The sequence below is a fragment of the Devosia albogilva genome (assembly GCF_042685625.1).
In the GTDB taxonomy this organism is placed as follows: Bacteria; Pseudomonadota; Alphaproteobacteria; order Rhizobiales; family Devosiaceae; genus Devosia; species Devosia albogilva.
In genome coordinates this window covers 1,288,386-1,337,500 of record NZ_JBHUNP010000001.1, presented here as the reverse complement: position 1 = coordinate 1,337,500, position 49,115 = coordinate 1,288,386, and the positions used below count along the sequence as shown (strand labels likewise).

At 64.8% G+C, this 49,115-nt stretch carries 44 protein-coding genes, 1 tRNA gene, 2 rRNA genes and 1 pseudogene (2 of these 48 cut by a window edge); 21 read left to right on the top strand and 27 right to left on the bottom strand.

Annotated elements, in window-relative coordinates:
• The 6 genes from ACFSX5_RS06715 to ACFSX5_RS06690 all read left to right on the top strand — a co-directional run.
• Positions 1–2,353: ribosomal RNA gene (locus ACFSX5_RS06715) — 23S ribosomal RNA — on the top strand; it begins 366 nt to the left of the window's first position.
• A gap of 124 nt (positions 2,354–2,477) precedes the next feature.
• Positions 2,478–2,593, top strand: a 5S ribosomal RNA gene (gene rrf, locus ACFSX5_RS06710).
• Between the two features lie 97 nt (positions 2,594–2,690).
• Positions 2,691–3,209 (top strand): hypothetical protein, encoded by a 519-nt coding sequence (locus tag ACFSX5_RS06705; protein ID WP_386832510.1) that lies wholly within the window; start codon positions 2,691–2,693, stop codon positions 3,207–3,209.
• 133 nt (positions 3,210–3,342) lie between these two features.
• Positions 3,343–5,505, top strand: coding sequence for a mechanosensitive ion channel domain-containing protein (locus ACFSX5_RS06700; RefSeq protein ID WP_386832509.1), 2,163 nt, complete (start codon positions 3,343–3,345; stop codon positions 5,503–5,505).
• Between the two features lie 131 nt (positions 5,506–5,636).
• Positions 5,637–6,854, top strand: coding sequence for a lytic murein transglycosylase (locus ACFSX5_RS06695; protein ID WP_386832508.1), 1,218 nt, complete (start codon positions 5,637–5,639; stop codon positions 6,852–6,854).
• A 163-nt stretch (positions 6,855–7,017) separates the two neighbouring features.
• Positions 7,018–8,028, top strand: coding sequence for an alpha/beta hydrolase (locus tag ACFSX5_RS06690; protein ID WP_386832507.1), 1,011 nt, complete (start codon positions 7,018–7,020; stop codon positions 8,026–8,028).
• Here ACFSX5_RS06690 and ACFSX5_RS06685 read toward each other — a convergent pair.
• Positions 8,025–8,795, bottom strand: a pseudogene (locus ACFSX5_RS06685) (IS5 family transposase). The gene ACFSX5_RS06690 and the pseudogene ACFSX5_RS06685 sit on opposite strands and share 4 nt — an antisense overlap.
• A gap of 104 nt (positions 8,796–8,899) precedes the next feature.
• On the opposite strand from ACFSX5_RS06685, the gene ACFSX5_RS06680 reads away from it, so the two are divergent.
• The gene (locus ACFSX5_RS06680; RefSeq protein ID WP_386832506.1) at positions 8,900–9,511 is read left to right on the top strand and encodes a nucleotidyltransferase family protein; all 612 of its coding nucleotides are present in this window, start codon (positions 8,900–8,902) and stop codon (positions 9,509–9,511) included.
• On the opposite strand, the gene ACFSX5_RS06675 is transcribed toward ACFSX5_RS06680, so the two are convergent.
• From ACFSX5_RS06675 to ACFSX5_RS06655, 5 genes are all read right to left on the bottom strand, one after another.
• Positions 9,508–9,921, bottom strand: coding sequence for a VOC family protein (locus tag ACFSX5_RS06675; protein ID WP_386832505.1), 414 nt, complete (start codon positions 9,919–9,921; stop codon positions 9,508–9,510). The two genes, ACFSX5_RS06680 and ACFSX5_RS06675, sit on opposite strands and share 4 nt — an antisense overlap.
• A gap of 51 nt (positions 9,922–9,972) precedes the next feature.
• Positions 9,973–10,458, bottom strand: coding sequence for a bacterioferritin (bfr, locus tag ACFSX5_RS06670; protein WP_386832504.1), 486 nt, complete (start codon positions 10,456–10,458; stop codon positions 9,973–9,975).
• Positions 10,424–10,735, bottom strand: coding sequence for a (2Fe-2S)-binding protein (locus ACFSX5_RS06665; protein WP_386835591.1), 312 nt, complete (start codon positions 10,733–10,735; stop codon positions 10,424–10,426). The genes bfr and ACFSX5_RS06665 overlap by 35 nt, the downstream gene beginning before the upstream one ends.
• 87 nt (positions 10,736–10,822) lie before the next feature.
• On the bottom strand, positions 10,823–11,518 hold the full coding sequence (locus ACFSX5_RS06660; RefSeq protein ID WP_386832503.1) for a DUF599 domain-containing protein: 696 nt from the start codon (positions 11,516–11,518) through the stop codon (positions 10,823–10,825).
• A 61-nt stretch (positions 11,519–11,579) separates the two neighbouring features.
• Positions 11,580–12,617: an aldo/keto reductase gene (locus ACFSX5_RS06655; RefSeq protein ID WP_386832502.1), complete on the bottom strand. Its 1,038-nt coding sequence runs from the start codon at positions 12,615–12,617 to the stop codon at positions 11,580–11,582.
• 164 nt (positions 12,618–12,781) lie between these two features.
• Between ACFSX5_RS06655 and ACFSX5_RS06650 the strand changes: the two genes are divergently transcribed.
• Positions 12,782–12,858 (top strand) — tRNA-Met (locus ACFSX5_RS06650).
• 43 nt (positions 12,859–12,901) lie between these two features.
• On the opposite strand, the gene ACFSX5_RS06645 is transcribed toward ACFSX5_RS06650, so the two are convergent.
• The 11 genes from ACFSX5_RS06645 to ACFSX5_RS06595 all read right to left on the bottom strand — a co-directional run bounded on the left by ACFSX5_RS06645 (position 12,902) and on the right by ACFSX5_RS06595 (position 24,795).
• Positions 12,902–14,611 (bottom strand): hypothetical protein, encoded by a 1,710-nt coding sequence (locus tag ACFSX5_RS06645; RefSeq protein ID WP_386832501.1) that lies wholly within the window; start codon positions 14,609–14,611, stop codon positions 12,902–12,904.
• The gene (locus ACFSX5_RS06640; RefSeq protein WP_386832500.1) at positions 14,608–15,735 is read right to left on the bottom strand and encodes a protein-glutamate methylesterase/protein-glutamine glutaminase; all 1,128 of its coding nucleotides are present in this window, start codon (positions 15,733–15,735) and stop codon (positions 14,608–14,610) included. Before ACFSX5_RS06640 ends, ACFSX5_RS06645 begins: the two co-directional genes overlap by 4 nt.
• A 3-nt stretch (positions 15,736–15,738) precedes the next feature.
• Positions 15,739–16,617 carry a CheR family methyltransferase gene (locus ACFSX5_RS06635; protein ID WP_386832499.1) on the bottom strand — a complete coding sequence of 293 codons (879 nt, stop codon included), beginning with the start codon at positions 16,615–16,617 and terminating at the stop codon, positions 15,739–15,741.
• On the bottom strand, positions 16,617–17,075 hold the full coding sequence (locus ACFSX5_RS06630) for a chemotaxis protein CheW (protein WP_386832498.1): 459 nt from the start codon (positions 17,073–17,075) through the stop codon (positions 16,617–16,619). The genes ACFSX5_RS06635 and ACFSX5_RS06630 overlap by 1 nt, the downstream gene beginning before the upstream one ends.
• Before the next feature lie 11 nt (positions 17,076–17,086).
• Positions 17,087–19,171 (bottom strand): HAMP domain-containing methyl-accepting chemotaxis protein, encoded by a 2,085-nt coding sequence (locus ACFSX5_RS06625; protein WP_386832497.1) that lies wholly within the window; start codon positions 19,169–19,171, stop codon positions 17,087–17,089.
• Complete coding sequence (locus ACFSX5_RS06620) at positions 19,168–19,650, bottom strand: chemotaxis protein CheW (RefSeq protein ID WP_386832496.1); 483 nt, start codon at positions 19,648–19,650, stop codon at positions 19,168–19,170. The genes ACFSX5_RS06625 and ACFSX5_RS06620 overlap by 4 nt, the downstream gene beginning before the upstream one ends.
• Complete coding sequence (locus ACFSX5_RS06615; RefSeq protein ID WP_386832495.1) at positions 19,647–21,689, bottom strand: chemotaxis protein CheA; 2,043 nt, start codon at positions 21,687–21,689, stop codon at positions 19,647–19,649. Before ACFSX5_RS06615 ends, ACFSX5_RS06620 begins: the two co-directional genes overlap by 4 nt.
• On the bottom strand, positions 21,686–22,054 hold the full coding sequence (locus ACFSX5_RS06610) for a response regulator (RefSeq protein WP_386832494.1): 369 nt from the start codon (positions 22,052–22,054) through the stop codon (positions 21,686–21,688). Before ACFSX5_RS06610 ends, ACFSX5_RS06615 begins: the two co-directional genes overlap by 4 nt.
• Complete coding sequence (locus ACFSX5_RS06605) at positions 22,051–22,365, bottom strand: STAS domain-containing protein (protein ID WP_386832493.1); 315 nt, start codon at positions 22,363–22,365, stop codon at positions 22,051–22,053. The genes ACFSX5_RS06610 and ACFSX5_RS06605 overlap by 4 nt, the downstream gene beginning before the upstream one ends.
• Positions 22,366–22,798: 433 nt before the next feature.
• Positions 22,799–23,845: an HD domain-containing phosphohydrolase gene (locus ACFSX5_RS06600; protein ID WP_386832492.1), complete on the bottom strand. Its 1,047-nt coding sequence runs from the start codon at positions 23,843–23,845 to the stop codon at positions 22,799–22,801.
• 59 nt (positions 23,846–23,904) lie between these two features.
• On the bottom strand, positions 23,905–24,795 hold the full coding sequence (locus ACFSX5_RS06595) for a ribokinase (protein ID WP_386832491.1): 891 nt from the start codon (positions 24,793–24,795) through the stop codon (positions 23,905–23,907).
• 165 nt (positions 24,796–24,960) lie between these two features.
• On the opposite strand from ACFSX5_RS06595, the gene ACFSX5_RS06590 reads away from it, so the two are divergent.
• Genes ACFSX5_RS06590 through ACFSX5_RS06580 form a run of 3 tightly spaced genes read left to right on the top strand, consistent with a single transcriptional unit; the run spans position 24,961 to position 27,650 of the window.
• Complete coding sequence (locus ACFSX5_RS06590) at positions 24,961–25,902, top strand: nucleoside hydrolase (protein ID WP_386832490.1); 942 nt, start codon at positions 24,961–24,963, stop codon at positions 25,900–25,902.
• A gap of 54 nt (positions 25,903–25,956) precedes the next feature.
• The gene (locus ACFSX5_RS06585; protein WP_386832489.1) at positions 25,957–26,562 is read left to right on the top strand and encodes an alpha/beta hydrolase; all 606 of its coding nucleotides are present in this window, start codon (positions 25,957–25,959) and stop codon (positions 26,560–26,562) included.
• 41 nt (positions 26,563–26,603) lie between these two features.
• A complete protein-coding gene (locus ACFSX5_RS06580) occupies positions 26,604–27,650 on the top strand; it encodes a DUF3298 domain-containing protein (RefSeq protein WP_386832488.1) in 1,047 nt (348 codons plus the stop codon).
• 3 nt (positions 27,651–27,653) lie between these two features.
• Here the strand turns inward: ACFSX5_RS06580 and ACFSX5_RS06575 are convergent, their stop codons facing one another.
• Positions 27,654–27,950 (bottom strand): GNAT family N-acetyltransferase, encoded by a 297-nt coding sequence (locus ACFSX5_RS06575; protein WP_386832487.1) that lies wholly within the window; start codon positions 27,948–27,950, stop codon positions 27,654–27,656.
• A gap of 135 nt (positions 27,951–28,085) precedes the next feature.
• Between ACFSX5_RS06575 and eda the strand changes: the two genes are divergently transcribed.
• The 3 genes from eda to modB are packed head-to-tail and all read left to right on the top strand — an operon-like array spanning position 28,086 to position 30,149.
• Positions 28,086–28,721 (top strand): bifunctional 4-hydroxy-2-oxoglutarate aldolase/2-dehydro-3-deoxy-phosphogluconate aldolase, encoded by a 636-nt coding sequence (gene eda, locus ACFSX5_RS06570; RefSeq protein WP_386832486.1) that lies wholly within the window; start codon positions 28,086–28,088, stop codon positions 28,719–28,721.
• A 3-nt stretch (positions 28,722–28,724) separates the two neighbouring features.
• Positions 28,725–29,465 carry a molybdate ABC transporter substrate-binding protein gene (gene modA, locus ACFSX5_RS06565; protein ID WP_386832485.1) on the top strand — a complete coding sequence of 247 codons (741 nt, stop codon included), beginning with the start codon at positions 28,725–28,727 and terminating at the stop codon, positions 29,463–29,465.
• Positions 29,466–29,468: 3 nt separating this feature from the next.
• Positions 29,469–30,149, top strand: a complete 681-nt coding sequence (modB, locus tag ACFSX5_RS06560; RefSeq protein ID WP_386832484.1) for a molybdate ABC transporter permease subunit — start codon at positions 29,469–29,471, stop codon at positions 30,147–30,149.
• A 178-nt stretch (positions 30,150–30,327) separates the two neighbouring features.
• Here modB and ligD read toward each other — a convergent pair whose 3' ends face one another.
• The gene (gene ligD / locus ACFSX5_RS06555) at positions 30,328–32,940 is read right to left on the bottom strand and encodes a DNA ligase D (protein ID WP_386832483.1); all 2,613 of its coding nucleotides are present in this window, start codon (positions 32,938–32,940) and stop codon (positions 30,328–30,330) included.
• 3 nt (positions 32,941–32,943) lie between these two features.
• Positions 32,944–33,915 (bottom strand): non-homologous end joining protein Ku, encoded by a 972-nt coding sequence (gene ku, locus ACFSX5_RS06550; protein ID WP_386832482.1) that lies wholly within the window; start codon positions 33,913–33,915, stop codon positions 32,944–32,946.
• A gap of 137 nt (positions 33,916–34,052) precedes the next feature.
• Here ku and ACFSX5_RS06545 point away from each other — a divergent pair, with 137 nt between their 5' ends.
• The 3 genes from ACFSX5_RS06545 (at position 34,053) to ACFSX5_RS06535 (ending at position 36,869) form a co-directional block, all read left to right on the top strand.
• A complete protein-coding gene (locus ACFSX5_RS06545; protein WP_386832481.1) occupies positions 34,053–35,048 on the top strand; it encodes an SPFH domain-containing protein in 996 nt (331 codons plus the stop codon).
• A 1-nt stretch (position 35,049) separates the two neighbouring features.
• Complete coding sequence (locus ACFSX5_RS06540) at positions 35,050–35,505, top strand: NfeD family protein (protein ID WP_386832480.1); 456 nt, start codon at positions 35,050–35,052, stop codon at positions 35,503–35,505.
• Positions 35,506–35,612: 107 nt separating this feature from the next.
• Positions 35,613–36,869 carry an outer membrane beta-barrel protein gene (locus tag ACFSX5_RS06535; RefSeq protein WP_386832479.1) on the top strand — a complete coding sequence of 419 codons (1,257 nt, stop codon included), beginning with the start codon at positions 35,613–35,615 and terminating at the stop codon, positions 36,867–36,869.
• Here the strand turns inward: ACFSX5_RS06535 and galU are convergent.
• A complete protein-coding gene (gene galU / locus ACFSX5_RS06530) occupies positions 36,866–37,750 on the bottom strand; it encodes a UTP--glucose-1-phosphate uridylyltransferase GalU (protein WP_386832478.1) in 885 nt (294 codons plus the stop codon). The genes ACFSX5_RS06535 and galU overlap by 4 nt on opposite strands.
• A gap of 89 nt (positions 37,751–37,839) precedes the next feature.
• Between galU and galE the strand changes: the two genes are divergently transcribed.
• The 3 genes from galE to ACFSX5_RS06515 are packed head-to-tail and all read left to right on the top strand — an operon-like array spanning position 37,840 to position 41,296.
• Positions 37,840–38,826, top strand: coding sequence for a UDP-glucose 4-epimerase GalE (galE, locus tag ACFSX5_RS06525; protein WP_386832477.1), 987 nt, complete (start codon positions 37,840–37,842; stop codon positions 38,824–38,826).
• Between the two features lies 1 nt (position 38,827).
• Entirely contained in the window at positions 38,828–40,039 is a 1,212-nt protein-coding gene (locus ACFSX5_RS06520) for a lytic murein transglycosylase (protein WP_386832476.1), read from the top strand.
• Positions 40,040–40,090: 51 nt separating this feature from the next.
• Entirely contained in the window at positions 40,091–41,296 is a 1,206-nt protein-coding gene (locus ACFSX5_RS06515) for an SGNH/GDSL hydrolase family protein (protein WP_386832475.1), read from the top strand.
• Here the strand turns inward: ACFSX5_RS06515 and ACFSX5_RS06510 are convergent.
• Positions 41,293–41,841 carry a DUF2087 domain-containing protein gene (locus ACFSX5_RS06510; RefSeq protein WP_386832474.1) on the bottom strand — a complete coding sequence of 183 codons (549 nt, stop codon included), beginning with the start codon at positions 41,839–41,841 and terminating at the stop codon, positions 41,293–41,295. The genes ACFSX5_RS06515 and ACFSX5_RS06510 overlap by 4 nt on opposite strands.
• Positions 41,842–42,040: 199 nt before the next feature.
• Positions 42,041–42,580 (bottom strand): hypoxanthine phosphoribosyltransferase, encoded by a 540-nt coding sequence (hpt, locus tag ACFSX5_RS06505; protein ID WP_386832473.1) that lies wholly within the window; start codon positions 42,578–42,580, stop codon positions 42,041–42,043.
• Between the two features lie 89 nt (positions 42,581–42,669).
• Between hpt and ACFSX5_RS06500 the strand changes: the two genes are divergently transcribed.
• Positions 42,670–42,912: a DUF982 domain-containing protein gene (locus ACFSX5_RS06500; RefSeq protein WP_386832472.1), complete on the top strand. Its 243-nt coding sequence runs from the start codon at positions 42,670–42,672 to the stop codon at positions 42,910–42,912.
• Between the two features lie 123 nt (positions 42,913–43,035).
• Here the strand turns inward: ACFSX5_RS06500 and ACFSX5_RS06495 are convergent, their stop codons facing one another.
• The 4 genes in view from ACFSX5_RS06495 to gltB are tightly spaced (at most 34 nt apart) and all read right to left on the bottom strand, a layout consistent with a single transcriptional unit that may run on beyond the window.
• The gene (locus tag ACFSX5_RS06495; protein ID WP_386832471.1) at positions 43,036–44,463 is read right to left on the bottom strand and encodes a glutamate synthase subunit beta; all 1,428 of its coding nucleotides are present in this window, start codon (positions 44,461–44,463) and stop codon (positions 43,036–43,038) included.
• Positions 44,456–45,076 carry a glutathione S-transferase family protein gene (locus ACFSX5_RS06490; RefSeq protein WP_386835590.1) on the bottom strand — a complete coding sequence of 207 codons (621 nt, stop codon included), beginning with the start codon at positions 45,074–45,076 and terminating at the stop codon, positions 44,456–44,458. The genes ACFSX5_RS06495 and ACFSX5_RS06490 overlap by 8 nt, the downstream gene beginning before the upstream one ends.
• A 34-nt stretch (positions 45,077–45,110) precedes the next feature.
• On the bottom strand, positions 45,111–45,422 hold the full coding sequence (locus ACFSX5_RS06485; protein WP_386832470.1) for a hypothetical protein: 312 nt from the start codon (positions 45,420–45,422) through the stop codon (positions 45,111–45,113).
• Positions 45,422–49,115 carry the 3' portion of a glutamate synthase large subunit gene (gene gltB / locus ACFSX5_RS06480; RefSeq protein ID WP_386832469.1) on the bottom strand. It continues 1,019 nt past the right edge of the window, so only the last 3,694 of its 4,713 coding nucleotides appear in the window; its start codon lies off the right edge, out of view; the stop codon is at positions 45,422–45,424. Before gltB ends, ACFSX5_RS06485 begins: the two co-directional genes overlap by 1 nt.

Sequence of the window (49,115 nt, the reverse complement as noted above, 5' to 3'; positions counted from 1 at the left end):
GAACATGGGTAGACCACTATCCAAGCCTAAGTACTCGCACACGACCGATAGCGAACCAGTACCGTGAGGGAAAGGTGAAAAGCACCCCGACGAGGGGAGTGAAATAGTACCTGAAACTGGATGCATACAAACAGTCGGAGCCCGCAAGGGTGACGGCGTACCTCTTGTATAATGGGTCATCGACTTAGTCTGACTAGCAAGCTTAAGCCGTTAGGTGTAGGCGCAGCGAAAGCGAGTCTGAATAGGGCGTCAAGTTAGTCGGATTAGACCCGAAACCGAGTGATCTAGCCATGAGCAGGCTGAAGGTACGGTAACACGTACTGGAGGGCCGAACCCACGTCTGTTGAAAAAGCCGGGGATGACTTGTGGCTAGGGGTGAAAGGCTAATCAAACTCGGAAATAGCTGGTTCTCCGCGAAAGATATTTAGGTATCGCCTCAGACGAATACCTCAGGGGGTAGAGCACTGGATGGGCTAGGGGGTCTCACCGACTTACCAAACCTAACCAAACTCCGAATACCTGAGAGTACTATCTGGGAGACAGACGGTGGGTGCTAACGTCCATCGTCAAGAGGGAAACAACCCTGACCTACAGCTAAGGTCCCCAAGTCACAGTTAAGTGGGAAAGCATGTGGGAATGCTTAGACAACCAGGAGGTTGGCTTAGAAGCAGCCATCCTTTAAAGATAGCGTAACAGCTCACTGGTCAAGCGTTCCTGCGGCGAAGATGTAACGGGTCTAAAACTGTGCACCGAAGCTTAGGGTTCATCTTATGATGAGCGGTAGCGGAGCGTTCCGTAAGCCTGCGAAGGGAGACTCGTGAGAGCTCCTGGAGGTATCGGAAGTGCGAATGATGACATGAGTAGCGACAAAAAGTGTGAGAGACACTTTCGCCGAAAGTCCAAGGGTTCCTGCGCAATGCTAATCAGCGCAGGGTTAGCCGGCCCCTAAGTCGAGGCGGAAACGCGTAGACGATGGGAACCACGTTAATATTCGTGGGCCTGGTGGTAGTGACGGATCTCGCGGGTCTGTACGTCCTTATCGGATTGGATGTGCAGTGAGCAGGTTCCAGGAAATAGCTCCACCATTATAGACCGTACCCGAAACCGACACAGGTGGACTGGTAGAGCATACCAAGGCGCTTGAGAGAACTATACTGAAGGAACTCGGCAAATTGCACGCGTAACTTCGGGATAAGCGTGACCTCTGTTCAGGCAACTGGGCAGGGGTGGCACAAAAGAGGGGGTGGCGACTGTTTATCAAAAACACAGGGCTCTGCGAAGTTGCAAAACGACGTATAGGGTCTGACGCCTGCCCGGTGCCGGAAGGTTAAAAGGAGAGGTGCAAGCCTTGAATTGAAGCCCCGGTAAACGGCGGCCGTAACTATAACGGTCCTAAGGTAGCGAAATTCCTTGTCGGGTAAGTTCCGACCTGCACGAATGGCGTAACGACTTCCCCACTGTCTCCAGTATAGACTCAGCGAAATTGAATTCCCCGTGAAGATGCGGGGTTCCTGCGGTCAGACGGAAAGACCCCATGCACCTTTACTATAGCTTTACGCTGGCATTTGTGTCGGCATGTGCAGGATAGGTGGTAGGCTTTGAAGCCAGGGCGCCAGCTCTGGTGGAGCCGCAAGATGAGATACCACCCTTATCGTCATAGATGTCTAACCGCGATGTAACAGCATCCGGGACCGCGTATGGTGGGTAGTTTGACTGGGGCGGTCGCCTCCCAAAGAGTAACGGAGGCGCGCGATGGTAGGCTCAGAACGGTCGGAAATCGTTCCTCGAGTGCAATGGCATAAGCCTGCCTGACTGCGAGACTGACAAGTCGAGCAGAGACGAAAGTCGGTCATAGTGATCCGGTGGTCCCGCGTGGAAGGGCCATCGCTCAACGAATAAAAGGTACGCTGGGGATAACAGGCTGATGATGCCCAAGAGTCCATATCGACGGCATCGTTTGGCACCTCGATGTCGGCTCATCACATCCTGGGGCTGGAGCAGGTCCCAAGGGTATGGCTGTTCGCCATTTAAAGTGGTACGTGAGCTGGGTTCAGAACGTCGTGAGACAGTTCGGTCCCTATCTGCCGTGGGTGTAGGAATGTTGAGAGGAGCTGTCCCTAGTACGAGAGGACCGGGATGGACGAACCTCTGGTGGACCTGTTGTGGCGCCAGCCGCATTGCAGGGTAGCTAAGTTCGGACGGGATAACTGCTGAAAGCATCTAAGCAGGAAGCCTCCCTCAAAACGAGCATTCCCTTGAGAGCCGTGGAAGACCACCACGTCGATAGGCCGGGTGTGGAAGCGCAGCAATGTGTGAAGCTTACCGGTACTAATAGCTCGATTGGCTTGATCGTTCTCATTAATCAATGTCCGCAAAAGACACTGATTGGTTTGCATATCGATCGGCTCAGACACCAAGTCGCTGCCAGCATGGAGCAGCGCAACAAACCAGAATTCACCGCATGTGGCTTTCGCCGACCTTGTGGCTATTGCGAGGGGCCCAAGACCCGATCCCATCCCGAACTCGACCGTCAAATCCCTCTGCGCCAATGGTACTAAGTCTTAAGGCTTGGGAGAGTAGGTCGCTGCAAGGTCTGCCAAAGCCACATGCGTCTCAAAAACAATCGTCGAAATCAAAAACCCCTCACCGGAAACGGTGAGGGGTTTTCGCTTTTCTGGGAATGAGAGACCGTGGAAATTGTGAACAGTGCTCCTCTCGAGGCCGATTGCAGTCGCTGCTTCGGGCTCTGCTGCATTGCCCTGTCCTTCTCGCGCTCCGAGGACTTCGGCCACGACAAGCTTGCTGGCGAAGCCTGTCATCACCTCGACAGGCAGTTCCGCTGCCGTATCCACCAGCGCCGCTCCGAGCTCGGCTATGACGGCTGCGAGGCCTTCGACTGCCTTGGGGCGGGGCAACGTGCCAGCGCGTTGTTTCCGGACCTTCACTGGCGCCGTGACCCCATGCAGTCGGGCCGGGTCTTTGCCGCCTTCTCCATCCTCCTCAAGCTGCAGGAAATGCGTCAGGCGCTCACCACCGCGGCGGAGCTGTCGATCGGTCCAGCGCTGCAAGCCGAGCGCGCGGCGCTGCTGGCGGAACTCTCGAACCTCGCCGACTCTCGGCGGCCCGAAGCGGGGGCTGCCGCGTTGTTAAGTCAGGCGCGGGATTTCCTCACCAGGCTCCGGCCGGTGTTGGAAGCCGAACCGGGTTAGGCCAGGTCCGGGTCAGGTTTCGTTCATCTCCGTTCATCTTCGGCTTGCCGTGCTGTGGACGCATTGGCCGATCAAGGCTTGACGCCGCCGCCTCCGCCGCCATTCTGGCGCGCAAACAGCGACCAGGATCTCCATGCGTCTCCTTCTCGTCCTCGCCAGCATCCTCCTCTTTGCCCTTCCCGGGCTGGCGCAGGAGGCAGCCCCTGCCGCCACGCCGGAAGCCAGCATCGAGGACCTGATCCAGATCCTCGAGAACGACGAGACGCGCCAGCAACTCATCGACCGGCTGCGGCAGGATGCCGAGACGGCCCCGGCGGAAGAGCCGCGCGACCTCTCCTTCGCCCGCCAACTCGCCACCTACACCCAGGCCGCCGCGGAAGGCGCATCGGCCGCCCTGAGGAGCCTCACGCGCGTCGGCTGGGATCTGCAGCGGCTGTGGGACGGGACTTTCAACGCCGACCTCAGCCGCCTGCAGGGGGAAGTCACCGGCCTCCTGGTCGTCGGCATCGGCATGATCGGCAGCTACCTGCTGCTGCGCCTGGGCGTGCACCGCATCGAAAGCGCCATAAGCTCTCGCGTCGCTCGCCGGCGCTGGTGGGGCAAGCTATTGGGAATCCTTGGACGCACCGCCGTCGAGGTGGCAGCCGTGCTCCTCGCCTGGGGGCTCGGCTATGCCATCGCGCTTGGGCTCACCGGCGACATCCGCGGCCAGATGGGGATCAACCAGTCGCTGTTGCTCAACGCCTTCCTGGCCGTGGAATTGAGCAAGCTGTGGGTCCGCATCTTCCTGTCGCCGCGGCACGAAGCCTTGAGGCTATTGCCGGTAGGCGACAGCAACGCGACCTACTGGCAGTTCTGGTCCGGCCGCATCATCTCGCTGGTCGGCTATACCTTCCTGTTCGTGGCGCCGCTGCTTGCAGGCACGCTGTCGACGGCGGCGGCGGCTGCCGTCCAGGTGCTGGTCATGACCACCGCGGTCGTTGTCGGCATCATCATCGTGCTGCAGAATCGGGACGACGTTCGGGGCTGGCTGAACGAGGTCGGAGAGCGGCGTCAGGACGGTATCGGGCAGTTGCTGCGCTTGCTCGGCCAACTCTGGCACGTTCTTGCCATCGCCTACCTGTTGGCGCTGCTGGTGCTGTGGTTCACCAATCCCGACGAGGCCCTGCCATTCATGCTTGGCGCGACCGTGCAGTCGGTGATTGCCGTCCTGGTCGGCGCGCTCGTCGTCGCGTTCATCTCCCGGGCGGTGTCGTTCGGTCTCAACCTGTCGCCAGAGGTCAAGCAGCGGCTGCCCTTGCTGGAAACCCGGCTTCAGGCGTTCGTGCCGCGGGTGATGCAGATCGTGCGCTGGGTCGCGATCGTTCTGGTAGCCGCAGCCATCATCCAGGCCTGGGGCGTGTTCGACGTCGCCGAATGGGCGCTCAGCGATGCCGGCATCGCCGCGATCGGCTCGGTGATCTCGGCCGGCCTGATCCTGCTCGTATGCGTGGTGCTCTATGTGGTGGTGGCTTCATGGGTGGAGTATCGGCTCAACGTCAGCATCGGCCGCATGCCATCCGCACGCGAAAAGACGCTGCTGAACCTGTTCAAGAACGCGTTCACGATCGCTTTGGTGGTGTTCGGGCTGATGCTGGCTCTGGCGCAGATCGGCGTGAATATCGCACCGCTCCTCGCCGGTGCCGGCGTGGTCGGCCTTGCCATCGGTTTCGGTGCCCAGAAGCTGGTGCAGGACATCATCACCGGCATCTTCATCCAGTTCGAGAACATCATGAACGAGGGCGACGTGGTGCAGGTGGGGGACAAGTCCGGTGTAGTGGAGAAGCTCACCATTCGTTCGGTCACCATTCGTGACCTCAGCGGCACGGTCCACCTGGTGCCGTTTTCCTCGGTGGATCAGGTTTCTAACATGATGCGGGGCTTCTCCTTCCATGTGGCGGAGATCGGTGTCGCCTATGACAGCGACATCACGGAGGTCAAGCGAGCCATGCAGGACGCGTTCGACCTGCTGATGGAGACCGAGCACAAGAACGAGATCATCGACGAACTCGATATGCAGGGCATCATCGCGTTCGCCGCGTCCGCCGTGACCGTTCGAGCCCGGATCAAGACGTTGCCCGGCAAGCACTGGGGCGTCGGACGGACCTATAGCGAGATCGTCAAGACCGTCTTCGCCGAGCGCGACATTGAGATCCCCTATCCCCACGTCACCTACGTACAGGGTGGGGTGGCTCGAGCATCGGGGCGTACGCTGTCGGCGGCGCCGCAGGGGGGGGAGGACACGTCCGGCTCTTGACCGCTTCGTGATCGACACGGAGCCGTTGCCTTAAGCCGATCTTAATTTGGTGGGTTAAAATTGTACTACGCGCCAGTTGCGGCACAGCCGGCGCAGTCCTGATTTTGTTCTTTGCGTACACGAGGCCCGTCATGTTGCTTTCCAACGGCAGGACCATTGCCCGCTTCCGTCACCTGGTAGCGCTCATCACCGCCGCAGCGCTGAGCGCTTCGAGCATTGCACCGAGCCTTGCCAGCAGCGCCGATTTCGTCCGCTCGCTGTGGCCTGAGGCGCAACAGCGCGGCGTCAGTCGCACTGCGTTCGATGCAGCCTTCGCAGGCTACAGCTATGTCCCCAAGGTGATGGAACTGACGCGCAAGCAGCCTGAATTCACCCAAACGGTGCAGCAATATGTCGACAAGCGGGTCACTGCCGGCCAGGCTCAGAAGGGTCGTGCGATGCGCCAGGAATGGGCGCAGACGCTGGCGGGCACACAGCAACGCTGGGGCGTGCAGCCTGAGATCGTGCTTGCCATCTGGGGCATGGAGACCAATTTCGGCGGCTTCATGGGGGGCGAGAACACCATCTATGCGCTCGCCACTCTGACCGAGGGTGGCTATCGGGCCAGCTTCTTCCGCGACGAATTGTTGACGGCACTTCGTATTGTTTCGGACGGGCATATCGCGCCCAACCAGATGGTTGGATCATGGGCCGGGGCCATGGGCCACACCCAGTTCATGCCCTCGAGCTTCATGCGCTTTGCCGTCGACTACAACGGCGACGGACGCAAGGATATCTGGAACTCGGTGCAGGACGCACTGGGCTCCACCGCCAACTACCTGCACCATTTCGGCTGGCGCCCGGGTGAAACCTGGGGCTACGAGGTCAAGCTGCCCAGCGGGTTCGACTTCGCTGCGGCACGACAGATGGAGAAGGCGCCGCTCAGCCAATGGCAGTCCATGGGCATCACTCGGGTCTCCGGCAGTGCCTTCCCCCGTCCGAGCGACATGGCCCGGCTCTATATGCCTGCCGGCGCGGCGGGTCCGGCCTTCCTGTTGCTGCCCAACTTCGAGGTCATCAAGCGTTACAACAACTCCGACAGCTACGCCCTGGCTGTGGGCCACCTGGCGGACCGGATCATCGGTGGCGGCTCTTTTGCGACGCCATGGCCGGCCGGTGACTATGCGCTCACCAAGGCGCAGCGTGCCGAGTTGCAGAACCTGCTGAACCGGGCCGGCTTCGATGTCGGCACGGCTGACGGCGTGGTGGGCCCGAAGACCCGCGCGGCCGTCATCGCGTGGCAGCAGCGGCAGGGTTGGCCTGCTGACGGACATGTGTCCGGCCGGCTGCTGGACGCCCTCAAGCGTTAAGCTTCCGTTAACCATCCGGAGGCAGTGTTGAGCTGCTTAAGCAGAGGGCAGGTCCGTCTCGACAGGTTCGAGGCTCCTGCCCTCGCCCATTGTGGGGACCATATTCTTCCCGTGTTTATGGCTTAACCGCTTACGCCTTCACCCCATCACATCCGGCCCGCCGATGCTCCGCCTTCTTCCCTATCGCGCCGTCGTGGCGCTTCTTGCTTTCGCCGCTCTGCTGGCGCCAATCCCGGCATTCGCCCTATCGATGATGGACCCGTTCAACCTGCCGGCGGCCATGGACGCAGGGACGGCCAAGGTCGGCGACGGAATCCCCTATGCCGACGGGCCGCGCCACCGTCTCGACGTCTATGCGCCCGAGCAGCGCGGCGAGGCCGCTCCCGTGGTGTTCTTCATCTATGGCGGCGGGTGGAACCGAGGAGAGCGCTCGGACTACCAGTACGTCGGCCGTGCCCTTGCCTCCCGCGGTTTCGTCACCGTGATCGCCGACTACCGTCTCGTTCCGGAAGTCACTTATCCCGGCTTTCTCGAGGACAGCGCGGCGGCGCTGCGCTGGACCCAGGACAACATCGCCTCCTATGGCGGTGACCCCAATCGGCTGTTCCTCGCCGGGCACTCGGCCGGCGCCTATAATGCGGTGATGCTGGCGCTCGACCCGTCGTTCCTACGCGAGTACGGGGTGACGCTGTCGATCCGGGGCGTGGCCGCCCTTTCTGGACCGTACGACTTCTACCCTTTCGAATATGGCGAGGTGCGTGACGCCTTCGGCTCGGCGCCGAACCCGCAGGGTACCCAGCCCATCAATCTGGTGACGCCCGACACCCCGCCGATGTATCTCGCCACCGGCACCACCGACCCGATCGTGCGCATGCAGAACACCGAGCGGTTCGCACAAAAGCTCAAGGACAATGGGATCTGGGTGACGACGCGCTACTACGAAGGCTTCGGGCACATGGAGCCGGTGATTGCCATTGGTGCTGCGTGGCGCTGGCGCATGCCGGTGCTCGACGATATGGTGGCCTTCTTCCAGATGTTCGGCGCTTTCCCTTCGGGCGTTCCCTATGCCGCCGTGGTGCCCGAGGCACCGGAAGACCTGCCGAGCTCGGTGGCGCCGATGGACCAGATCGTCGACCAGCTCAACGCCCTGTTCCAGCCCATTGAGGCCGACTAGGTTGTGGACTCATAACTTCTAATCCAGAGCCTTGCGGCTGCCAGGTGGATTGCAGCGAGGAAGTTGGCTGCGGTTTTGAAGTATCGGGTTGCGATGCCTCGGAAGTGTTTGAGGCGGTTGAAGAAGCGCTCGATCAATGTTGCGCTTTCGGTAGAGTTCGGGATCGACGGAGCGGACGATGCGGACATTGCTCTGACTGGGGATGTGGGCCGTCGCACCGGATGCCTCTATGGCTTCGGTCACGGGGCGCCCGAAGTAGCCGCGGTCGGCAACCACATCGCCGCGCAGCCGGAGCGGCCCGACCAGTTCGGGCGTCGTAGTCTTGTCGGAGGCCTGCCCAGGAGTGAGTACGAAGCGGATGGGCAGCCCGCGTCGGTCAACAACGGCATGGATCTTGGTGGTCAGTCCCCCACGGGAGCGACCGATGGCGTGATCCGGGCCCCCCTTTTACCACCCGCCGCATGCTGGTGGGCACGAACGATCGAGGAGTCGAGAAGGTGCAGACTCTCCGGCGAGACCTCGCTCAGCCGCTCAAAGATGCGCAGCCAGATGCCCTGCTTGGCCCATCGGTTGTAGCGGTTGTAGACCGTGGTTGGGGGGCCGTAACGTTCCGGCAGATCGCGCCAGGGTGCCCCTGTGCGCAGTATGTAGAAGATACCGCTGATCACCCGCCGGTCATCTACCCGCGCAACCCCGCGCGGCTTATTGGGCAACAGGGGCGCGATCAGCGCCCATTCCTTCTCGCTGAGATCGTGACGTCCTATCATCAGGCCCTCCATCAAGAGCTTGAATCACGATCGCTCGCAAAACGGAACCTCGTTTATGGGTTCACGACCTAGCGCCGAATCGTTTCGGCGTGCCAGGGTGGGGCATGAGCCAGCACCTGCGCTATGCCGACGCCGATCCGGAAACCCAAGCGGCCGTGCTCGTCGAGATCGTGCGAAGCGAGCCTGTCCTGATGCGGATTCTCATGGGCACCCGGTCTCTGGGTCTACTGGACGTACTGCTCGGCGCCGGAGCGGTCTACAACACGGTCTGGAATGTGCTGACAGGACGCCCTTCGCTCAGCGGCATCAAGGATGCGGATATCGCCTATTTCGACGGGAGCGACCTGTCTTATGAGGCAGAGGACGCGGTGATCCGGCGGGCGGCGGCCGAGTTCTCGGACTTGCCGCTGCCGGTGGAGGTGCGCAATCAGGCGCGTGTCCATTTGTGGTATCCGCAAAAATTCGGCTCGCCCTATCCACAACTCACCTGCAGCGCCGACATGATGCGCTACTACGCCTCCAAGACGCATGCCGTCGCCGTGCGGATCGAGGAGGATGACAGGCTGAGCGTACTCGCGCCGTTCGGCCTCGGAGATCTGTTCAGCTTCCGCATCACGCCGAATACCGCGCTCGACAACCGCGTTACCCACACGGCCAAGGGCGAGCGCGCACGGTCGATCTGGCCGGAGGTTACGGTGGTGCCCTGGCCCGACTAGACGACCGGGTTCATCTCCACCGAGGGTGCGGACCGGTTCACCGGGCCGTGGAACACGGCCTCGATGTTGTTGCCATCGGGATCGAGCACGAAACAGGCATAGTAGCCCGGGTGATAGTGTCGCTCACCGGGCGGACCGTTGTCGGTGCCGCCCGCCGCAAGAGCGGCCTCGTGGAAGGCGTCCACGGTGGCACGATCCTTTGCCTGGAAGGCGAGATGAACATGCGTTGGCGCGGTGCGGGCATCAGCGCGATCGACGAACAACTCGTCTGCCTGGAACCAGTCGTTGCCAGCCGCACTGATGGGCACCCCCAGCAGGGCAAGAACCTGCTCATAAAAACGCCGTGTTGCTGCGAAGTTGCGGGCTCGCAGATGAACATGATCGATGAGGCGGCCTGCATGCCAGGTCATGGAGCACCGAAACGAAAACGGCGCCCGCGAAGGGCGCCGTATGGAACATGACTACTCGGCGTCGTCGGCCGGGGCGGCGTTGAGCTGGCCGTAACGCTCCTCGCCGATCTTGGCCAGCAGGTCGAGCTGGGTCTCAAGGAAATCGATGTGGCCCTCCTCGTCGGCCAGCAACTCGTCGAACAACTGCTTTGAGACGTGATCGTGAAGTTCGGCGCAGAGTTCGCGGCTGTTGCGATAGGCTTCACGGGCCTCGTATTCGCCTGCGAGGTCGGCCTCCAGCACTTCCTTGATGCTCTGGCCGATGCGAAGCGGTGCCACGCGCTGCAGGTTGGGATGGCCTTCCAAAAAGATGATGCGCTCGATCAGGCGGTCGGCGTGGTGCATCTCCTCGATGGACTCCGCCCGCTCCTTGGCGGCGAGCCGCTTATAGCCCCAGTCGTCCAGCAGCCGGTAATGCACCCAGTACTGGTTGACTGCGCCGAGCTCGAGGAACAGGGCCTCGTTAAGCCGCTCGATGACTTGTGCTTCGCCTTTCACGACGTACTCCAGTTCGTTGCTTCTTGAGCTTTTCCAACCCGGACTGGAGGTTTACCAGCTCAGCGGGCTGATGGGCTTGCTGTGCGTGGTAATTTTCGGTGACGCGAACGATAATGTCCACCACATTCGGTACGCACCCGCCGCACTTGGCGCGGCGGTTCAGCTCGCTATAAACTTTTGCGGGCACAACAAGTTGCCACGGATCGGCACGCAACAGCTCGAGGACGATTTCCTCGATCTCCCGCGACGTGATCATGTTGCACTGACAGACGAGCATGGGCGGAGCACTGGTGGCTTGTTGCAGCGCATAAAGCGACTCCATTAGCTGAATGTCAATGTCCGAATTTGCCGCACAGGAGGATCGTTAACGTTCCGATCCGCTCCGTTCGCGTCGGGCTGCAATCACCGCCGCCGATGCGGCGGTGCGATGCGCCGAGGAGAAGAACTCCCGGTGGGCCAGCACCAGAACCGTCGCGAGAGACACCGCGATCGGCAGCCAGTCGGAGACAAACCAGGCCACGGTCGACACCGAGAAGTAGTAGGCCCGCACGCCACTGTTGAAGTTGCGGGCGCCGAGCGCGTTCATGTCGGTGATCGCATCGATCTCCGCGTCTGACGCGGGGACGGCGTGGTCGAGTGCGCCGAGCATGATGCAGAAGTGGTTGAACTGGCGCAGGGCCAAGGTGAAGGCGAAGAACGCCAGGACGAACATCGCCAGCATGACGACGAGATGCAGTTGCACCTCGAGGGTCGTATAGCTGCGGTTCAGGTCGATGGTGGCCAATGCCTCCATCAGCATCGGCATCTGACCGAACACGGCAAATACCGCCAGGATCAGCAGCACGGCCGTGGAGGCCAGAAAGCTCACCGAACCCATGATGTTGCCGGCGAGGATGGCGTCGAACGGGGTCTCCCGCCGCGTCGCATTCGCCACCCACCGGCGCCGCTGCATGTTCATGATCACCGATAGCGACGGACGCCGCCGTTCGATCAGCGGCACCAGCAGGTTGTAGGCGAAGTAGCAGATCAGCGGGAAGAAGGTGGCAAGGAGCGTGAGCATGGCGGTGTCCGGTGACGGCTCCGTCAGTCTTGCACTGCGCCGCAGCGGCGATGCAAGCCGCTCAGATTGGCCGTGGATATCGGCGGTGGATGGCTTCGATCTCCGTGAGAACCTCTTCGGGCAGTTCCAGCCGGTGGGCCGCGATGGCGTTCTCCAGTTGGGACGTGCTCGTCGCACCGATGATCACCGAGGTCATGAACGGCCGGGTCAGCGCCCAGGCGATGGCCATCTGTGCGGGGTCCAGGCCATGGCGCTGCGCCAGCGCGACATACGCCTTGGCGGCCGCCTCGGACTGGGGATTCAGCCGCCAGAAGCCCTTCTGGTAGTCATAGCGGCTGCCCTTGGGGATGGCGCCGTCGAAATACTTGCCGGTGAGTATCCCTGCGGCAAGCGGCGAATAGGCCAGCAGGCCGACCTTCTCGTGGTGGCTGAGCTCGGCCAGATCCAGGTCAAAATGCCGGCGCAGCAGGCTGTATTCGTTCTGCACGGAGACGAGGCGCGGCAGCCCACGGGCCTCGGCGATGCGCAGCCACTGTGCGATGCCCCAGGTGGTCTCGTTGGATACACCGACGTGGCGGAGTTTCCCCTCTTTGACCAGATCGCCCAGGGTGACCAGCATGTCCTCGATGTTGTCCAGAACATCCGCGGTATCCTGAGTGTGGGGCTCGTAGGTCCAGGAGCCTTCGAAATTGTAGCTGCCGCGACCAGCCCAGTGGATCTGGTAGAGATCGAGGTAATCGGTCTGCAGGCGCCGCAGGCTCGCTTCAAAGGCTTCGCGCAAGGTGCGCCCATCGGTGCGGGTGCCGTTGCGGATGAAATCCACCGGCCCACCGGCTACCTTCGAGGCCAGGATCCACTTGTCGCGCTTGCCGGTCCGCTTGAACCAGTTGCCGATAAAGGTCTCGGTCTTGAACGAGGTTTCGGGGCTGCGCGGGACCGCGTAGATTTCCGCCGTGTCCATGAAATTGATGCCGGCATCGAGCGCCATGTCGATCTGGGCGTGGCCTTCATCCTCGGTATTCTGGCTGCCCCAGGTCATGGTGCCGAGGCAGATTTCTGTGACGAGGAGCTCGGTACGGCCAAGCGGCTTCAGCTTCATGGTCTTCCTTCGGGATCAACGAATAGCGGGCGCACCCTAGCCAAAATCGCGCCCGTGTGAAGGCTTGGCCACGGCTTCGAAGGACGGGTCAAAAAACTGTCACGAGGGGGTTGAGGTCCCGGCGAGCACCCCCTATATACGCCCTGTCGCTGCGGCGACGTTGACGCGGGATGGAGCAGCCCGGTAGCTCGTCAGGCTCATAACCTGAAGGTCGCAGGTTCAAATCCTGCTCCCGCAACCAATGAAGGCCCAGTCACTCTCAGAGTGGCTGGGCCTTTCCCTTTTCAGAGCTCGAAGTCGAGCAGATCGGCATCGTTGGCCGGGGCTGCGGGCGCTGCACCAGCCGTGCCGAACAGGCGAGCATGGACATCGCGCTCTGCCGTCATGGTGTAGTGAGACGCAAGGCGCGCAGCATGGACCAGCACGTCCGGCGGCAGGGTGTCGGCGTCCGGCAGATGGCCATATTCGGCCAGAGCGAGGCTGGCGTCGGCCACCGCTTCGACCAAGGCGGTCTGGGCGCCGAGTTCATCGGCTGCGATTTCGAGCGCTGTAAGGACCTTGGGGCCGTCACTGTCGAGGGCCGACAACGCATCCGCCAGCAGGCCATCGAGGCGCGACAGCAGCTCCAGTGCGTGACTGGCGTCGCGCTCGAGGTGCTCGAGGTGGCCAGACCCGTCCGCACCTGCAGCAAACGCCTCAACGAGCTGGGTAGCGGTACTGAGGCGCTCCATCGCCGATTCCGCCGAAACCACTGTTCCGGTGGTGAGTTCGCGCAATTGCACGGCGATCACCGTTAGTGGCGCACCGCGTGGCCCGAGCTGAGCACAGCGGATGGCCGCGTTGAGGCTGACGAGGCGCATATTGGCCTCGATTTCTTGGACGGCCTCCACATGGGTCAGCAGCGTTCGTACCGTGCTTTCCACCGCCTTCGCCATGCTTTCGAGCTTCTGGCGCTCGCGCTCGAAGCTGCGCAGCACCTGCACGGCGGCCTGCAACTGCCGGTTCAGCGCGCTGAGCGCCGTTGAGCCGTCGCCACTGCCATAGAGGCCGCGGCTGTGCTGCATCATGGTGGTGGCTTCGCCAGCAAGCGCCGTGAGTGCTTCCGCCGCGGCGTTCACCTCTGACTCGAAGGTCTCTCCCGCATCACTCAGTTGCGCCTGCTGCAGCGCCGCGATCACGGCAATCGTGGGGTCCTCCGGCGCGCCCACGGGGCGTTCGGCGAGTTCAAGGAGCGCTGCCTCGACATGCTCAAGCCGCTGGCGGGTGGAATCGCCCACCTGCAGGGCCATCACTGCACCGCCGATTCTTGCGGCGATCTGGCGGGACACCTTGCCCGTCTCGGCGCTGCCCGCGAGGCTGCGCTGCCGCTGTTCGGCAACCGCAGTCAGGGCACCTTCGAGGCTCCCTGCGAGTTCCGACAGAGTGTTGGCATGCTCGCGGTCGAACTGCTCACGCTGCCTGCTGGCGTTCTGAACATCGTTCACCACGCGCTGGTAGGATTGGGAGAATTCCTGGATGGTCTGGCTGGCGCTTGCGGAGAGTTGCGCGATGTCAGTGGTGAAGACGGCAAAGTCCTCGTTCTCCCCGACGATACCGGCGGCCGTTACCCGGGCATTGATGGAGACGATGCCCATCATCTTGATGGTGCGTCGCAATTCCTCGATCGGCGCATTGGCCGCCTCGACTTCTTCCACGAGGCGCTGCAACTGCCCTTTTTCGTCGGCATAGCTCTGGCCGATGGTGCGGGCCGCATCTGCGACCGCGCGAAGACTATCCGTGGCCTCGGCCACCTCGCTGCCTTCAAGAGCCTGGGGCAAGGCGTCAAAGATTCGTGACAGTCGACTGATGGTCGCCGCCGCATCACTCAAGCGTGAGCCGACCGCGGTGAACCCGGATTCGATGTCGGCACGCGGAGCGGCTAGGCCTTCAGCAATGGTGCGAAGGCGTGCCGCCCGTGGGTCGTACTCCACCGCGGTATCGATGATCGCGCTCATGCGACACCCCCCAGCGCACGTTGCCGGCTAAAGGTCAGGATTTCTGCGGCGATGCGGCCGAGCGGCAGCACTTTTCCGGCAGCTCCGAGGGCGATAGCCTCTTTGGGCATGCCGAACACCACGGAGGTTTCCTCGTCCTGTGCCACGGTGGGGCTCCCCATCTGGCGCATCTCGAGAAGGCCACGGGCGCCGTCATCGCCCATGCCGGTCAGGAGGATGCCCAGCGCATTGCGGCCCGCCGCCTGGGCGGTGGAGCGGAACAGCACATCGACCGAAGGGCGGTGGCGAGAGACGTGCGGACCATCAAGGATGGATACGGTGTAGCGCGGGCCGGTTCGAACCAGCCGCATGTGGCGGTTGCCTAGAGCAATGAGGACACGGCCGGGCTGCACCAGATCGCCATCCTCCGCTTCCTTCACCGACATGGCGCAGGTGGAATTGAGCCGTTGGGCGAAGGCGCCGGTGAATTTTTCGGGCATGTGCTGGACGATCAGGATGGGGGGGCTGGTTGCCGGCAAGGCTTCCAGAACCTCGCGCAGCGCCTCGGTGCCTCCGGTAGAAGCGCCGATGGCGACGATCGGCTCGGTAGTTGGCAGCGAAGCGATCAGGCTGGCGCGGCGATGGTCCGAAAGCGGCGGGATCACGGCGTCGGCGGTCAGCTTGGCCTCGACATTCAGGGGCGGCGCCGCCTTCTTGACGCCACGCACCTTGGCGTGGGCAGCGGCCTTGGCCGCGTCGCAGATGCGCATCGCCGATTCCTGCAGGAACTGCGCTGTGTCCACGCGCGGCTTGGTGACGACGTCGACCGCACCGGCCTCGAGCGCCTGCATCAAGGTCTCCGATCCGCTCTCAGCGAGGCTCGAGCAGATCACCACCGGGATCGGGCGTTGCGACATGATCTTGCGCAGGAAAGTCAGGCCATCCATGCGCGGCAGTTCGATGTCGAGGAACATCACGTCCGGCACTTCCTGGCGGATGCGTTCGACGGCGACATAAGGGTCTGCGGCCGTCGCCATGACTTCCAACTGGGGATCGGCCGAGATGATCTGGCTGAGCGTGGTTCGAACGGAAGCGCTGTCGTCGACGATGAGGACGCGGATCTTGGCAGAGGCGGGGGCGCCCATGTCTTACACTCGCTGAAACACGGCAGGGGCGACCTGCCGCACGGGAACGCTGGTCCCGATCATGGACTCCGAATGCCCAAGCAAAAGGTAACCGCCGGGGCGCAAATGACCGACAAGCCGGGAAATCACCGCAGCCTGGTCCGATTTGTCAAAGTAGATCAGCACGTTACGCAACAGGATGATGTCGACGTCGCGATCATAGGGGTAGCTCTTGTCCATCAGGTTGAGGCGCTCGAAGCGCACCAGACGGCGGAGTTCGGGGGCGATCCGGACCTCGTTGCGCAGGCCGCGGCGGCGGGGCCAGAGCAGATAGCGCGACTGGTATTCGGCCGGGACCGGCATGATCTGGTCGGCGGGGTAGATGGCGCGGCGGCCGATTTCCAGAACGTCGGTGGAGACGTCGGTGCCGAGGATGGCGAAGCGGAAGCCGTTGTGATGTCTCGACAAATCGTCGAGAACCATGGCCGCGGTATAGGCCTCGGCACCGGTCGAGGCGGCGGCGCTCCAGACCTTGAGCAAGGGCGGTTGCGGGCCGGAACGGGCGGCGAGCAGGCTCGGCACCAGGGTGCTCCGCATCAGGTTGAAGTGCTCGGGCTCGCGGAAAAAGTCGGTCTTGTTGGTGGTGACGACGTTGATCAGATGCGGCAGTTCGGCTTGCATTCCGTTACCGCTGAAGAGGTAACGGCAGTAAAGATCGAAGTTTTGCAGCTCCAATGCACGCAAACGGCGGCGAAGCCGGCCTTCCACCATCAGCCGCTTGCCAGGAGGCAGGCGGATGCCCACCTCCCGGCCGATCAGGTCGGCAATGCGGTCGAAGTCGGCCGCGGAAAGGCGGTCTTCCTCTGCGGCGCGGCCGGCAAGGATTGCGGTTGCGGCTGGCATCAGGCTGCTCGCGCCTGAGCGGTGTCGCTCAAGAGCAGATCGAGATCGAGCACGGTGACGAAGCGCCCGTTCCGGCGCCCGATTCCGGCAATGCAGTGGCCGCTCCAGCCGGCGCTGACCGCCGGCGGTGGATCGAGCGCTTCGCTGTCGAGGATGGTGACCTCGAACACGCGGTCGGCACGCAGGCCCACGGTGACCGGCCCTGACGGGCCGTTCACCGCAAGGACCACGATGCGGGTGTTCTCGGTGTCCGTTGCAGGTGCCATGCCGAGGATCAGCCGGAGATCGACCACCGGCACGCCGTCGCCACGGACGTCGATCACCCCGAGAAGGTGATCGGGTGCCTGGGGCAACCGTGCGATCGGCCGCATATCCAGGATTTCCTGGACCTTGGTGACCGGTGCCGCGAAGATTTCCTCCGCGACTCCGATGGTGACGTATTGGGCCTGGTCAGCCATGGCGGCCTCGCTCACGCCGCGCCGCGGCGGGTGAACTCGGCGTCGAACTCGTCCTCGCCATCGCCGAGGTCGATATCGAAACCGCCGCTATTGGCCGGCCTGGACTTGGGCGCCATGTGCGGCGCTACCGCCATGATCTGCTGCTTGATGTTGCGGCGGCCGGGCAGGGTGACCGACGGCATGGCGGCCGAGGCCGACGCATTGCCGGAGAGGCGGAAGTAGCCGATCGCGGCCTGCAACTGCTCGGCCTGGCTCGCCAGCTCCTCGGCGGTCGAGGACATTTCCTCGGCGGCGGAGGTGTTCTGCTGGGTAACCTTGTCTAGCTGCTGGATGGCGGTGTTGATCTGGGCGGCACCGGCATTCTGCTCGCGGCTGCCGGCCGAGATTTCCTCGACCAGTTCGGCGGTGCGCTGGATGTCCGGTACGAGGCGCGACAGCATCTCGCCAGCGGACTGGGCGGCCTTCACCGTGGTACCCGACAGGGTCGAGATTTCGGCTGCGGCAGCCTGGCTGCGTTCGGCAAGCTTGCGCACTTCCGAGGCGACGACGGCAAAGCCGCGGCCATGTTCGCCGGCACGGGCGGCTTCCACCGCGGCGTTGAGGGCGAGCAGGTCGGTCTGACGCGCAATCTCCTGCACGACCATGATCTTTTCGGCGATGGTCTGCATGGCGTTGACCGCGTTGGTCACCGCTTCGCCCGAGGCGATCGCATCGGCAGCGGACTGGCGGGCGATCTTCTCGGTCTGGGAAGCATTGTCGGCCGACTGCTTGATGGTCGCGGCCATCTCTTCCATCGAGGCAGATGCTTCTTCGGTGGACGAAGCCTGTTCGGTGGCGCCCTGGCTCAGCTGCTCGGCGGTCGCCGACATTTCCTGGCTGCCGGCGGTAACGTTGCGGGTGGCGTTGGTCACCTCGGAGACGACCTCGCGCAGCTTGGCAGTCATGCCGTTCAGTGCCTTGATCAGGTCGCCAACCTCGTCGTCACCCTTCACGGTCGCGGTGGCATCGAGATCGCCTTCGGCAACGTCATTGGCGAGACGCACAGCGCTGGAGAGGGCACGGGAGATCGAGAGCACGATCCAGGTAGCCGCGATGGCGGCGATGAGGACAGAACCGATCAGCAGTGCGAACAGGAAGATGCGGGTCTGATCATAAAGCGCGGTGGCCTCAGCCACTTCAGTTTCGAGCAGCGAGTTGTTCCGCGCAATCAGGGTATCCGCGAGTGCTTCAATCTCGAGGCGTAGCGGTTGAGCCTCGGTGTCATTGATCACATTCGCATTGTAGGCGGAGCGCTGCAGCGACACGTCGTTGCCGGCCTTGGCGGCCTCGATCATGGCGGTGAGTTCGGTGCGGATCTGCGCCACCTTTGCGGCTTCTGCCGGGCCGACCAGGCGGGCAAGACGCTCGCCCTGCGCCTGGAGATTGTCGAGGCCAGTCAGGAAGTCGCTTTGCCAGGTGTTCTGGCGGTCGGGGTTGGATGATGCGAGGAGAACGTTGCGGTGCTGGCGGAAAGTATCGCTGACCGTCAGGAAAAGCTCAGACAGGGTTTGGAAGGCGAGAAACGACTGGGAATCGCCAGCAGAAACCTTGTTGCCGAGTGTCGTGCGGAGGTCGAGCAGAGTGGCTTCGAGCGCATTGTAGGTGCTGCTGCCATCGGTGGACGAAATCGCAAACGCTTCCGTATCGGAGTTCTTGAGGACTTCTTCCTCTACCCGGCTGACAACGGATTCATAGCGGGTGAGCGTATCCACCAGCTTCTGCATGTCGGCGTTGGATTCATCGATGCTGAATGTACCGAGCATGCCCTGTGCCGTGCTCAGCACGCCGCCGAGTGTATCATGGACGGCGAGTTGCAGTTCCTCCATTTCCGTACGATCGGTGCTGATGATCATGGCGCGCAGTTCGCTGGTCATCGAATTGATGTCGCCCTGCATGTCCTCGAGGGCCAGTGAACGCTGCACCGGGCCCGAAATGATGCGGTCCATCTCTGCATTGATCGTGCCAAGCCCCTGGAGCGCCAGGAACATGCTGGCTCCGGACAGGGCGACCACGGTGACAAACGTCGCCGCCAGCTTGGTCTTGATAGTCAGTCTCACAGTGCAGGCCTTTCTTCTGATGCTGCAGCGGGCGCGCTTCTGCCGCCCGCATTCTCGAAAATCCGTCCCATGTCGGGGATGATGATGAAGCCACCGTCGCGCTTGCCGATGCCGCGCACGAAATCCGGGCGCCAGCGCATGCCGACGCGGGGCGCCTCCTCGATGGAGGCGGCTTCGATAGTGGTGACGTCGTGGACCTTGTCGGCGAGGATGCCGACGATGGTGGGTTCACCCTCCATGTCGACTTCCATGACCACGATACGGGTGTCCTCGTCCGGCTCGGGCCGGTCCATGTCGAACATGACCCGCATGTCGGCGAGCGGGACCACCCGGCCGCGGACATTGATCAGGCCGCTGACGAAGTCAGGCGCGTTGGGAACGTGCGTGATCGGCACGACATCGAGGATTTCACGGACGCTTTCCGCTTCGACGGCGAATTGTTCGTCGCCAAGGCGAATGGTGAGAGCGGTCATGCTCATGCGGCTCTCCCGGTGATGCCGTTGCGGTCGACATAGCTTTGGCCGGCGGCCACGAGATGCGCGGTGTCGAGGATCAGGGCGACGCTGCCGTCGCCGAGGATGGTGGCGCCGGAGAAGGATTTGATCGCCGAATGGAGCTTGGAGAGCTGCTTGATGACCGTCTGGTTGTTGCCGATGATCTGGTCCACCACGAGGCCCACGCGGCCTTCTCCGGAGGAGACGATCACCACCTTCTGGTGGCGTTCCGGTTCACCCGGGGTGCCGAACACCTCGCGGAGACGCAGGAACGGAACGAGGCTACCGCGGATGTCGAGGAAGTTGCGGCCACGCGCTTCGGCTTCGATGCCGTCCGGCAGTTCGACACACTCTTCAACGGCCGCCAGCGGAATGGTGTAGCGGCCGGAGCCGACACGCACGAGCATGCCGTCGATGATGGCGAGCGTCAGCGGCAGGCGGAGGGTGGCGGTGGTGCCCTGTCCGGGATTGGTGCTGAGCTCGATGTTGCCACGCAGGCCATCGATCGTGCGCTTGACCACGTCCATGCCGACGCCGCGGCCCGAAAGGGAGGTGATCTCCTTTGCCGTCGAGAAGCCCGGCGCAAAGATCAACTGGTAGAGCTCGGCGTCGGTGAGTTTGGCATCGGGCGCGATGATGCCGTTCTCTTCGGCCTTGGCCCGGATGCGGGCGGCATCGAGGCCGGCTCCGTCGTCGGAGACGGAAATGGCGACTTCTGCGCCCGAGTAGATGGCGGAGAGCCGCACCGTCCCGGTGGCCGGCTTGCCGGCGCTCTGGCGGCGCTCGGCGCTTTCGAGACCGTGGTCGACGGCGTTGCGGATGAGGTGGACCAGCGGATCGGCAAGACGCTCGATCATGGTCTTGTCGAGTTCGGTGTCTTCGCCGGAGGTGACGAATTCGATCGGTTTGCCGAGTTCGTGCGACAGGTCGTGGACCAGCCGGCGGAAGCGGCTGAACAGCGAACCGATCGGCACCATGCGGATGCCCATGGTGGTGTCCCGCAGACCCGAGGCCAGGCGCTCGAGTTCTTCGGCGATGGTCTTGAGGTTGGGGTCGGCGCTGCTGGTGGCCATCTGGCTGAGCCGCGCCTGGGCGATAACCAGCTCACCGACACGGTCCATGAGTTCGTCGAGACGCTCGGCCGGTACACGCAGCGACGAACGCTCGGCGCTTGGCTCGGCCCGCTCCGGCCGGGGGACGCGCGGTTCTTTCGCTGCCGGTGCCGGATCGGGGCCGATTTCGGCGGCAGGGGCGAGCGCTTCCGGTTCGGGCTCGGGCTGCGGATTTGGGGCGACGGCGGGAGTTTCGGCGAGCCGCTCGAGCGAGAGCTCCATGCTGTCGCGCAGGAACAGGAAGACGTCGTCGATCGCCTCGGTTGGATCGTCTGCCTCGATATCAACCTGCCAACCCATATAGGGCGTTTCGGGATCGATAACCTCGAGTGCGGGGATTCGATCGAGGATCGGAGTGACCGTGGCAGGTCCGATCGCCCGCAACTCCTCCAGCAGCAGCAGGGGATTGGTGCCGTAGATCAGCGCGTCGGAGGGCAGGAAGAAGCGCAGACGCCAGATAGCCGCCCCAGCGGCTGCGGGAGTCCGCACCTCCGTCACAGACGGTGCGGAGGGCGCCTCGACTGGCGTCGCTTCAGCGGAGCTGCCGCAAACGGCGACACGCAACCGCTCGAGAATGGCATCGCCACCGGCTACAACCGCGTCAGGGGATACAATGAGCTGGTGAATGTGATCCTTGGCGTCGAGCGCCACCGCGATCAGGTCCGGCGTGACCGAGCTCTGGCCCTTGCGAACCTGGTCGAACGCCGTTTCAAACTCATGGACAAAGGCGGCAACAGCGGTGAAGCCGAACATCGCGCCGGAGCCCTTGATGGTATGGAGGGCGCGGAAGGTCGAGTTGACGAGATCGCCATTGCCGGGCACCTGCTCAAGGTCGAGCAGACCACTTTCCAGTTGCTCCAGCAGTTCCCGAGCTTCCTGGCGGAAGGTCTCGGTGGGGTCGGAGAGGTTCATGCCCCGGTCACCTTCTTGACGATGGCCAGGAGCTGATCCTGCTTGAACGGCTTGACGATCCAGCCGGTGGCGCCGGCTTCCTTTGCCTGGCGCTTGAGTTCGTCGTCCGACTCGGTGGTCAGCAGGATGATCGGCACGCCCTTGCTGGAGGGATGCTGGCGATATTTGCGGATGAACTCGATGCCGTTCAGCACCGGCATGTTGAGATCGGTGATCACTGCATGGACGGTCTGGCCGGTGGCCTTGGTGTATCCGTCTTCGCCGTTCACGGCCTCGATCACGTCCATGCCGGCAGCAGAGAGGGTGATCGCAACCATCTGCCGGATGGAAGCGGAGTCATCGATGGTGAGGATGGTCTTGGTCATGCCGTCTCTTCCACGGGGATTGTGCTGGTCCAGAAATCTGTGCCCGACAGGCCTGCGGCCTGGATGAAGTCGCGTAGCGGAGCGCCTATCGGGGCGGCCATGGCCAGCCCGCCGCCACTTGCCTCCGCGGACGCACGCGCTGCCAGCAAGAGCTGCACGGTGGTGAGGTCGGCGGCAGTGATATCGGCCGTCGCGACCGCGATGCGCTTTCTTCCGGGAAGCGCTTCGCGCAACTGTGCGGCGATGGCCTGAGCGGATTTGATGCTGCAGTCGCCCGTCAATGCGAGCAGGTGGTGGCGGTCGTCGGTCATGAGCATGACCGGAGGAAGTCGTGACAGGGAAGCATTACTGGGGGCCGTGGGAAGAAAAAGAAGGGGCCGATGAACGGCCAGGGCGGGGGCTGGACTCGCTGACGTAACGTTGTCGAAACTGCGCGCCGTATTCCCATCCGGCACAATCCGACGTTACGGCCTAGTACTTAATCGTGAGTTACGCCCGGCGAGATTCTGCTGCCCAGCAGATAGAATAATTCAGCGAATATCGAGCGAGGTTCTTCTGCCGGACAATACATATAGCAGTCGCTATAGAGAATCCTGATGCTGGGGGAGCGAGTCGATTCAGCTCTCCCCCGAATCGACTCGGAGTCGATTCTGGTGGAACGGCCGCCGCTATACTGAGGATTCACTGGGAAACGGGACAGACGTTGTTCTGCTTGGTGACATACAGGGACACCGGGCCGACTATTCAGCCGGCAGCGGCGGCCGCCATTTCTGGTTCCATGAGGCGGCTGATCTCCGGCCACTTGGCACGAAAAGCTACAACGCAGTTCGGGTCGAAATGGCTCCCGCTCAAGGAAACAATTTCTGCGAAAGCCTTCTCGATCGGCCAGGCGCGCTTGTAGGGGCGCTCCGAGCAGAGGGCATCAAACACGTCGGCCAAGGCGACAATGCGTGCTTCGACGGGAATGTCGGTGCCGGAGAGGCGGTCGGGATAGCCGGTGCCGTCCCAGCGCTCGTGGTGGCTCTGGGCGATCAGCTCGGCGGTGCGGATCAGCTCCGAAGTGCCGCTTTCGAGGATGCGGGCGCCGATGGTGACATGCTCGCGCATGATCTCCATCTCTTCGGGCGTGAGTTTGCCGGGCTTGGACAGGATGGCGTCGGCGATGCCGATCTTGCCGATGTCGTGCAGGGGCGCGGCCAGGTAGATCATGCGGCAGCGCTGTGGGGAGAGGCCGATGCCCTCGGCGATCAACTGGCTGATCTGGGCGACGCGCGAGACATGCCCGCCGGTGTCGCCGTCGCGGTATTCGATGGCGCGGGCGAGGCGCCAGATCACCTCTTCCTCGCGGGCAAGGAGGTGGGCGGTGGCGCGTTCCACTTCGCGGGCCAGCCAGTTGGCGCGGTCGGCCAGTTCCACCTGCGCCCGGCGCAGCGCCAGGAGGTTGGCGACGCGGGCCTGCAGTTCGGTGGGGTCGAAGGGCTTGTTGAGGAAATCGGAGGCGCCAGCGCGGATGGCCTCGATGCGGATCTCCTTGGCGGCGTCGGAGGTGACCATGATGATGGGCACGAGGCTGTATTCGGGCCGGCCGCGCAGCGCCGCAGTGAAGGCGATGCCGTCCATCTCCGGCATGACATGATCGACGACGACGAGGTCGTATTGCTGGTCCGCACAGCGCTCCAGGCCGTCACGCGGGCTGAGGCAGAGGTCGATCTCGGCAGCGGCCAAGTCGGTCAGGATGGACCCGATCAGGGCAAGGCTCGACCTGCTGTCGTCGACTACGAGCAGCCGCATACGGCGGAATTCCTTCGAATCAGCGTGGATCCGAGTAGATCAGCGCGGCTTTGCGCCCGTCAATCAACCTCGGATAGCTCACCGCGGTAGGGGATGGACGGCTGTGCGCCGGCGCGCGTGCAGGCAAGGCTCGCCGCGGCGGCGGCGCGGCGGGCGGCGCGCTCGATGGTGTCGCCGGCAGAAAGGCCCGCAGCGAAATAGCCGCAGAAGGTGTCGCCGGCGCCGACGGTGTCCACCACCTCGACGGGCATGGAGGGGATGCTGAGGATCGTGCCGTCCACGGCGATGCGGACGCCGGCGGCGCCGAGCGTGACGACCACGATCTGCCCGCAGGTGGCGGCGCGCTCCAGCATGGCGGCCTCCAGGCGGTCGCCGAATTCGCCGACCAGCAGCGCGAACTCGGTTTCGTTGGCGATCAGGATATCGGCGGCTGCGGCGATCCCGGTCGTCTCCGGCACGAAGGGGGCGATGTTGAGCAGGGTGCGCACGCCCTGGGCCTTGGCGAGTGCCAGCGCCCGGCGGTTGGTGGCCATCGGGATTTCCTGCTGCAGGACGAGGACGTCCCCGGGGCCGCGGCCAGCCAGAGCGGCCTCCGCTGCCGCCTCGTCGACGGTGGCGTTGGCGCCCGGCAGCACGGCGATGACGTTTTCGCCGGCTTCGTCGACGAGGATCATGGCGATGCCGGTATGGGCGTCGGTGCGGCGGACGCCAGTCAGGTCGACACCGTCCTGCTGCAGGAGTTCGAGCGCTGCGGGACCGAACGCGTCTTCACCCACTGCGGAAAAGAACTGCACCTCGGCTCCGGCACGGCGGGCGGCAAGCGCCTGGTTGGCTCCCTTGCCGCCGGGAGCGGTCGAGAAGGTGTGGCCGGATACGGTTTCGCCCGGGCGCGGCAGGCGAGTCACTGTGCCGATCTGGTCGAGATTGGTGGAGCCGAGGACGATGAGCATGCGATTACCCGTGGCAGTGGGCCGGCGCCCGTTGGTCTTGACGGAGTGCGGGGTTCATGATTGCTGCGCGATTGACCGGCGCGATCGGTTATCCCTCACCCGCGCTTCTTCTGACATCGGCAGTGCGCCGCCGCAATGGGCCGCAGCTGCCCCACGAGGCTTTGCATGAAAGTCATCTTCGACACCGATCCGGGCATCGACGACGCCATGGCGCTGCTCTACCTGAGCAAGCTGCCGAAAGTCGAACTGCTCGGTATCACCACAGTCGTCGGCAATGCCGACATCAATGGCACCACGCGCAATGCGCTGTTCCTCAAGGAGCGGTTCGGCATTTCGGCACCCGTGATCCGTGGGGCCGGCGAGACGCTGGACGGGGTGGCGAAGCCTGCGGCCGACGCGGTGCACGGCGCAAATGGGCTGGGCGACGTGCTGCTGCCGATGATCGACGAGACCACATTGCGTCCGGGAACAGCGAGCGACTTCATCATCGAGACGCTGCGCGCGCATCCGGGCGAGGTGACCATCGTCGCGGTGGGCCGCATGACCAATCTGGCGCTGGCCCTGCGCAAGGATCCAGGCGTTGCCAAGCTCGCGAACGGCGTCGTGATCATGGGCGGCGCGTTCGGCTACAAGGGCCGGCTCGGCAATGTCACGCCGGCGGCCGAGGCCAATATCCATGGCGACCCCGTGGCGGCCGACGAGGTGTTCGGCGCGGCCTGGCCGGTGGTCGCGGTGGGGCTGGACGTGACCCACGAGATCGTCCTCAGCAACGATTACCTCGCCGAACTTGGTCGTGACGGGGGCGAGAACGGTCAGCTGATCGCCGACATGTCGGCCTATTATGCGCGCTTCTACGGCGAGTTCCTGGGGATCGACGGCGTAGTTGGCCATGACCTGCTGGCGGTGACCTATCTGGTGCATCCGGAGTGGTTCACCACGCGTCTGGGGCCGGTCCGGGTGCTGACCGACGGTATCGCCGTTGGGCAGACCATCCAGGCGGTCAGCGATCGTCACCCGGCCTGGGCCGGTCGGCCGGCGCAGCTCGTCTGCACGGACATCGATGCCGAGGCGGTGCTGGAGCACTATCGGACGATCGTGACGGGGTGACGCTCTGCCTGCCGTTGGGTAGTGTCGCCCCTCTGGCGGCATTCGGTGGAGCACATGGCCGAGTACATCTATCGTGAAGCCAAGGGAGCGGGCGCCGGCTCGCCCCTGTTCTTCGTCTTCCATGGCACCGGCGGGGACGAGAACCAGTTTTTCGAGCTTGCCGGCCAGTTGCTGCCGGGCAGCCGCGTGATCGCGCCGCGTGGCGACGTCAGCGAAGGTGGGGCACTTCGGTACTTCCGCCGCACCGGCGAGGGTGTCTATGACATGGCCGACCTGGCGCGGCGAACGGACGCCATGGCGGCGTTCGTCGCCGCGCGGAAGGCTGAGGGTGGCAGCCCGGTAGTTGGGCTCGGCTATTCCAACGGCGCCAACATTCTTGCTGCCGTGCAGTTTGCCGCGCCAGACCTGTTCGATGCCACGGTGCTGATGCACCCGCTGATCCCGTTTTCCCCACCAGCGGCCGGCTTCTCGGGAAAGCAGGTGCTGATCACCGCGGGCCGTCGCGACCCCATGGCATCTGCGCAAGGCACCGAAGCTCTCGCCGCATATTTCAGCGCCAATGGCGGAGAGGTCGAGACGCTCTGGCACGAGGGAGGACACGAGCTCAGGCCCGAAGAGCTCCGGGGTGCGCAAGCGTTTCTGGGCCGCATCGCCGGCTGACGGTCGCCACGACGTACGAGTTGGTTTCGAGGAGAGGATTCATGAATCTGATGCGTGCCGTTCCTGTGCTGCTGTTTGCCGGTGCTCTTTGGCCATCGGTGGGCTCGTCGAGTGTACAGGCGGCCAGTTTCGACTGCGGTGCGGCCGCCACGCCGTTCGAGCGCGCAATCTGCGACAGCGAGGAGCTCTCCCGCGCCGACGAGGTGCTGGCCAAGGCGTTCAATACGGCCTTAGGCGGGCTAACCCGGGCGGCCGAAACAGCCTTGCGCAAGGACCAGCGGGCGTGGCTCGACTTTGCGCAACGCGCCTGCACCGAAGATGCCGAGCTACTCGAAAGTGGCAGCTATGACGAGCGGGGCGTGTCGTGCCTGATGGACCTGTTCAACTCGCGCGTGCGGACGCTGGAGTTGAGCCGGATGATCGATGGGCACCGCTTCGTGTTCGAGAGCGCCCATGCAGCGCTGCCGGATCCGATGGAGGCAGATGATCCGGATTCGTACTGGAAGGTCGCGACCCACAAGGCGGCGGTGGTGCTGCTCGATGGCGACGATCCGCTGGCCGACGCTTTCAATGCCTTCACCCGAGCGGCGGCGGAGCCGCATTCAGAGGTCTATGCCGGCGGGGAGCTCGAGGAATCCAGCGACACCTCGATGACGCTGGCGGTGAAGTCGACAGCAGGGACCAACCGTATCTCGATGACGCTCGAGACCTACTGGTTCGGCCACGGGGCGGCGCACGGCAACTATGCCAACGCGTTCGTCCATTACTTCGTGCCCGAGGAGCGGGCCGTGGAAGCCAGCGACATCTTTGCCGGCGAGGACTGGGAGGCGGTGCTGGTGGATGCCGCCTGGACGGCGCTCCAGGAGCAGCATGGCGAGTGGCTGCAGGTCGATTCAAAGGAGGACATCGCCGAGATCGTGGTCGATCCGGCGCGCTGGGACCTCGATGATGGCTATTCCCTGCTGATCACCTTCCAGCCTTATGAGGTTTCTGCCTATGCCTATGGCGCGCCGGAAGTCCGGGTGCCGTGGCAGGACCTCGAAGCGATCGCCGCCGAGAACCAGCAGACGATCCGCTACGGCTGGTGACCGTCAGGCTCGGAGGTCGGCCCATTCCGGGTGGCGGCGGAACTGGGCGACGACATAGGAGCAGAGGGGGGTAATCTTGAACCCCTGTTCGCGCGCGTCCTCGATCGCCTTGTTGACGAGGCGGGCGGCAATGCCGCGGCCTTCATATTCCCGGGGCACGCCGGTATGGTCGATGGTGATCGTGCCGTCGGCCGACTTGCGATAGGTCATCTCGGCCTCGTAGCCGGGGGCCAGATGAATGACGTAGCGGCCGCGGGTGGCGCCGTCTTCGCGCTGGACGGTCAGTTCGGTGTCGGGCATGGCGTGATCCTTTCCCTCGCAATATCGGCACTGCGGTGCGGCGCGGCAAGATGGGCGCCCCGTGGTGCAAACGGGCTTGCACGCAGCCCGTTGCCGCCCTAACCGTTCTCGCGACCGAAATCGCGAGGACCGACCATGCCGCAAGACAGCAACGCCATCCGCTCCATCCTGTCGTTGGCTCCCGTGGTGCCGGTGATCATCCTCGATGACGTCAGCAAGGCGCGGCCGCTGGCCGAGGCGCTGGTGGCGGGCGGGCTGCCGGTACTGGAAGTCACGCTTCGGACGCCGAATGCGCTCAAGGTCATCGAGGAGATGGCCAAGGTCGAAGGCGCCATCGTCGGCTCGGGCACCGTCCGCAATCCGCAGCACATGCAGCAATCGGTGGCGGCCGGCTGTCGCTTCATGGTGTCACCGGGACTGACGCCACGCATTCTCGATGCTGCCGACGATATCGGCATTCCGCTGCTGCCGGGCATCGGGACGCCGGGCGAGGCGATGACGGCAGCCGACCGCGGCTACAGCTATCTGAAATTCTTCCCGGCCGAGGCGCTGGGTGGGGCACCGGTGCTGAAGGCGTTCGCCTCTCCGCTCGCCGACATCACCTTCTGCCCGACCGGCGGCATCGATGCGGCCAAGGCCAGGACTTATCTCAGCCTGCCCAACGTGATCTGCGTCGGCGGTTCGTGGATCATGCCGGGCGATGCGATCGAGAGCGGTGACTGGTCGCGCATCGAGACGCTGGCGCGGGAAGCCGCGGCGCTCAAGAGCTGACCGGTGACGCGGCGCGCTGCCCTTGCGGTTGCCGCGCTCATGGCGGTGGCTTTCCCGGGGGCGGCGCGGGCTGAAACCGTGCTGGTGGCGGTGGCCGCCAATTTCGCCGACGTGGCGGAAGAACTGGCGCCGCTGTTCACCGAGGCGACGGGGCACGCGGTGCGCCATAGCTTCGCCGCGACCGGGCAGCTCTACACCCAGATCACCCAGGGGGCGCCCTTCGAGGTGTATCTGGCTGCCGATGACGAGCGGCCGGCATGGGCGGTGGCCGGGGACCTCGCCGTCGAGGGGACTGTGTTCACCTATGCGATCGGGCAGTTGGCGCTCTACAGCACCAGCATCGATCTCGCCGATGCGACAGCCGTGTTGCGGGCAGGCGAGGTGGACCATCTCGCCATTGCCGATCCGGAGACCGCCCCCTATGGCCGGGCGGCGATGGAGACGCTGGAGGCGCTTGGACTGACCGAGCTCTATGCCGGCAAGATCGTGATCGGGGAGAGCATCACGCAGGCGCTGCAGTTCGTCGCGAGCGGCAGTGCCGAACTGGGCCTGGTGGCAGCGAGCCAGGTGCAGGGCAAGGCGGGGGCGTGGCTGATCCCGTCCGAGTTGCACCAGCCGATCCGGCAGGACGCGGCGCTGCTTGCCGCGGGGGCGAACAATCCCGCGGCACGCGCTTATCTGGCGTTTCTGCGCAGCGATGCGGCGGTGGCGGTGATCACGGCCGCCGGTTATGCGGTGGAGTAGGGGATGGAGTTCGCCGCGATCTGGCCTGCGGTCCGGTTGACGCTCGAACTGGCGAGCATCACCACGGTGCTGCTGCTCCTGATCGGCACGCCGCTCGGCTGGTGGCTGGCGCGCGGGCGGAGCCGCTGGCGCGAGCCGGTGGGGGCGCTGGTCGCGGTCCCGCTGGTGCTGCCGCCGACGGTGCTCGGCTTTTACCTGTTGATCGCGCTGGGGCCGGCGGGGCCGGGTGGCTGGATTGCGGGGTTGTGGGGCGGGCGGACGCTGGCCTTTTCCTTCACCGGACTGGTGATCGGCTCGCTGTTCTATTCGCTGCCCTTCATGGTGCAACCGCTGCGCAATGCCTTCGAGGCGATCGGAAGCGAGCCGCTGGAGGCGGCAGCGACGCTGGGCGCCTCGCCTTGGCAGCGGTTCGTGCGGGTCGCGCTGCCGCTGGCGCGGCCGGGTTATGTCACCGGGGCGGTGATGACCTTTGCCCATACGGTGGGGGAGTTCGGGGTGGTGCTGATGATCGGCGGCAACATCCCCGGTGAGACCAAGGTGGTGGCGATTGCGCTCTATGATTTCGTCGAACGGCTGCAATGGAGCGAGGCGCATGTGCTGGCGGCTGGAATGGTGGTGTTCGCGCTGGTGGTGATCGGGGTGACGCAATGGGTGGCGCGGCGCACGGATGTCCCCTTGCCGTAGGCGGGGGAGATGCGCGCCAGTGGCGTTGGTTGGAAGAGGGACCTCTGGAAGAGCCCCCACCTAACCTCCCCCGCATGCGGGGGAGGGACTGGGCCTGTGGTTGGTTAAGTAGCGAGGCAAGCTCGATGCAGCCCCTCCCCCGCATGCGGGGGAGGTTGGGTGGGGGTGCTGGCAGCCCCTACCCCGCTCCAACCGCCTTGCGCATCTTTGCCGTGATGGACTGCGTCGTCGTGAAATACCCTTTCCAGGGGTCGGGCTGTTTGGCGCGGGCGGCGGCCTGGGGGAGGGAGAACTGGTTGGCGGCGCGCAGGCCGTCCAATTCGCTCCAGGCAATGGGAACCGCGACCGGGGCGCCCTCGCGGGAGCGGGTGGACCAGGGGGCGATAGCGGTGGAGCCGCGCTCGTTGCGCAGATAGTCGATGAACATGCGGCCCTTGCGCTTGTCCTTGCGGATGTTGGCGGTGAAGCGGTCGGGCTCGCGTTCGGCGAGGAGATTGGCAACGCCCTTGCAGAAGGCCTTGACCTCGGGCCAGGCGAGGGTGGGGCGGACCGGGGCGATGACGTGGATGCCCTTGCCGCCGCTGACCAGGGGGTAGGTTTCGAGGCCGAGTTCGGCGAGGAGGTCGCGGATGTCGGCGGCGGCGCGCTTCACCTCGGCGAAGTCGAGGCCGACATCGGGGTCGATGTCGAAGATCAGCCGCTCGGCCTTTTCGACGTCCTTGATGCGGGCGCCCCAGAGGTGCCACTCGAGCACGTTCATCTGTGTGCCGGCGATCAGGCCGGAAAGGTCCTCTATATAGAAGTATTCTTCGGTGTGGCCGTGCTTCTCGACGATGGGGACGTGCTTCATCTGCTCGGGGAAGGCGCCGGTGTCGTGCTTCTGGAAGAAGCAGTATTTGGCGCGGCCCTGGGGACAGCGGACGAGGCTCAGCGGCCGCTGCTCGATATAGGGGAGCATGCGGTCGGCGACGGCGGCGTAGTAGGCGACGAGATCCGCCTTGGTGACACCCTGGCCGGGATAGACCACCCGATCGGCGCTGGTGAGCTTGACCCCGGCGGCTTCCGCGGCGTGGAGGCCGGCCTGCGGGCTGAGTGGGGTGGCGGGGAGCGGCGCGTCGTCGGCTGCGTCGGCGGGCTTTTCGATGGTGATCTCGGCGGCGGGCTTGTCTTCGCGGAGGCCGAGGAAGGAGGGATGGCGGAGGACGCCGTCCGGGGTGAACTCGGTGAAGGCGATCTCGGCTATCAGCTCGGGCGCTACCCAGCGGGCGTTGCGGGCAATCGGACGCGGGACCTTGTCGAAGGGGTTGGTCTTGCGGGCGCGGCGGTCGAGTTCCTGCTGCAGGGCGCGGGAATCGTCCTGGGTGAAGCCGGTGCCGACGCGGCCTCGATAGACGAGCTTGCCGTCTTCGAGGGTGCCGATCAGCAGCGAGCCGAAGGTCTTCTTCTTGCTCGAGGGCGACCAGCCGGCGATGATGAACTCCTGGCGCCTGGAGCATTTCACCTTGAGCCAGGAGCGGGTGCGCTCGCCCCGGTACGGCTCGTCGGCGCGCTTGGCGATGATGCCCTCGTGGCCGGCGCGGCAGACGGTGTCGAACACCTTCTGGCCGTTGCCGGTGACATGGGTGGAGAACTGCACCAGCGAATTGGCCTCGGTCTTGCCGAGGAGTTTTTCGAGCCGCTGCTTGCGTTCGGTAAGCGGCAGGCGGGTGAGGTCTTCGCCGTCCTGCTCGAGTAGGTCGAAGGCGAAGAAGGTGAGGGGACCGCCATTGGAAAGGTGGGCCTTGAGCGTCGAGAAATCGGTGCGGCCGTTGTCGTCGAAGGCGCAGAGTTCGCCGTCGATCAGGGCGCTGCCGGGAGTGAGGGTCTCGAAGGCTGGCGCAATGGCGGCGAACTTGTCGGTCCAGTCCTGTCCGGTGCGGGTGTAGAGGCGGACGGCGCCGCCCGAGACGGCGGCGAGGCACCGATAGCCGTCATACTTCATCTCGAACACCCAGCCGGAGCCGTCCGGGACTTCGGACACGAGCGTGGCGAGCTGGGGCGGGCGATAATCGGGTAGGGCTTCCGGCTTCGCCTTCGGTTTGGCTGCGGCCTTCCTGCTTGCCGGCTTGTTGGTGGCCTTGGGCTCGGCATCGGAGTGCCAGACGTCCTCGGCGGGGGTGGTGGAGCCCTTTTTCGGCTTCAGGCCCCTGGCGATGCCGTCGAGGTCCCGGCCGGTGGAGACGGATTTGGTGAAGCGCTCGGTGATGAGCGGGCCATCCTCGCGGGCATATTTGTCGCGGTGCTTGATCAGGAGCCAGTTTTCGCGCGGCGGACCGGATTTGCGCTTGGTGCCGCGGCCCTTCATGTGGACGAGAACGTATTCGCCCTTCAGCCGCTTGCCGTGGAGGCGCATCTTGAGGTCGCCCTTTTCGAGCCCCTCATGCGGGTCGCCGACCGGCTCCCAGGTGCCCTCGTCCCAGAGCATGACGGTGCCGCCGCCATATTCGCCCGCGGGGATAGTGCCCTCGAAGTTGCCATAGTCGAGCGGGTGATCCTCGACATGAACGGCGAGGCGCTTGTCGGCCGGATTGTCGGATGGACCTTTGGTGACCGCCCAGCTCTTGAGCACGCCGTCGAGCTCGATGCGGAAATCGTAGTGGAGGCGGGTGGCGTCGTGCTTCTGGACGCAGAAGCGGAGTTGCTGCGTGGCAGCGCCCTTGCCGCGGGACTTGTCGCCCGAGGGCTCCTGCGTCTTGGTGAAGTCGCGCTTGGCGCGGTATTCCTTGAGCAATTCGGTAGCGGCGGCGGGCATGGCTCAGCTCGCTTTCTTGCGCGGGGCAGCCGCGGCTTTCGGCTTCTTGGCCGGGGTGGATTTGCTGGCGGTGGACTTGCTGCTGCTGCGCGACTTGCTGGCAGCAGGCTTGGCCGCATTGGTCTTGGTGGCGCGGGATTTCGCGGCGGGCTTTTCTGCCGCTGCGGCCTTGCCCTTGCCGCCGCCTTCGAGGCTCGATTTCAGCGCCGCCATCAGGTCGATGACGTTGGATTTCTGCGGCTTGGCGGGCGTGCTGTCGTCCTCGTCGGCGGTGACGCGCTTGCCCTTGTTCTTGAGCTTCTTGCCGATCAGCTCGCGCAGGGCCGCAACGTAGTGGTCCTTGTAGGCCGAGGCGTCGAACTCGTCGGTCTTCTTGTCGATCAGGGCGGTGGCGACCTCCAGGAGGTCGGGATCGGCCTTTTCGGCCGGGATCTCGGCGAAGTACGGGTCGGCTTCGCGCAGCTCCTCCTCGTAGCGGAGGGTCTCGAGCAGGAGGCCCTTGCCGGAGGGTTTGACCGCCACGAGGTATTCCTGCCCGCGCAGCGCCAACTGGCCGAGCCCGACCTTGCCGGTCTGCTTGAGCGCGTCGCGGATGACGCGGAAGGCGTCTTCGGCGAGGTCGTCGGCCGGGACCATGTAATAGGGCTTTTCGAAATAGAGCGGGTTGATCTCGCAGGCGCCGACGAACTGGGTGAGTTCGAGGGTCTTGCGGGTCTCGAGCTTGACGGCGTCGATCTCCTCCTCGGTGAGGAGCACATAGTCGCCCTTTTCGTATTCGAAGCCCTTCATGATCTCGTCCTTGTCGACGGGACCGATGCCTTCGGCGACCTTCTGGTAGTGGATCGGCTTGCCTGAGGGCTCGTGGATCTGGCGAAAGCGGGGACGAGACGTGGTCTTGGTGGCCGAGTAGAGCTCGACATCGATCGACACCAGCGACAGACGCATCTGGCCTTTCCAGACGGGGCGGGACGCCATGGGGATTCCTCGTGAAAGCCCGGGATTGCTGTGGGTGAGAACGAGGGGCGCTTCGGCTTCGTTCCGCACACTGGCGCGTTGCGCGTTCCGCCGACGGTCCCTACATTCGCCGGGGAGTGGGACGAGGGAGACAATCGATGGAATTGCTGGACGGCTTCGCGCTCGATGGGCTGAGCATCACGCTGATCGGGCTCGGCATCCTGGCGCTCCTGGTGCTGTTCGCCGGGGCCAAGACGGTGCCGCAGGGCTATCACTACACGGTGGAGCGGTTCGGGCGGTACACGCGGACGCTGAAGCCTGGGCTCAACCTGATCGTGCCCTTCATCGATGGCATCGGCAAGCGGCTCAACGTGATGGAGCAGGTGCTCGACGTGCCGCACCAGGAGGTGATCACCCGCGACAACGCCACGGTGACGGCGAACGGGGTGACCTTCTTCCAGATCCTCGATGCCGCGGCGGCGGCCTATGAGGTGTCCAACCTCGAGAACGCCATCCTCAACCTAACCATGACCAATATCCGCTCGGTGATGGGCTCGATGGACCTCGACGAGCTGCTGAGCCATCGCGACGAGATCAACGAGCGGGTGCTGCGGGTGGTGGACACAGCTGTGTCGCCGTGGGGCGTCAAGATCACCCGCATCGAGATCAAGGACATCGATCCGCCCAAGGACCTGGTGGAATCGATGGGCCGGCAGATGAAGGCCGAGCGCGAGAAGCGCGCCACCATCCTCGAGGCGGAGGGACGGCGGCAGGCGGCCATCCTCAAGGCGGAGGGCGAGAAGCAGGCGCAGGTGCTGGAAGCCGAGGGCCGTCGCGAGGCCGCGTTCCGTGATGCCGAGGCGCGCGAACGTGCGGCGGAAGCGGAGGCAAAGGCAACGCAACTGGTGTCGGAAGCGATCGCGGCCGGCGACGTGCAGGCGATCAACTACTTCGTTGCCAACAACTACATCGAGGCGCTGGGCAAGCTTGCCGCGGCGCCGAACCAGAAGGTGCTGATGCTGCCCGTGGAGGCTTCGAGCGTGATCGGCTCAATTGGTGGTATCGCCGAGATCGCGCGCGAGACCTTCGGCGGTGCGGCGCCGGTGCGCTCCACGGCGCGGCCGCCGTCCGCGGGCCAAGTGACGGAGAGCTAGGATGCAGGTGATCGAGTTCGTCATCGCCTATGGCCCGTGGGCGTGGGTGGTTGCCGGGCTGGTGCTGCTGGCGCTGGAGCTGGTGGCGCCGGGCGGAATCCTCGTTTGGATGGGTATTTCGGCCGTGGTGACGGGCTTGATCGCCTTGTTCCAGGCGCCGCCCTGGCCGGTGCAGTGGCTGATCTTCGGTGTCCTGTCGCTGGTCAGCATCTTCGTGTGGCTGCGCTGGAGCAAGGATCGCAAGGAAACCAGCGACCGGCCGCTGCTCAACCGCCGCGCCGAGCAATTGGCGGGGCAGGAAGCGGTGCTGGACCAGCCGATCAGCCATGGCTTCGGCCGGGTGGTGCTGGGCGACACGGTGTGGCGGGTGTCGGGACCCGACCTGCCGGTGGGCCAGCGGGTGCGGATCACCGGCAGCCAGGGCAATGTGCTGACGGTGGAGCCGGTCTCCGGCTGAGCCCCATCGCAAGTATTCGTTAACCATAAGCTGGAAGGATCGCGCCGAGCCGGTGTGGCCCGCTTCGGGGCCCGATCTGGCTATGGAGCGGAGCTGGCTGGGTGCGGATGTGGCGGCGACATGGGGTCATCGGAACCCTCGCTCTTGCGCTCTGCGCGAGCGTGGCGCCGCAATTTGCCCAAGCGGGCGACGGGCTCGATAGCGAACGGCTGCTGCCCGGGCAATTGCCGGCGGCGCCCGTCGCCGACCAGGGGGTCTGGCTACGCGAGCCCTATGATCCATTCTTCGACGTCGACTGGTCGGTGGCGTTGCGCGGCGCCTACACCAAGACACCGACGATCGAGCGTTCCGACACGCTGCTGGTGCCCACTGTCCGCCTCGAGCATATCGGCGTGCGGGCTGCCATCGCCGCCGAAGCCGACGCCGAGATCGTGCGCGAACAGGACGGGCGGCTGAGCATCACCGGACTGCGGCTGGGACTCGACGCCGGCTACGATCTCGACAGCGTCACCCGCGCCACGGCAACGGCCGACCTGACGCTGACCCAGCCTCTGGCCGGAACGCCGGGGGTGAGCAGCACGGTGGCGATTGCGCCGCAGACGCTATCCGGTTCGGCGGGTATCGGCGTCACGCGCCAGTTTGGACGGTTCAATGTCGGGGTGACAGGCAGTGTCGGTCGGAGCCTTTATGGCGACACCACTCGCACGGACGGGACAGTGGTCTCCAACGCCGAGGAGAATCTGTGGTCGCTCGATGGGGCGTTGCGCGTCGGCTATCAGGTGACGCCGGTATTCGAGGTGTTCGGCGAGGCCGGTGTGGGCCGCGACCTGTTCGACAACCCCTCCACCTCGCTCGGGGTGAAGACGGATGCCACCGACGTGACGCTGCTGGCCGGCGTGACCGGACGGTGGAACAGCACGCTCGAAGCTACGGCTGCGACCGGCGTCACGCTGCGGCGCTTCGACGCCGCGGCCCTCGGCGAGGTGCAGGCGCAGGTCTATGACGCGAGCGTGGTGTTCAAGCCCGATCCGACGCTGCGGCTGCGCGCCGGCCTGAACACGGCGGTGGCGCCGCCGGGTCCCGACAATGCCGGGACCGCCCGCGTCGAGTACACCGCGAGCATGGGTGTCGACTACACGGTCAATTCGTGGCTGGCGCTGCGCGCGCAGGCGGCGTGGAACACCGCCACCTTTACCGGCACCGGCAACACCGAGACCGGATACAGCCTCGGTGCCGGTGCCGACTACAAGGTCAACGCCCACACCGCGATCGGGGCGGACTATTCCTATTCGCAGGCGGTCACCACCAGCGACGGCCTGCAGGAGGCCCACCGCGTGACGGTGGGCGTGACGGTCAGCCGCTAGAGCCGGTCGCTGAGATCCAGCTTGCGCAGTTCCGTCAGGAAGCCGGGGCGGATGTCGTCGCGATCGAGGGCGAACACGACATTGGCGGTGAGAAAGCCGAGCTTGGAACCGCAGTCGAAGACCTTGCCGTCGTATTTCACGCCGGTGAAGGGCTGCTGCTTCATCAGCGCCTGCATGGAATCGGTGATCTGGATCTCGCCGCCAGCGCCCTTTTCCTGCTCACTAAGCAGGGCAAAGATCTCGGGCTGGAGGATGTAGCGGCCGGAAATGAAGAGGTTGGACGGGGCTTCGCCGACCTTGGGCTTTTCGACCATGCCGTTGATGCGGAAGCCCGTGTCGGGGCCTTCGCCGCGCTCGATGATGCCGTAGCTCGACACTTCGCTCGGGTCGCACTCCTCGACGCCGACGATGTTGCCGCCGGTTTCCTCATAGGCTTCCATCATCTGCTTGAGCACACCCGGCTGGGCGCGGAACACCATATCGGGCAGCAGCAGGGCGAAAGGATTGTCGCCGACGATGTCGCGCGCACACCAGACGGCGTGGCCGAGGCCGAGCGGCTCCTGCTGGCGGGTGAAGCTGGTGCGGCCGGCGGACGGCAGTTCCTTGCGCAACTCGGCGAGGGCGGCTTCCTTGCCGCGCGCTTCGAGCGTTGTCTCGAGTTCGAACTGGCGGTCGAAATGATCTTCGATGACGCCCTTGTTGCGGCCGGTGACGAAGACGAAGTGCTCGATGCCGGCCTCGCGCGCCTCGTCGACCGCGTATTGGATCAGCGGCCGGTCAACGACCGTCAGCATCTCCTTCGGCATCGCCTTTGTGGCGGGAAGAAAGCGGGTGCCAAGACCCGCAACAGGGAAGACCGCAGTGCGAACGCGCTTCGGCAAATCAATGCTCCGTGTTATCGCTCTAATGCTATCTCAACAGACCGATCATAGCATTAGGTCAAATTGTATTGTTTGTTAGGGGTTAACACATGGCCGTCCTGGTGACCGGCGGTGCCGGCTATATCGGCAGCCACATGGTTCTGAACCTTGCTGATGCCGGCGAAGACGTGGTTGTCCTCGACAATCTGGTGACCGGCTTCGACTGGGCCATCGACGGTCGCGCCCGCTTCGAGCAGGGTGACGCCGGTGACGTCGCCTTCGTGCGCGGGCTGATCGAGAAATACGGAATCAACGAAATCGTTCATTTCGCCGGCTCGATCGTGGTGCCGGAGTCGGTGACGAACCCCCTCAAATACTACGGCAACAACACCGCCACCTCGCGCAACCTCATCGAAGCGGCTGTCGCGGGTGGGGTCAAGCACTTCATATTCTCTTCGACGGCGGCGGTTTACGGCATGACCGGGTTGGCGCCGGTGATCGAGGAGACGCCGCTCAATCCGATGTCGCCCTATGGCCGCTCGAAGCTGATGACCGAGTGGATGCTGCAGGATGTGGCCGCGGCCCATCCCATTACCTATGGTGTGCTGCGCTATTTCAACGTCGCCGGCGCCGATCCGGGCAAGCGGAGCGGCCAGTCCACGCCGCTCGCCACCCACCTGATCAAGGTTGCGTGCCAGACGGCGCTGGGGCAGCGCGAGAAGATGGACATCTTCGGCACCGACTACGAAACGCCAGACGGCACCTGCGTGCGCGACTATATCCACGTCACCGACCTGATCGCGGCGCATGCCCTGCTCCTGAAGCACCTGCGGCGTGGTGGCGAGAGCACCACGCTCAACTGCGCCTATGGTCAGGGCTATTCGGTGCGGCAGGTGGTGGATACGGTGCGGCAGGTTTCGGGCGTCAACTTCCGCGCCGACGAGGGGCCGCGGCGGGCGGGCGACCCTGCTTCCATCACCGCCACCGGCGAGAAAGTGCGCAAGCTGCTGGGATGGGTGCCGGAGCACGACGATCTCAACGAGATCGTGCAGCACGCCTATGACTGGGAGCGACACCTGATGACCCGCAATCGCTGACATGCGGCGCGCGGTCTGGCTTCTGCTGATGCTTGTGGCGCTGGTCGCGCCAGCAGCGGCGCAGCCCGTGGAATCCTTCGAGGCGTTTCTGGCGGGCTTCCGCGCCAAGGCTGTCGCGGCCGGGGTGCCGGCGGCAACCTACGAGCGGGCCATGCTCGGGCTGACGCCCGACCCGAACGTGCCGAACCTGGTGGCCAGCCAGCCGGAATTCACCACGCCGATCTGGGAGTACCTTGAGACTCGGGTGACCGCCTCGCGCATCGAGCGGGGCCGGGCCGCGATTGCCCGCAACCAGTCCCTGTTCGAAAGCGTGGGACGTGCCTATGGCGTCGATCCCTATCTGCTGGGGGCCATCTGGGGCATCGAGACTGATTACGGCTCCGTGCTCGGCAATGAGCGGCTGATCCGGCCGATCATCCGCTCGCTGGCAACGGTGGTGCATCAGCGGCGCACGCGTCTGGCCGATGACGAGAAGGACCTGATCGCGGCGCTGTTGCTGCTGGAGCGCTCGGGCCTGCCGCCGGAGCAGTTGGTGGGCTCATGGGCGGGCGCGATCGGGCACCTGCAGGTGAACCCGGCCAACGTGCTGGCGCATGGCACCGATGGCGACGGCGACGGGCGGGTGAACCTGCATGCCTCGCTGGCCGATGCCCTGGCGACCAGTGCCAAATATCTGCGCGGGCTCGGCTATCAGCCCGGTATCGATTGGGGCATGGAGGTGGTGGTGCCGGACGGCTTCGACTACCTGCTGGCGACCCGGACCCAGATGCGCCCGGTGTCGTTCTTCGCCGAGCGTGGGGTAGCGCGTGTGGCCGGGCGGCAGTTCGGCGACCCCAACCTGCCGGTATTTCTCTATGTGCCGGCCGGCAAGGACGGGCCGAAATTCCTGATGACGCAGAACTATCTGGTGCTGAAGGGCTACAATTTCTCCGACAGCTACGCCATGAGCGTGGCGCATCTGACCGACCGATTGAAGGGCGGCGGCTCGTTCGTGGATGACTGGCCGCGGGACACGGCCTTTCCGGACCTCGAGCAGCGGCGGGCGATCCAGGCGGCGCTGGCGCGGCTCGGGCTCTACCAGGGCGAGGTCGATGGGCGACTGGGGCCGATCACCCAGGAGGCCTATGCCCGCTTCCAGGCAATGCGTGGCGAGGTGGCCGACGGGTTCATCACCCGGGCTGCCTATGACGCGCTCGCCGCCGCCACACGGTAACGGGCGGGCGAGGCGATGGTCCGTCGGCGGCTGGTCTGCTATGAAACCAGCATGTTGCGCTTTGCGATTGCCATCGTGATCGGCCTGTTCGTCTTCGTGGACGTGGCACCCGTTTTCGCCCAGGAGAGCGGGACAATGATCGTGGCGCAGCAGCAGAAGCGCCGGACCCTGTTCGACCTCTTGTTCGGCGAGGAGCCGGCACCACAGCCGGTGGAACAGGCGCCGCAGCGGCAGCAGCAACAACAACAACAGCAGCAACCACGGCAACAATCGGCCCCAGCGCCGACGCCGAGCCTGCCGCCGCCCAAGCCCGAGGTGGAGAAGGCCGAGAACGCGACCCGTCTGGCGGTGTTCGGCGACTCCCTCGCCATCGACCTCAGCCGGGCGCTGGAGCGGTTCTATGCCGAAGACCCCAATCTGGTGGTGATCGACCAGGGCGTGAGTTCGTCCGGCTTCGTGCGCGACGATTTCTTCGACTGGAACGCCGCCATCGAAGAAGCCATCGCCGAGGACAGTTTCGACGTCGCGGTGGTGATCATCGGCATCAACGACCGCCAGGAGATCCGCAGCAATGGGCGGGCGCTGGAGCCGCTGACGACGGAATGGAACGCCGCCTATCAGGCGCGGATCGCGAGCTTTCTCAACAAGCTGAGGGCCGCGCGCAAGCCCGTGATCTGGGTCGGGCTGCCGCCGATGTCGAAGTCCGACTATTCGGCGGCCATCAGCCAGATCGCCAATCTGCAGAAGATGGCGAGCTTTGCCGGCGGGGCGGAATATGTCGATATCTATGAGCGCTTCGTCGGCGAGGACGGGCAGTACGCCTCCCATGGCCCGGACGTGAACGGGCAGAACGCGCGCATGCGCAAGGATGACGGCATTCATTTCGCCACCGCGGGCGCGGACAAGCTGGCCTTCTATATCAGCCAGAGCATGCGAACCTTCTACCGCGGCGGAGCAGTGACCATCGCGGTGGCCGACCCGCTGGCCGGAACGGACGCCGCCAGCATGTTGCGGCCGCCCTATCAGGGGCTGGGGCAGACGCGGCTCCTGGAAGTGGCGGGCGCGGTGATCCCCATCAGCCGGGCACCGGCGCGGGCAGGCGACCTCGTCAGCGCCGCAGCCCTGCCGCAGCCCGAGACGGCACCGTTCAGCCTCGAGCAGTTGGTGACGGCACCGGTCGGACGGGCCGACGCCTTCGGGGTCGGCATCGACCCGGCCAATGATGACGCCAGACCGTCAAACGCGGGTGCGCTCTAGAGCTGGACCGAGCGGCGCTGGCTGACTGCGGCGATGAGCGCCGCGGCATCCGGTTCGGGCTTCTTCTCGACCCGGCGGTAGGTGCGACCGTCCGGCGTGCGGACGATGAGGCCCATATCAACCATCAGGCGCCGCAGGATGGCGTGGTCGCCGAAGGTGTGGGCGTTGATGATGACACCGTTGATCTCGGCTTCGCTCAGGCGGGTCTCGGCGGGAATGGCGGCCCAGATGGCCCAGACGCAAAGGTCCTGGTGGTTGGTGCGGCCGGGCCAGCGGATCATGCGGCCTTCGGCGTCGAAGTGGCGCAGCACCTTTTCCAGTCGCGTGTGGTCCACCGGATCGTCCGGCGGCGTCGCCGAGAGCCGGCCGGCGGCCTCGGCATCGGCGCGCAGGTGCTGGAAGTTGGCGTAGCCCGCACCCCTGGCGAGGATGTTGAGCATCTCGGCATGGGTCGGGGCATGATCGAGCGCAGCGAGCTGGGCGCGGAGGGACTTGGCCAGACCGGACAGGTCGGCGACGGCGTAGGGGATGTGGAGTTTCGACATGACAGCCTCACGAGGTGCCAATTGCATCAGATGACGCTTCGTCGGTTGCCGGCTTGACGATCAGGCACCCGCGGGCGGGTTCATAATCGGTTCTGTCGATGCAGGTTTAGCTCTCCAAGTGGAGCGGCAACGCCTCGGTGAACTGCAGACCGTGGAGCCGGTTCTAGCGGAAAAGCGCCTCGAACACAATTGCGGTGTGCTACTCGACGAAGCGCACGGCGCCGATATGGGGCAGGTTGCGGTTGCGCTGGCCGTAATCGATGCCGTAGCCGACGACGAATTCGTCGGGAATGTCGAAGCCGATCCAGCGGGCGGCGACGTCGGTCTCGCGACGGCTGGGCTTGTTGAGCAGGGCGCAGACTTCCATGCGGCGCGGGTGGCGCGTGGCGAGAATCTCGAGCACGTGCTTGAGGGTGTGCCCGGTGTCGATGATGTCTTCCACCACTAGCACGTCGCGGCCGGCGATTTCGCCGCGCAGATCCTTGAGGATGCGGACCTCGCGGCTCGATTCCATGGCATCGCCATAGGAGGAGGCTTCGAGGAAATCGACTTCAACCGGCAGGTCGAGCTCGCGCACGAGGTCGGCAATGAAGATGAAAGAGCCGCGCAAGAGGCCCACGACCACCAGCTTGTCGGTGTCGGCGAAATAGGTGGAGATGTCCTTGGCAAGGGCCTCGACGCGGGCGGCGATGGCCTTGGCGGAGATCAGTTCGTCGACGACGTAGGGCGGCTTGGTCATGGGCAGGTTCCGGATTCGCCGGTGACGCTAGCACGGAACCGCGATGGTGGCAGGTCCGTTGCCGGGAGCAATCCCGAGGAACTTCTTTCATGCTCGACAGCATCCACGCCTTCTCCCGGCCGATCACCATCCGGCTCAACGGAGAGACCCAGACGATCACCACGCCGGTCGAGGCGCGCAACATCCTGCTCATGGAGTGGCCGGGCGAACGCGGCGACAAGCACAAGATCGCCAGCAGCCTGTGCCTCGATGCCATGGAAGGCGCCGATCCCGAGCCGGCGTGGCTCGCCTTCATGGAAGCGGCGATCGAAGCGGAGATATTCGTGGAGTAGGGGAAGCCCCCACCCAGCCTCCCCCTGAAGGGGGAGGAGCCGCCCCGGTGCCTGTCGCGGCATCAAGCCACCCTCGTTCCGCCCCTCCCCCTTCAGGGGGAGGTTGGGTGGGGGTGTCGCGGATCAGCGCGGCAGGGCGGTGTGGCCCATGAGGTCGAGGTCGATCGAGCGGGCGGCCTGGCGACCTTCCCGGATGGCCCAGACGACGAGCGACTGGCCGCGGCGCATGTCGCCGGCGGCATAGACGCCGGGGACGGTGGTCCGGTAGCTCAGCGTGTCGGCGAAGAGATTGCCGCGCTTGTCGTATTGGGCGCCGAGCTCGGTCAGCATGCCTTCCTGCACCGGGCCGGCAAAGCCGATGGCGAGCAGGACGAGGTCCGCCTTGATGACGAACTCGGTGCCCGGGATGGGCTGGCGCTTGCGGTCGACGCGGGCGCATTCGACGCCGGTGACCTGACCCTTGCTGTTGCCGATGATCCGCATGGTGCCGGCGGAGAACTCGCGGATGGCGCCTTCGGCCTGCGAGGAGGAGGTACGCATCTTGACCGCCCAGTTGGGCCAGTTGGTCAGCTTGTTCTCCATTTCGGGCGGCATGGGGCGGACGTCGAGCTGGGTGACGGCGATGGCGCCCTGGCGAAAAGACGTGCCAACACAGTCACTTGCGGTGTCGCCACCGCCCACCACCACCACATGCTTGCCGGCGGCGGAGAGCTGGACTTCGCCCGAGACGTCCTCGCCGCCGACGCGGCGATTCTGCTGGACGAGAAAGGGCATGGCGAAGTGGACGCCGTTGAGATCGACCCCTTCGGCCTCGACCGGGCGGGGCTTTTCGGCGCCGCCGGTCAGCAGCAAAGCGTCATGCTTTTCGCGAAGTTCCGACAGCGTAACGTTACCGCCGACGTTCATTCCGTAGTGGAATTGCACACCTTCGGCCTGCATTTGCGAGACGCGGAAATCGATGTGCTGCTTTTCCATCTTGAAGTCGGGGATGCCGTAGCGGAGCAGGCCCCCGGCCTTGGGCTCGCGCTCATAGACATGGACCTCGTGGCCGGCGCGGGCGAGCTGCTGTGCGGCCGCCAGACCGGCCGGGCCGGCGCCGACGATGCCGACGGATTTGCCCGTCTTGGCTTCGGCCGGCTGCGGCTTGATCCAGCCATTGCGGATGGCGCGGTCGGCGATGGCCTGTTCCACCGTCTTGATGGCGACGGGGACGTCCTCGAGGTTCAGCGTGCAGGCTTCCTCGCAGGGCGCGGGGCAGATGCGGCCGGTGAACTCGGGGAAGTTGTTGGTGGAATGCAGGTTCCGCGCCGCCTCTTCCCAGTCGCCGTGGTAGACGAGGTCGTTCCAGTCGGGGATCTGGTTGTGCACCGGACAGCCCGTGTCGCCGTGGCAGAACGGAACGCCGCAATCCATGCAGCGGGCGGCCTGATCGGCGACGCGTCCTTCCGACATCGGGATGGTGAATTCGCCGAAGTGGCGGATGCGGTCGGATGCCGGCTCATAGCGCGGCTCCTCGCGTTCGATCTCGAGAAAGCCCGTGACCTTACCCATGGCTTTGCTCCTTGCTAGCTTCTGCCCCGAGGGCAGGGAGTCCGAGTTCTTGTTCGCAGGCGCTGATCCAGCGCAGGATCGCCGGGCGGCTCGACAGATCGAACCCGCCTTCCGGCGCCTGGCGCGTGTAGGGCAGCAGGGCGATGTCGGCGATGGTGATCGTCTCGCCCACCAGCCAGGTGCGGCCGGTGAGGTGAGCCTCCATCAGATCGAGCGCCTTGTTGCCGCGGCCGACCAGGGTCGGATCGAGATCGGCGATAGCCTGCTTGTCGTAGACGACACGCGCACGAGCGACGGCGACGGTGGGCTCGTGACTGTACTGTTCCCAGAACAGCCACTCATCCACCTTGGCCGCATCGTAGCGGTCGGCCGGAATGAAGCGCGTGCCGTGCGCGAGATAGCGCAGGATGGCGTTGGACTGCGCCAGGGGCCGGCCGTCGTCGAGAACCACCACCGGCATCTGGCCAGCCGGGTTGAGGGCCAGAAACTCGGGCGTGCTGGTCTGACCCGAGCGCGTCCGGATTTCGTGCAGGACGTAAGGCGTGCTGGTGGCCTCGGCGATGTATTTCACCTTGAGGCAGTTGCCCGACCCAAAGTTGCCGTAGAGCTGCAACATCACTCGGCCGCCGTCCAGAAGTTGGAGCCCATCATCTGCTGAACTCCTCGATTTCGCCCGACTTGGTGCGGTAGGCGCAGCGGGCGCTTTCCAGCAACCAGCCACGGGTTTCGGCATAGCCCTGGACCTGCATCTGCATCTCGATCCTGAGCCCCGGCAGGGCCTGACGGCAGCCGAAATACTCGGCGTTGGTCTCGTAGACGACATCCTCCAACTGCCCCGACGGGGTCTTGAAGGTGCCGACGATGACCACCTCACGCGCCTGGGCCATGACCGAGGTCGTGAGCAGGCCCTGCAGCAGGGCGAAGGTGACGGCGGCAGCGCCGAGGCGAAGCTTGCTCATCATTCCGCCGCCACGCCCATGGCGCCCTGCGCCCGCTTCTTTTCCATCTCCTGGATGGCGCGGCGGTATTCGACGGGCATGACCTTGACGAATTTGGGCCGCATCTCGGTCCAGTTCTCCAGCACCTGACGGGCCCGGGTGGAGCCGGTGTAGTGCAGGTGGTTGGAAATGAGCTGGTGCAGGCGCTCGTCGTCGTGCCGGGTCATGTCGCCCGAGATGTCGACGCGGCCGTGCCATTCAAGGTCGCCGCCGTGGTGGTGGAGCTTGCGCATCAGCTCTTCTTCCTCGTGCACCGGTTCGAGATCGACCATGGCGAGGTTGCAGCGCGAGCGGAAGGTGCCGTCCTCGTCGAGGACATAGGCGACACCACCCGACATGCCGGCCGCGAAGTTGCGGCCGGTGGGGCCGATGACGACGACAACGCCGCCGGTCATGTACTCGCAGCCATGGTCGCCCGTGCCTTCCACGACGGCGATGGCGCCGGAATTGCGGACGGCGAAGCGTTCGCCGGCGACACCGCGGAAGTAGCACTCGCCGGAGATGGCACCGTAGAGCACGGTGTTGCCGACGATGATCGACTTCTCGGGGACGATGCCGACCTTGTCGGATGGACGCACGACGATGCGGCCGCCGGAAAGGCCCTTGCCGACATAGTCGTTGGCGTCGCCGATCATGTCGATCGAGATACCCTTGGCCAGGAAGGCGCCGAAAGCCTGGCCGGCGGTGCCGCGCAGGGTGATGGCGACGGTGTCGTCGGGCAGGCCCTCATGGCCATAGCGCTTGGCCAGCGCACCGGAGAGCATGGCCCCGGCGGAGCGATCGCGCGAGCGGATCGGCAGTTCGATCTGGACCGGCGTGCCGTGTTCGAGCGCCGGCCGAGCCAGTTCGACCAGCTTGCGGTCGAGCACGGATTCGAGGTGATGATCCTGCGTTTCCGAATGGTAGAGCGTGTCGCCGCCGAGGGGCTCGGGCTTGAAGATGACCTTGGAGAGGTCGACGCCACCGCTCTTCCAGTGATCGACGGCGCGGCGCTGGTCGAGCAGGTCCGAGCGGCCGATCAGTTCGTTGAGCGTGCGGGCGCCGAGCGAAGCCATCAGCCCGCGCAGTTCCTCGGCGACGAAGAAGAAGTAGTTGATGACGTGCTCGGGCGTGCCCTTGAAGCGCTTGCGCAGCACCGGGTCCTGGGTGGCGACGCCAACCGGGCAGGTGTTGAGGTGGCACTTGCGCATCATGATGCAGCCCGCCGCGATCAGCGGGGCGGTCGAGAAGCCAAACTCGTCGGCACCGAGCAGGGCACCGATCAGCACGTCGCGACCGGTCTTGAGACCGCCATCGACCTGCAGCCGCACGCGGCTGCGCAGGCGGTTGAGCACCAGGGTCTGGTGGGTTTCGGCGAGGCCGATCTCCCACGGACCACCGGCATGCTTGAGCGAGGTCAGCGGCGAAGCGCCGGTGCCACCGTCATAGCCGGAAATGGTGATGTGGTCGGCCCGCGCCTTGGCGACGCCGGCGGCAACCGTACCGACGCCGACCTCTGACACCAGCTTGACCGAAATGTCGGCCTGCTCATTGACGTTCTTGAGATCGTAGATGAGCTGGGCCAGGTCTTCGATCGAATAGATGTCGTGGTGCGGCGGCGGCGAAATGAGGCCGACGCCGGGCGTCGAGTGACGGGTCTTGGCGACGATCCAGTCGACCTTGTGGCCGGGAAGCTGCCCGCCCTCGCCGGGCTTGGCACCCTGGGCAACCTTGATCTGGATCTGGTCGGAATTGACCAGGTATTCGGTGGTGACGCCGAAGCGGCCGGACGCGACCTGCTTAATGGCCGAGCGCAGCGGGTTCTGCGAGCCGTCCGGTAGCGGCTTGTAGCGATCGGGCTCTTCGCCGCCTTCACCGGTGTTCGACTTGCCCCCGATCCGGTTCATGGCGATGGCGAGGGTGGTGTGCGCCTCGCGCGAGATCGAGCCGAAGCTCATGGCGCCGGTGACGAAACGGCGGACGATGTTGGCCGCCGGCTCGACTTCCTCGAGCGGCACGGCTTCGCCGAGCGGACGGACGTCGAGCAGGTGGCGGATGGCGAGGTAGCCGTTCTCGCCGCTGTTCACGCGCTGGGCGAAGGTGTCGTACCGCTCCTGTGCCGTTTCGGGCGCTTCGTCGCGGGTGCGGACGGCATGCTGGAGGTCGGCAACGACGTCCGGGCTCCAGGCGTGCTTCTCGCCGCGGATGCGGTAGGCATATTCGCCGCCGATATCGAGCGCCTTGCGCAGCACGATGTCGTCGCCGAAGGCATCGGCGTGGCGACGCACGGTCTCCTCGGCGATCTCCTTGAGGCCGACGCCTTCGATGGTGGTGGCGGTGCCGAAGAAGTACTTGTTGACGAAATCGGAGTTGAGCCCGACCGCGTCGAAGATCTGGGCGCCGCAATAGGACTGATAGGTCGAGATGCCCATCTTGGACATGACCTTGAGCAGGCCCTTACCCACCGACTTGATGTAGCGGTAGACGACTTCGTCGGCCGAGACTTCCTCGGGGTAGTTGCCCTCGGCGTGCAGCGACTGCAGCGCCTCGAAGGCGAGGTAGGGGTTGATGGCCTCGGCGCCGTAGCCGGCAAGCATCGCGAAATGGTGGATTTCGCGGGCTTCGCCGGTTTCCACCACGAGGCCAGTGGACGTGCGCAGGCCCTTGCGGATCAGGTGGTGGTGGACGGCGGCGAGCGCCAACAGCGTCGGGATGTCGAGCCGCTCGGCCGAGACCAGGCGATCGGACAGGATGATGATGTTGTACTCGCCCCGGACGGCCTCCTCGGCCTCCTGGCAGATGGCGTCGATGGCCGCCTCCATCCCTGCCGCGCCCTGTTCGGCGGGGTAGGTGATGTCGATGGTCTTGGTCTTGAACTGGTTGTCCTCGATATCGCCGATGGCGCGGATCTTTTCGAGATCCTCGTTGGTCAGGATCGGCTGCCGCACTTCGAGGCGCTTGTCGGTGTCGAGACCCTTGAGGTCGAAGATGTTGGGGCGCGGGCCGATGAAGGAGACGAGCGACATCACCGATTCCTCGCGGATCGGGTCGATGGGCGGATTCGTCACCTGGGCGAAGTTCTGCTTGAAATAGGTGTAGAGGAGCTTCGCCTTGTTAGACAGCGCCGAAATCGGCGTGTCGGTGCCCATGGAGCCCACGGCTTCCTGGCCGGTGGTGGCCATCGGTGCCATCAGGAGCTTGATGTCCTCCTGGGTGTAGCCAAAGACCTGCAGGCGATCGAGCAGGGCATCGGTCGCCTCGGGTGCCTTGGGCTCCACCGGGGGCAGGTCCTCGAGCACGATCTGGGTGCGGGCCAGCCACTCGCGATAGGGATTCATGGTGGCGAGCGTCTGCTTGATCTCGTCGTCCGAGATGATGCGGCCTTCTTCGAGGTCGATCAGCAGCATGCGGCCCGGCTGCAGGCGCCAGCGCTCGACGATGTCCTCGTCGGGAATGTCGAGGACGCCGGATTCGGAGGCGAGAACGACGTGCCCCTCACGGGTGACGAGATAGCGGGCCGGACGCAGGCCGTTGCGGTCGAGAGTGGCAACGACATAGCGGCCGTCGCTCAGGGACATGGCGGCAGGCCCGTCCCACGGCTCCATCAGGGCGGCATGGTATTCGTAGAAGGCGCGCCGCTCTTCATCCATTAGCGGATTGCCGGCCCAGGCTTCG

Bases quoted from the DNA above. Each gene is read 5' to 3' on its own strand.
- ku (WP_386832482.1), bottom strand. From the start codon at position 33,915: ATGGCGTCCCGCCCCGTCTGGAAAGGCCAGATGCGTCTGTCGCTGGTG.
- galE (WP_386832477.1), top strand. From the start codon at position 37,840: ATGGCCGTCCTGGTGACCGGCGGTGCCGGCTATATCGGCAGCCACATG.
- ACFSX5_RS06535 (WP_386832479.1), top strand. From the start codon at position 35,613: ATGTGGCGGCGACATGGGGTCATCGGAACCCTCGCTCTTGCGCTCTGC.
- eda (WP_386832486.1), top strand. From the start codon at position 28,086: ATGCCGCAAGACAGCAACGCCATCCGCTCCATCCTGTCGTTGGCTCCC.
- ACFSX5_RS06690 (WP_386832507.1), top strand. From the start codon at position 7,018: ATGCTCCGCCTTCTTCCCTATCGCGCCGTCGTGGCGCTTCTTGCTTTC.
- ACFSX5_RS06600 (WP_386832492.1), bottom strand. From the start codon at position 23,845: ATGCGGCTGCTCGTAGTCGACGACAGCAGGTCGAGCCTTGCCCTGATC.
- modB (WP_386832484.1), top strand. From the start codon at position 29,469: ATGGAGTTCGCCGCGATCTGGCCTGCGGTCCGGTTGACGCTCGAACTG.
- ACFSX5_RS06590 (WP_386832490.1), top strand. From the start codon at position 24,961: ATGAAAGTCATCTTCGACACCGATCCGGGCATCGACGACGCCATGGCG.
- ACFSX5_RS06495 (WP_386832471.1), bottom strand. From the start codon at position 44,463: ATGGGTAAGGTCACGGGCTTTCTCGAGATCGAACGCGAGGAGCCGCGC.
- ACFSX5_RS06540 (WP_386832480.1), top strand. From the start codon at position 35,050: ATGCAGGTGATCGAGTTCGTCATCGCCTATGGCCCGTGGGCGTGGGTG.
- ACFSX5_RS06655 (WP_386832502.1), bottom strand. From the start codon at position 12,617: ATGAAGCTGAAGCCGCTTGGCCGTACCGAGCTCCTCGTCACAGAAATC.
- ACFSX5_RS06485 (WP_386832470.1), bottom strand. From the start codon at position 45,422: ATGAGCAAGCTTCGCCTCGGCGCTGCCGCCGTCACCTTCGCCCTGCTG.
- ACFSX5_RS06700 (WP_386832509.1), top strand. From the start codon at position 3,343: ATGCGTCTCCTTCTCGTCCTCGCCAGCATCCTCCTCTTTGCCCTTCCC.
- ACFSX5_RS06610 (WP_386832494.1), bottom strand. From the start codon at position 22,054: ATGACCAAGACCATCCTCACCATCGATGACTCCGCTTCCATCCGGCAG.
- ACFSX5_RS06585 (WP_386832489.1), top strand. From the start codon at position 25,957: ATGGCCGAGTACATCTATCGTGAAGCCAAGGGAGCGGGCGCCGGCTCG.
- ACFSX5_RS06520 (WP_386832476.1), top strand. From the start codon at position 38,828: ATGCGGCGCGCGGTCTGGCTTCTGCTGATGCTTGTGGCGCTGGTCGCG.
- ACFSX5_RS06620 (WP_386832496.1), bottom strand. From the start codon at position 19,650: ATGAGCATGACCGCTCTCACCATTCGCCTTGGCGACGAACAATTCGCC.
- ACFSX5_RS06665 (WP_386835591.1), bottom strand. From the start codon at position 10,735: ATGCTCGTCTGTCAGTGCAACATGATCACGTCGCGGGAGATCGAGGAA.
- ligD (WP_386832483.1), bottom strand. From the start codon at position 32,940: ATGCCCGCCGCCGCTACCGAATTGCTCAAGGAATACCGCGCCAAGCGC.
- ACFSX5_RS06605 (WP_386832493.1), bottom strand. From the start codon at position 22,365: ATGACCGACGACCGCCACCACCTGCTCGCATTGACGGGCGACTGCAGC.
- ACFSX5_RS06660 (WP_386832503.1), bottom strand. From the start codon at position 11,518: ATGCTCACGCTCCTTGCCACCTTCTTCCCGCTGATCTGCTACTTCGCC.
- ACFSX5_RS06675 (WP_386832505.1), bottom strand. From the start codon at position 9,921: ATGACCTGGCATGCAGGCCGCCTCATCGATCATGTTCATCTGCGAGCC.
- ACFSX5_RS06635 (WP_386832499.1), bottom strand. From the start codon at position 16,617: ATGCCAGCCGCAACCGCAATCCTTGCCGGCCGCGCCGCAGAGGAAGAC.
- ACFSX5_RS06640 (WP_386832500.1), bottom strand. From the start codon at position 15,735: ATGGGCGCCCCCGCCTCTGCCAAGATCCGCGTCCTCATCGTCGACGAC.
- ACFSX5_RS06645 (WP_386832501.1), bottom strand. From the start codon at position 14,611: ATGAGCGCGATCATCGATACCGCGGTGGAGTACGACCCACGGGCGGCA.
- hpt (WP_386832473.1), bottom strand. From the start codon at position 42,580: ATGACCAAGCCGCCCTACGTCGTCGACGAACTGATCTCCGCCAAGGCC.
- ACFSX5_RS06695 (WP_386832508.1), top strand. From the start codon at position 5,637: ATGTTGCTTTCCAACGGCAGGACCATTGCCCGCTTCCGTCACCTGGTA.
- ACFSX5_RS06630 (WP_386832498.1), bottom strand. From the start codon at position 17,075: ATGGCTGACCAGGCCCAATACGTCACCATCGGAGTCGCGGAGGAAATC.
- ACFSX5_RS06510 (WP_386832474.1), bottom strand. From the start codon at position 41,841: ATGTCGAAACTCCACATCCCCTACGCCGTCGCCGACCTGTCCGGTCTG.
- ACFSX5_RS06500 (WP_386832472.1), top strand. From the start codon at position 42,670: ATGCTCGACAGCATCCACGCCTTCTCCCGGCCGATCACCATCCGGCTC.
- ACFSX5_RS06680 (WP_386832506.1), top strand. From the start codon at position 8,900: ATGAGCCAGCACCTGCGCTATGCCGACGCCGATCCGGAAACCCAAGCG.
- ACFSX5_RS06595 (WP_386832491.1), bottom strand. From the start codon at position 24,795: ATGCTCATCGTCCTCGGCTCCACCAATCTCGACCAGATCGGCACAGTG.
- ACFSX5_RS06515 (WP_386832475.1), top strand. From the start codon at position 40,091: ATGTTGCGCTTTGCGATTGCCATCGTGATCGGCCTGTTCGTCTTCGTG.
- ACFSX5_RS06545 (WP_386832481.1), top strand. From the start codon at position 34,053: ATGGAATTGCTGGACGGCTTCGCGCTCGATGGGCTGAGCATCACGCTG.
- ACFSX5_RS06575 (WP_386832487.1), bottom strand. From the start codon at position 27,950: ATGCCCGACACCGAACTGACCGTCCAGCGCGAAGACGGCGCCACCCGC.
- ACFSX5_RS06615 (WP_386832495.1), bottom strand. From the start codon at position 21,689: ATGAACCTCTCCGACCCCACCGAGACCTTCCGCCAGGAAGCTCGGGAA.
- ACFSX5_RS06580 (WP_386832488.1), top strand. From the start codon at position 26,604: ATGAATCTGATGCGTGCCGTTCCTGTGCTGCTGTTTGCCGGTGCTCTT.